This is a genomic window from Methylobacterium nonmethylotrophicum (assembly GCF_004745635.1).
GTDB classification, from domain to species: Bacteria; Pseudomonadota; Alphaproteobacteria; order Rhizobiales; family Beijerinckiaceae; genus Methylobacterium; species Methylobacterium nonmethylotrophicum.
Window position 1 is genome coordinate 169,321 of record NZ_SRLB01000013.1, and the last position, 57,671, is coordinate 226,991.

The following is a 57,671-nucleotide window of genomic DNA, read 5'->3' on the forward strand; positions in this document are numbered from 1 at the left end:
GGGCTCTTGAGCCTGTTGGCGGGAGGCCAGTGCACTTTCCGACGAAGCCGATACCGGATCGTCGAAGACAAAGCGGCAAGATCGAAGACCTAGAGCACCTCCCGGCTCCGCAGCTTCGGAGCGCGATCAATCCGGTGCGATCCCGAGCGCCTGCGCCATCCGGACGAGTTCGGCGAGGGATCGTGCCTCCATCTTCCGCATGACGTGGCCGCGGTGGATCTTGATCGTGATTTCACTCAGGTCGAGCAGGCCGGCGATCTGCTTGTTCATCAGGCCCGCCGTGACGTGAAGGAACACCTCGCGCTCGCGCGCGGTCAGCGTCTCGTAGGCTGTCCGCATCGCCTGCAGTCCTGTGTCGCGGCTGCGCCGCTCGGCATCACGGGCGAGCGCGGCCGTGACGGCATCCAGCATGTCCTGGTCGCGGAACGGCTTGGTCAGGAAGTCGACGGCACCGGCCTTCATCGCCCGCACCGACATCGGAATATCCCCGTGCCCTGTCATGAGGATGACCGGCAGATGGATGCCGAGGCCCGCAAGCTGCGCCTGGAAATCGAGGCCGCTCAGACCCGGCATGCGCACGTCCAGGACGAGACAGCCGGGACCGTCCGACCGCGGCGTGCTCAGGAACTCGGCTGCCGACGCGTAGGCAGTCGTGGCGAGGTCAACGGAGCGAAACAGGCCGGACAGGGCGTCGCGCAGGTCCGAATCGTCGTCAACGATGAAGACAGTGGCGGCGGGCCCGTCACGGCGGCTCATGGTGCGGCTCCTGCGGGCAGGAGGATGTGGAACGTCGCGCCCGTTCCCGTCCCCGTATCCGTGACCCAGAGCCGGCCGCCATGCGCCTCGATCGTCGAGCGGCAGATCGCCAGACCCATCCCCATTCCGTCCCCTTTCGTCGTGTAGAACGGCTGGAAGATCTGCTCCCGCATCTCCGGCGCGATGCCCTCCCCGGTATCGGTCACCTCGCAAGCCACCTGCCCATCCTCCTCCCGCAGCGTCCGCACAGTCAGAACCCGCGGACGTCCCCGGACGGCCGCCATCGCCTGGATCCCGTTGACCATCAGGTTGATGGCAACCTGCTGCAGCTGCAGCCGATCGCCGAGGACCTGCGGCAGACCGGGCGCGTGCTCGGTCCGCAAGCTCACGGCGTGCCGCACCAGTTCGCGCTCGATGAGCTGGGATGCCTCGCCGATCATCTCGGGCAGGTCGAGCCATTCCTGGCGCGGGGCGGCCTTCTTCAGGAAGCCGCGGATCCGCCCCACGATCTCGGATGCCCGACGTCCGTTCGTGATGACGCGGCCGAGGGCGTCCGTCGCCTCGCCCAGGTCCGGCGACGGGCGCTTCAGCCAGCGCAGGGCGGCCTCGCCGTTCGTCACGATGGCGGCCAGCGGCTGGTTGATCTCGTGCGCCATGGTCGCGGTCAGCTCGCCCATGGTCGAGACCCGGGCCGCGTGGGCGAGATCCGCCTGGACCGCCAGCAGCGCCGACTCGGCCTGCTTGCGCTCGGTGATGTCGAAGGCGTGGACCAGCACGAAGCCGAGATCGTCCGGATCGGCCGGGAAGCTGACGCCGAAGAGCACCGGAATGGTCTCACCGTCGTAGGTGCGCACCTGCGACTCGCTTTCGAAGGATCGCTCCCCGCGTGCCAGCGCCGCGAGGGCCTGCGGGAAGGTCTGGTCCGCTTCGGGCAGGCGCTCGTCGAGAGTGCCGAGCAGGGCCTCGCGGGAAGGGGCCCGCAGCATGCGCTGAGCCGCGCTGTTGGCGTCCACGATCCTGACCCGGTTGCGCATCCGCACGACGCAGCCCTCGCTCGCCATGCAATAGCCGGCGACGTCGCGCACGCCCTCGCGGTGCAACCGATCGAGGTCGGCCTTTACGCCCGACCAGTCCTGCTGGAGGATCGCCACGCGGGTGTTGTCGAAGATGGCGCGATAGCGCCGCTCGCTCGCGACCAGCTGCGAGTCGGTGCGCTTGCGCTCGGTGATGTCGGTGTTCGTCTCGAGCACCGCGAGCGGCGCGCCGGCGGCGGCGCGCTGGAGCACCCAGCGGCTCTCCACGGTGACCGTCTCGCCCGCGCGGGTCCGCTGGACGAGTTCGCCCTCCCAGCGGCCGGTCCGGTGCAGGGTGTCGAAGATCGCGGCGCGGTCGGCGGGGAAGGTCGACCGCAGCAGGTCGTGCGCGACGCAGCCGATGGCCTCGTCGGCAGGCCAGCCATAGAATTGCTCGGCGGCGCGGTTCCAGAAGGTGATCACGTCGCGGGTGTCGCGCACGAAAACAGCGTCGTGGGTGAGATCGAGGAGGCTTGCCTGCTCGGCCAGCACGGCCGCATCGGCCTTGTGGCGCAGGCCGAGCGCCGCCGTGATCCCGATGGCGGCGAGGCTGACGAAGCAGCGCAGCAGCGGCGCGCCGACCTCGTCCGTCCGGTGCGCGGCGAAATAGGCGGCGAGCGTGAGGGCGAGGCAGCCGGCGGTGGTCAGCACCACGCCCCTCCGGCTGAAGGTCCGCGCGGCGATCAGGACGACGACGACGTAGAGGACCGCCACCGCACCCTCGATGGGCGAGAACGCATCGAGGAGGAAGACACCGGCGGCGATCAGGATCGCAGCGGTGCGAGGCGCCAGCCGGTCGTAGCCTTGGGCCTCGACTCGGACCTCGGATTGGGCCTCAGGCGTCGCGCGCATCCGGCCCCTCGTGATCCGCTCCCGGCAGGCTGACGGTGAAGGCCGAGCCGCGTCCGACCACCGAGCGAACCCCGACCGGAATTGTCAGCGCCTGTGCGGTCTGGCGGACGATGTGGAGGCCGAGACCCAGGCCCGCCCCGTCGCGGCGCCCGGCACGATCGAAGGCCTCGAACAGGGTGGCAAGTTTCTCGGGGGCGATCCCAGCGCCGTCATCCAGCACGGTGACCTCGATCCGGGCGCCGCGGCGCCGGCAGCCGACCACCACCCGGCCGCCCGGCCGCGCATACTTGACGGCATTGCCGACGAGGTTGCGCAGGATCGTGGCGAGCATCGCCGGATCGGTCCAGGCGACCAGCCGCGTTGTCCGGACAGTCAGTTTCACGCCGCAGGTCTCGGCGTAGGCCCGCCACTCCGCCTGCAGCCCGGCGAGCATCGGACCGAGCGGGACCGGCTGGAGCCGGGGTGGTACGTCGGCCGTCTGCGACGAGCGGGCCAGGTCGTCGAGTTCGCGCCCGAGCCGCTGCAGCGCGTCGCTGGCGAGGTCGAGGCGGGCCGCCGCGCGAGGAGCGACTCCATCCCGGACGGCGCGGTCGATCGCCATCAGTGCCACCTGCAGCGGTTGCTTGAGGTCGTGGCCGGCGATAGCCAGAAGGCGGGACAGGGCCGTGCGCGCGGCCTCGGAGCGCGTCAGGGCATCGCTCCCCGCCGCTCCTCCCGGGAACGCCATCGTCGTGTGCATCCGCCCCTCCCTGGCCCATTCCACCGGGTGCCGTCCGGCTCCACCCGGCCCGATCCGGCGAGCTGGACGATGCCCCACGCCCCTCTCGGACGGAATTATACGGAGGTTTCATTCGGGCCGTACGCCGGAAGTCAGTTGTCCTGAAAGCATGTCACGCATTCGATCGGGAACGATGCGGTCGTCGAACGATGTAGGCGGCCCGTCCCTGGTGCCGGTCGAACCGATCCTCGCCTCCCCTCACCTAGCTCTGCCGGCATAGCACGGCCTCGAGGATGAGCGCCGCTGCCTCAACCTGGATCATCCCCCGCTTCACCGGTGTCGCGGGGTCTCCTAAGCGGCGTCATGGAAGGCTTCCCTGCGGAGCACGCCTAGTCGATCCGTCGACGGGGACGGGGCGCGTTCGCACGCGCCATCATCCGGCAGCGACCCGGCTTGCCCATACCTGAGTATAATTGCCCCATATCAACAGACATCGTCGCCATGCCTTGATATGGATATCCAAGCGCGCATCGGATCTTCATCTTACCCGTGACGCCGCCGAGGCGGCTCTCGCAAAGATGAGGCTGGTCATGAACGCCCGATACATCCTGCCCGTCGTGTTTCTCACCCTCACGACGAACCTGGCCGCGGCGCAGGGCGCTAAGAATGCCTACGAATACGCTGGGACGCATGCCGGCGGCCCGGCCGACGCGCTCATCCCGGACGGAACGCCGGCGCCGATCGTCCCGGTCGTCCGGAATCCGGCCTACCGCTACTCCGGCAGCCATGCCGGTGGCCCGGCCGACGCGCTGATCCCGGATGGTACCCCCGCACCGCTCGTGCCCGTCGTGAAGAGCCCCGCCTACCGCTACTCCGGCAGCCATGCCGGCGGCCCGGCGGACGCCCTCATCCCGGAGTGAAGCCGGATCCCCGGCAGGCGGTCGGACGGATCGGGGACGACCTTCTCCCCCGCTCCGTCCGGCCGCGCATGGTCTCGCGGAGGCGACCGCCGATGTCCCGCTGGTTGACGATCATCCTGAGCGGCGCAGGACTCGCCGCAATCGGCTCCGCTGCTTATCTCGGCACCAGGCCGGCGCCGAGCCGGGGGCCGTCGACCTCAGGTCCGGTCCCGGTCGTTACGGCTCGCGTGGCGCAAGGAGACGTGCCGCTGATCCTGACCGGCATCGGCACGGTCCAGGCCTTCAACGAGGCCGTCATCCGTAGCCAGGTCACCGGCATCCTGGAGAGCGTCGACTTCACGGAGGGGCAGTCGGTGCGGCGCGGTGACGTGCTGGCGCGGATCGACCCGCGCCTCTACCAGGCACGGGTCGATCAGGCCCAGGCCCAGCTCGCCCGCGATCAGGCGCTGCTGGCCAACCAGGAGACGAACCTGCACCGCGACGAGCCGCTGCTCCAGCGCGGCTTTGCCACCGACGAGCGGGTCACGGGGGAGCGGGCCGGGATCGCGCAGACGCAAGGCACGCTTGCGGCCGACCAGGCCGCCATCGCCGAGGCCCGGACCCAGCTCGACTTCGCAACGTTGCGCGCGCCCTTCGACGGCGTCACGGGCCTGCGGCTGGTCGATCAGGGCAACGTCATCCGCCCGACCGATCCGACGGGGATCGTGACGCTCACGCAGGTCCAGCCGATCAGCGTCGTGTTCACCCTGCCGGCCGCGGATATCCCACAGGTGCAGGAGGCGCTGGGGCGCGGACCTGTGCCGACGACCGTCGACGACCAGTCTGGAACGCACCGGCTCGACACCGGCACCCTGATCCTCGTCAACAACCGGGCCGACGCGAAGTCTGGTACGGTGCAGCTCAAGGCGACCTTTCCGAATGTGCAGCGCCGGCTCTGGCCGGGCACCTTCGTCACCGTTCGGGTGACGACCTCGACCGTCCGCGACGCGCTCACCGTCCCGACCGACGCGCTGCAGCAGAACGACCAGGGTTCGTTCGTCTTCGTCGTCGGCGCGGACCGGAGGGTCTCGATGCGTCCGGTGCGGATCGCCCAGCGCGTCCGGGGTACGGCCCTGATCGCGTCGGGCCTGAGCGCGGGCGAGACGGTGGTGGTTCAGGGCCAGTACCGGCTCACCCCCGGCACGGAGGTCGTGGACGCACCGGCCGCCGAGGTTCCCGACACGACGACGGCGAGCGCGGGAATGCTGCCATGAACCTTTCGGCCCCCTTCATCGGCCGGCCGGTCGCCACCGCGCTTCTGATGCTGGCGGTGGTGGTGCTCGGCGCGATCAGCTACCGGCTCCTGCCCGTCGCGGCCTTGCCCGACATCGACACGCCGACCATCCAGGTCACCGCTCAGCTCCCGGGCGCCGACCCGGCCACCGTCGCGGCCTCGGTCACCACCGAGCTCGAGCGCCAGTTCGGCCAGATCCCGGGCCTCGCCCAGATGACCTCGAGCAGCGGCACCGGATTCGCCGCCCTCACCCTGCAGTTCGACCGCAGCCGCACCGTGGACTCGGCCGCGGGCGACGTGCAGGCGGCGATCAACGCCACGCAGGGCCAGCTTCCCGCCGCCCTCCTCGACCCGCCCACCTACCGCAAGACCAACCCGGCCGACACGCCGGTCCTGCTCATCGCCCTCACCTCGGACGTGCTGCCGATCATGACGGTGAGCGACTACGCGAACTCGATCCTGGCGCAGAAGATCTCGCAGGTCCTGGGCGTCGGCTTCGTCGGCATCGGCGGGCTGCAGGGCCCGGCCCTGCGTATCCAGGTGAACCCGGCACAGCTCGCCGCCGAGAACCTCGACCTCGAGACGGTGCGCAGCGCGCTCGGCAATCTCACGGTGCTGCAGCCGAAGGGGCAGCTCTACGGGCGCGAGCAGGCGGTCGCCCTGCAGACCAACGACCAGCTCACGACCGTGCAGGGTTTCGAGGACGCCATCATCGCCTACCGCGACGGCGCGCCGATCCGCGTGCGCGACATCGGCCGCGTGGTGAAGGCCCCGCAGGACACCACGCTCGCCGGGTGGCTGAACGACAAGCCGGCCGTGCTGCTCGCCGTCCAGCGCCAGCCAGGCGCGAACGTGACCGCCACGGTGGCGGCGATCCGCGCCGCCCTGCCGCGGCTGCAGGCCTCGCTCCCGCCGGGCATCCGCGTCGAGATCGTCTCGGATCGCACCCAGACCATTCAGGCCAGCCTCGCGGACGTCAAATTCACGCTGCTCCTCACCATCGCGCTCGTGGTCGGCGTCATCGCGCTGTTCCTGCGCCGGCTGTGGGCAACGGTCATACCCGGCATCGCCGTGCCGATCTCCCTCGTCGGCACCTTCGCGGCGATGGTCGGGCTCGGCTACAGTCTCGACAACCTGTCCCTGATGGCGCTCACCATCGCGATCGGCTTCGTGGTCGACGATGCAATCGTGATGGTCGAGACCATCGTCCGCCACGTCGAGGACGGCGCCACGCCGATGCAGGCGGCCATCGATGGCGCGGGCGAGATCGGCTTCACGATCCTGTCGATTTCGCTCTCGCTGATCGCGGTCTTCATCCCGCTCTTCCTGATGGGCGGCGTGGTCGGTCTGCTCTTCCGCGAGTTCGCCGTGACGGTGGCGGCGTCGATCCTCGTCTCGGTCGTGGTCTCGCTGACCCTCACCCCGATGCTCTGCGGGCGGCTCCTCCCTGCCGGCGAGGCCAGCCCGGGCCGTGCGTCCCGCCTCCTCGAGACCGGGCTCGCCGCCCTCACCGAGGCCTACGGCCGGGCCCTGCGCGTCGTGCTGCGCCATCGCCCCCTCGCGCTCGCCAGCTTCCTCGCCACGGTGGCGGCCACCGGATACCTGTTCTGGGTCATCCCCAAGGGCTTCTTCCCGCAGCAGGATACCGGGCTGATCATCGGCATCAGCGAGGCCGCCCAGGATGTCTCGCCCGAGGGCATGCGCCAGCGCCAGGCGGCGATCCTGGCGATTGCCGGCCGCGATCCGGCAGTGGCCTCGGCGATCGGCTATATCGGCCCGGGCGGTCCCACCGTGACGGAGAACGACGGGCGCGTCTTCCTGACCCTGAAGCCGAAGTCGGAGAGGGACGTGACCGCCGACCAGGTGATCGCCCGCCTCTCGGACGCGCTCCGGCAGGTGCAGGGCATCACGCTCTACATGCAGGCGGCCCAGGACATCACCATCGGCAGCCGCCTCGCGAAGACGCAGTACCAGTACACGCTCACCGACGTGAACCTCGATGAGCTCAACTCCTACGCGCCGAAGCTGCTGGCGGCTTTACGGAGGCTGCCCGAGCTCAGCTCGGTGGCGAGCGACCAGCAATCGACCGCCCGCACCCTCACCGTCGAGATCGACCGCACTGCCGCCTCCCGCCTCGGGATCGACCCTGCGCGTGTCGACGCGACGCTGTACGACGCCTTCGGCCAGCGCCACGTGGCGCGAATCTACACGGCCCTCAACCAGTATTACGCGATCCTCGAGGTCGATCCGCGCGACCAGCTCGGCCCGGCAGCGCTCGACCGGATCTACGTCCGCTCGCAGAGCGGCACTGCCGTGCCGATCAGGCAGATCGCACGGCTCGTCCCCGGGGTCGGCCCCGCCGTCGTGAACCACCAGGGTCAGTTCCCGTCGGTGACCCTGAGCTTCAATCTTGCGCCCGGAGCGACGATCGGCGCGGCGGTGGCAGCCGTCGAGACCGCGACGGCGGCGCTGCACCTGCCGCACGCAATCGCCACGAGCTTCCAGGGCAACGCCCAGGCATTCCAGACCTCGCTCGCGAGCACGCCGCCGCTGATCCTCGCGGCCCTGTTCGCGGTCTACGTGATCCTCGGCATGCTCTACGAGAGCACGATCCACCCGCTCACCATCCTGTCGACCCTGCCCTCGGCCGGTCTCGGGGCGCTCGCCACCCTGATGCTGGTCGGTCGGCCCCTCGACCTGATCGGGATCATCGGGATCATCCTCTTGATCGGGATCGTGAAGAAGAACGGCATCATGCTGGTCGACGTGGCGATCGCGGCCGAGCGGCATGAGCATGCCTCGCCCGAGGAGGCGATCACCCGTGCCTGCCTCATGCGCTTCCGGCCGATCCTGATGACGACGCTCTGCGCCATGCTCGGGGCCGTGCCGCTGATGCTCGGTACCGGCACGGGGTCCGAGATCCGCCAGCCGCTCGGCTACGCGATCGTCGGGGGCCTCCTCGTCTCGCAGGTGCTCACCCTGTTCACGACGCCGGTCGTCTACCTCTTCATGGCGCGCCTCAGCGCTGCCCTCTCGTCACCCCGCGGAGCGTCGGGAGACCGGCCGCAACGCCCGTCCGGCGCCGGGGCGCCGCTGTCCGTCGCCGAGACGATCGCGGGCCGAGCGGATTGATCTCACCCGACCGCCTGATGGCGTCGACCCCGTGAGCACGGGTGGCGGAGCACGAGCAGCCAACCTCCGTGGCTGCATCGACGGGCCGCCGAGCGGCAGGCCGGCCCGGTTCGCCCGATGGTGCCACCGTCGTCCGCAACGGTCGACGCCGCGGCGGCCGCCCGGTTTCACAGCCTTGGCCCCAGCCCTCATCGTCCCGGCTTCGTCGCGTGGTGGTCTCGTCCGATGCTCGCAACAAGGCGTCGCCAAGAATGGGAGCCGACCGGACATCGAAACCTTCAATGGCGCCAGTCATACGTGAGTATAAATCAGGCACACTATAAGGAATATCGATCCAGTCCTACCTTGCTCGAGAGCTTTCACCACAGGAGCAGGTCATGACCAAGCGCGTTGCGAAAGTCATCGTCGACACCCTTCAGGCCGCCGGAGTACGGCGTTGCTACGGCATCGTCGGCGACACCCTCAATCTCGTCGTCCATGCCATCGACGAGAGCGAGATCGAATGGGTGCACATGCGCCACGAGGAAGCGGGTGCGTTCGCGGCGCAGGGCGAAGCCATGGTGACGGGCAAGCTGACCGCGGTCGCCGGCAGTTGCGGACCCGGCAGCCTGCACTTCATCAACGGCCTCGCGGAGGCGCAGCGCAACCGGGCCCCGGTCATCCTGATCGCCAGCCAGATCACGCGCGACGAACTCGGCTTCGAGTTTCCCCAGGAGGTCGACTTCAAGGCCGTCTATTCCAGCCTCAGCGTCTATTGCGACATGATCCTGACGCCCGAGCAGGCGCAACGAAAGACGGTCGCCGCATGTCAGGCCGCCCTGGCGCTCCGCGGCGTGGCCGTCCTCATCGTCCCCGTCGACATCTCCCATGCCGTCGTGAAGGACGACCTGACCTTTGCCGTGCATCACCACGTTCCCATGGTTCGGCCGGCCGATGCCGCTCTTCGGGAGGCGGCCGACATCATCAATGCCGGCGAGCGGGTGACCATCTACGGCGGTGCGGGATGCCGAGGCGCCCATGCGGAGATCCTGGCTGTCGCCGAACGTCTCAAGGCACCGGTCGCCCGCACCAGTCGCGGCAAGGACGCACTGGAATACGACAATCCCTACGACGTGGGAATGACGGGACTGATCGGAAACACGGCCGGCTACCATGCGGTTCGCGACTGCGACACGCTGCTGATGCTGGGAGCGGACTTCGCCTGGCGCCAATTCTACCCCGATCACGCCAAGATCATCCAGATCGACATCGACCCGACCCACTTGGGCCGGCGCCATCCGATCGCGATGGGCATGGTCGGCGACATCAAGTCGACGATGGACGCGCTGCTGCCGATGCTGGAGGCGAAGAGCGATACCACCTTCCTCGATCATCACGTCGCTCTCAACAAGCGGACGCACGAGAAGGAGTTGACCAAGCCGGCGACGTCCCATCGCGAGACGATCTCCGGGATCCATCTCACCGAACTGATCGATCGTCACGCGGCAGCCGACGCCGCGTTCGTCGGCGACGACGGCACGGCCGTCGTCTGGGCGCACCGCTACATCACCGCTACGCCGCACCGACGGATCTTCGGCAGCCTGCGTCACGGCACCATGGCGGCCGCGATGCCGACCGCCTTGGGCATCCAGAAGTGTCAGCCGAACCGCCAGGTCATCTCGCTCTCCGGCGATGGCGGCCTCAGCATGCTGCTCGGCGATCTCATGACCGCCGTGCAGGAGAAGCTTCCGATCAAGGTCGCCGTCTTCAACAACAGCAAGCTCGCCTTCATCGACATCGAGCAGAAATCCGAAGGACTCATCCCGCTCTACACGCACCTGCTCAACCCGGATTTCGGCAGGGTCGCCGAGGCCATGGGCCTGTGGGGAAGGCGGGTCACGCACAAGCGCGACATCGAGGAGGCGGTCGTCGACTGGCTCCAGCAGCCCGGCCCCGCCGTCCTGGACGTGGTGGTAGAGAACGAGACCCTCGTCATGCCGCCTGCCGTCGAGTTGAAGGCCGCCTACGGCATGGCGCTGTATTCGGCGCGCGCCGTGCTGCACGGCCATGCGCACGACCTGATAGAGATGACGCGGCAGAATATCTGACATCTTCTACCTGCAACTTCGCTGAGAGCGGGCCAGTTCTTGTTCCGCTCTTACGACCCGACCGGCATGCCGGTTCTCTCGACGCTTCGGCCGCACGGGCCGGCTGTCCTCCACCTGCCAACGAGACCCGTTGCTTAACCGCGACGGGAAACCCGAGCGATTGCCATGAGCCTGCTGACCGACCTGACTGGAGCGCCGCCCGGAACGACAACGCGCGCTCTCATCTTGCGCCTCTCCGCCATCGGGGCGGTGCTCGCCGGGACCGCTGGGGCCTTCGCCTATGCGGGCGGCTGGCTCTCGCCGGGCGCGCTGACGCCGTCCCGGGTGATCAACCGCTTCGAAGACGTGAATGGCCGGCATCCGGGCTTCCGGCGCAACCACGCCAAGGGGATGTGCGTCGCCGGCACCTTCGCGGCGAGCGGTGCGGGCGCGCGGGTCTCGAGAGCGGGCGTTTTCGTGCAGGGGCGAGTGACGCCGGTCGAGGGCCGCGTGGCGCTGGCGGGCGGGCAGCCCTATGCGGCCGACGCCGAGACCACCGTGCGCAGCCTCGCCCTGCGCTTCCGGCTGCCGGACGGCGAGGAGTGGCGCACGGGCATGAACGACATCCCGGTCTTCCCCGTCCGCACGCCCGAGGCCTTCGCCGAGCAGCTCCTCGCCGCCAAGCCCGATCCGGCGACCGGCAGGCCCGAGCCTGAGCGGCTGCGCGCCTTCTACGCGGCCCATCCGGAGAGCGCCGCGGCGGCGGCCCTGATCAGGGCGCGCACGGTCACGGCGGGCTTTGCCGACGGCACGTACCGGAGCCTGAACGCCTTCCGGTTCGTGGCGGCCGACGGCCGCGCCACGCCGGTGCGCTTCGCTTACCTGCCCGAGCGCGATGCCGCGCCGGCGACGGACGCGCGAAGTCCCGGCGCTGACAGGAACTTCCTGTTCGACGACCTGGCGGCCGCCCTGCGGCGGGAGCCACTGCGCTGGCGCCTCGTGGTGACGCTCGGCCAGCCGGGCGATCCGACCGACGACGCGACGACACCCTGGCCTGTGGACCGCGAGACGATCGACGCCGGAACGCTGACGCTCACCGGCGCGACGCCCGAGGCACCGGGCAATTGCCGGGACATCAACTTCGACCCGCTCGTCCTGCCGGACGGCATCGCACCGTCCGACGATCCCCTGCTGAGCGCCCGCTCGGCCGCCTATTCCCAGTCCTTCACCCGCCGCGCCGGCGAGGCGACACTGCCCTCCGCCGTCACCCGCACGCCGAACCACGGAGCCGCCCTGTGACGAGCCCTTCCCGGACGAGCCTTGCCCGCTTCACCCTGCCGGCGCGCCTGCTCCACTGGGGCATGGCCGCCCTGATCCTCGCCATGCTGCTGATCGGCGCCGCGATGGTGACGTCGCTCGGCAACTATCACGTGCTGGTCTCGCTGCACCGGCCCGTCGGGCTCCTGATCCTGGTGCTCGCGCTGCTGCGGCTCGCCTATCGTCAGCGCCACGCGCCGCCGCCCCTACCCGCGGACCTGCCACTCTGGCAGCGGCGCGCCGCGCACGCCTCGCACGTCGCTCTCTACGGGCTGATGCTCGCCCTGCCGCTTATCGGCTGGGCCATGCTCTCGGCGGCGCGCTACCCCGTGGCGCTCGTCGGCCCATTGGTGCTGCCACCGATCCTGCCGGGCAGCCCGACGCTCTATGCGGACCTGCGCGCCATCCACACCGTGCTTGCCTACATGCTGTTCGGGGTCATCCTGGCCCATCTCGGGGCAGCCCTGCTGCACGGGCTGATCCGCCGGGACGGGGTGTTCGCCAGCATGGCGCTATGGAAGCCGCGGGCCTGAAGGCTCGGGGCCCAGCGCCTCGCCGCGGCGGGGGCATCGGGCGTTCAGCCCCCTCATCCGGCCGTCGGCACGATGCGAACCGGAATCGCCTTCGAGGACGGCGTCCCGCTCTGCGGGTCGCGGGCGTAGAGCGGCACGAGCGGGTTCGTCTCCGGGTAGTAGGCGCCACAGCAGCCCTCTGGGATGCGATAGGGCACAACCTTAAATCCCTCCACCCGGCGCGCCACGCCGTCCTGCGACACCGTCTCCAAGGCGACGAGAGCGCCGATGCCGAGCCCGCGCCGCTTCATCTCCTCGGGGCTGAGGAACACCACCATGCGCTGGTTGAACACGCCGCGATAGCGATCGGAGAGCGAGTAGAGCGTGGTGTTGTACTGGTCGTGGCTGCGCAGGGTGGTGAGCTGCAGCACCCCCTCCTCGTCCACTGGCGGGTCCTCGCCGAGCCCCGGATAGGCAGAGAACTGCGCTCTCCCGCTCGGCGTCGCCCAGATGCGCTCGCGCGCCAGCGAGGTCAGGTGGAAACCGCCGGGCTCGCGGATCCGGGCGTTGTAGCCCTGGAAGATCGGAAGCACCCGCTCGATCGCTTCGCGGATGCGGTCGTAATCCGCGACCAGCTCCTCCCAAGGGATGGCGGGCGTGTCGCCCAGGGTGGCCCGGGCGAGCCCCGCGATGATTGCCGGCTCGCTCAGGAGATCGGGGGAGGCCGGGACGTTGCGGCCCGCGGAGGCGTGCACCATCGACATCGAATCCTCGACCGTGATCGCCTGCGGGCCGGTCTGCCGCTCGTCGATCTCCGAGCGGGCGAGACACGGCAGGATGAAGGCCTCGCGCCCATGCACGAGGTGGCCGCGGTTGAGCTTCGTCGAGATCTGCACGGTGAGGGCGAGGTTTCGCATTGCCGCCTGGGTCACGGGCGTGTCGGGGGCGGCCGCCGCGAAGTTGCCGCCGAGCCCGATGAACACCCGGGCCTGCCCGGCGATCATCGCCTCGATCGCCCGCACCACGTCGTGGCCGTGGGCCCGCGGCGGCGAGAAGCCGAAGACCTCCTCGAGCCTGTCGAGGAAGGCCGGCGCCGGCTTCTCGGTGATGCCGACGGTGCGGTCGCCCTGGACGTTCGAGTGACCGCGCACCGGGCAGACCCCGGCGCCGGGCCGGCCGACATTGCCGCGCAGGAGCGCGAGGTCGGTAAGGAGCCGGACGTTCTCGGTGCCGCGGCGATGCTGGGTCAGGCCCATGCCGTAGATCAGGATCGCGGCCTTGGCCTCGCGGTAGACCTTTGCCGCCGCCTCGATCTCCGACTTGGGCAGGCCGGCCGCATGCTCGATCGCCTCCCAGGGGGTGGCGCGGATATCGGCTGCCATCGCCTCGAAGCCCGTCGTGTGGCCGCGGATGAAATCCCAGTCGAGAACCGGCGCGAGATCCGCCGCCCGCGCCGCGTCGTCGGCCTCCAGGCAGCTCTTGATCATTCCTTTCAGCACCGCGGCGTCGCCGCCGACCCGGACCTGGAGGTAGAGGGAGGAGATCGGGGTTGACGAGAGCGTTCCCATCTCGAGCGGGTTCTGGGGCGACTGGAAGCGCTCCAGCGCCCGCTCGCGCAAGGGGTTGATGCTGACGATCGCCGCGCCCCGTCGGGCCGCCGCCCGCAAGGGGGTCAGCATCCGGGGAGAGTTGGTGCCGGGATTCTGGCCGAAGATGAAGATCGCGTCCGCGTGGTCGAAATCCTCCAGCAGCACCGTCGCCTTGCCGACGCCGAGGCTCTGCGGCAGGCCGACGCTCGTCGCCTCGTGGCACATGTTCGAGCAATCGGGGAAGTTGTTGGTGCCGTAGGCGCGGGCGAAGAGCTGGTAGAGGAAGGCGGCCTCGTTCGAGGCCCGGCCCGAGGTGTAGAACTCGACCCGGTTCGGGTCGTCCTGCGCCCGCAGGATCGCGGCGATGCGCCGGAACGCCTCCTCCCACGAGACCGGGACGTAGCGGTCGGTCGCGGGGTCGTAGGCCATCGGGTGGGTGAGCCGGCCCAGCATCTCGAGGTCGTAGTCGCTCCAGCCGGCGAGCTCCGAGACGGTGTGGGCGGCGAGAACCTCCGGCGAGCAGCGCTTCCCGGTCGCCTCCCAGGCCACCGCCTTGGCGCCGTTCTCGCAGAACTCGAAGGCGCTGGTGTGGTCCGGGTCGGGCCAGGCGCAGCCGGGGCAGTCGAAGCCCGTCGGCTGGTTCATGTGGAGCAGAGTGGCCCCGCCGCGGGCGAGGATGCCCTGCCCGGCGAGCGCCTTGGCGGTGGCAGCGAGCGCGCCCCAGCCGCCGGCCGGCTGGGCGTAGGGGTGGATGCGGGGCTTGCCCGTCGGACGCTTGGCCATCGTCGGTCTCCTCGGCACGATGTCTCTGCGGGGGGATCAGGCCGGCACCAGGCCGGGCCGGTCCTTGCTCATGCGGGCGAGCACGGAGGGGTCGATGTTGAGGTGCTGGGCCACCAGCTCCGGCGGCGTGTGCGTCAGCCAGTCGGACAGGCTGATCTCCTGGTACTCCGCAGTCTTGAATACCGCGAGAAAGATCAGATCGGTCGTGCCCGTGTTCTTGACGTAGTGGCCGTTGCTCTTCTTGACGTAACCGAGGTCGCCAGCACGGAAATCCGCGGTCTGCGCCCGCGGGCCGGCGCCGAAGACGGTCATGCGGCCCTCACCTTGGACGTAGTACTGCCACTCGTCGGCGTTCGGGTGCCAGTGCATCTCGCGCATCGCGCCCGGCTTGATGACCTCGATCGCCGCCGCGATGGTCTTCGACGCCTTGAAGGTCCGGCTGTCGGCCATCTGCAGCCGCCCGGATCGGTTCTCCCGGACCGGCACCGTACGGTCGAGCGAGAAGGTGACGGGCTCGGGCGGGCTGCCGGCCGAGGCGACCTGCGCCTGATCGGCGGCGAGCGGGCCTGGCTCGCGGCCCTGGAAGATCCACAGGTCGTCGAGCGGGATCGACCGGAACGCCTCGACCGGCAGCCCGAAATTGAGCGCCAGGTCCTCCGGCGGCGTATGGGCGAGCCAGTCGGTGACGAGCAGCGTGCCGAACTCGGACTGGCTGCCGTCGTCGAATACGATCAGGAACTCGCAGCCCTCGGGCCCGAGGCCCTGGAGTGAGTGCGGCATGCCGGCCGGGAAGTACCAGAGGTCGCCCTTGGCCACGTCCTGGACCGAGGCGTGGCCCTCCGCGTCGAGATAGGTGATGCGGCAGCGCCCGGCGGTCATATAGGCCCACTCGGCCGCGAGGTGCCAGTGCATTTCCCGGATGCCGCCGGCGGAGAGCCGCATGTTGACGCCCGACACCGCGGTCGAGATCGGGAAATCAGCCTGCGTGACCTGCCGCGCCCAGCCGCCGGACTGGATCCGCCGGTGCGCCGTGTTGAAGGACGACCAGAAGGTCTGCATGTCGCCGACATCGGTGGCGGGTGGTTTCTGGGCCGAGGGGAATTGCTTGGCGAGGGCCGGGCTCTGCGGTCCGGGATCGGCGAGCGCGCCCGGGCCCGCGTTGACGGCGCCCTGGGGTGGACGGTCGGGATTGCCGAACTCGGCGGCGCGGGCCGAGGTCGCGGCCGCGAGGCCGCCGGTGGCGGCCATCGCGAGCATGCCGCGGCGGGACAGGACATTCATGGATCGGTTCTCCGGAGGGGTCGGTCCCGCAACGCCGCGAAGCGGCAGGGATCGGCGCGTGGACGGGAGGCGGGACGGTCGGCCGACCCGCCGCGACGGGGCTCAGCGCTGGTTCGCGTGGTCGGTCAGGATTCGGAGATCGGTGACGGAATAGGCCATCCCGAATCGGTACCCGCGACCGACGCGCCGGGGCGCGAGGCGGTACATGTCCTCGCCCCGGACCTCGGGGATCCGCAGCTCGGCCTCGCCGGCCCAGATGTCCACGATCCTGAGGTCGTCGGTGAGCGAGAGCGTGAGCTCGTCGACGGCGGGAGTGCCCTGACGGTCGGCCGCGAGCTGCGGGAAGTAGCGCCGCATCGTCGTCGGGCGGCTGAAGACCGTCCTCGGATCGGCGACCGTCTCCTCGAGCTGGAGACGCGCCGTGGCAAGACGCTCCCCGTGCGCGGACAGGCTCGCCCCGAAGCGGCTTCCCGCCGCCAGCGGGGCCGCCGCCGGGCTCGGCGCGGAGAAGCTGCGGGTCTGGAAGACGCTGCCGAGCTTCTTCGGGTAGCCTTGCGCCCAGCCGCGCGCCATGGCGGCATCGTTGTCGACGAAGATGTAGGGACAGTAGTTTACCGGCCGGCCGTCATGCACGGCCTCGACCAGGACGAAGGCCTCGCGATACTGGTAGCGCGCCGGGTCCGTCAGTTCGTCGTTCGAGCCGGTGAACTGCCAGTCGAGGAACCAGAAGAAGGCGCGCCCCTGCGATCCCTCGTCAGGGGCGAGGCCGGGCGGCAGCAGGGCGGCGACCGCGTCCGGGTCCGTCCAGTACTCGATCGCGATGCAGTCGCTCGAATAATGCCACGGCGGCGGGCTCGCCAGCGCGGACTCACCCTGAGGCGTGAGGGGTACGGAGAATCCCTTGAGCATCGACGTCCATCCCTGAGCGAGTGTTGAACGGTCCCGGATCGTCGCGTCGCCGGCGTGCGGAGATCGGCTGACGCAAGACCTTCTTGCGTCAGCATCCGGACATCGGGGCGGCGAAAGCAGGTCCTGAACGATGTCTGCCGTTCGCGAGACCATCGTGACGTTGGCGATGAACATAGAAATATTGTTGTGCGTCACGCCAGTCCATCAAACCGCCGGACAGTGCGGACATGCTTTGGCGTGGGACGCCGAAACCATCGTATAGATTCAGGCCTCCAGACGCTCCCGCCATGATGTCAATCCTCGCGCGGAGGCAGAGGACGAAGGCTCGCGGTGTTCCCGGGACACGATCCCATCCTGCAGATCGGCCTCCTGGCGATCGCGGCGGCCGCGCCGGTCCGCCTGCTCGCGCGCCGCCCGGTCATCCGCCTCGTCACGCGGCTGATGGTCTTCTCCGGCCTCACGGCCGTGCTCGTCCGCTCGAACGTGATTCCCTATCGCGCCGAAGCCGGGGGGCCTATCGAGCCTGCAGGACGCACTCACGAGCCTGGCCAAGGCGGCCTGGTGGACGAGCGCGGCCCTGTCCCTCACCGGCACGGTGCGCGCCTTCATCATCTTCGAGCACCGGCCGCACGAGGCCCGGCTGCTGCAGGACCTCCTGGTCGCCCTGATCTATGTCGGAGCCGGCCTGTCGATCGTCGCCTACGCCTTCGGGGTGCCGGTCGGCGCGCTGATCGCCACGTCGGGCGTGTTCGCGATCATCCTCGGCCTTGCGCTGCAGAGCACACTCAACGACCTGTTCTCGGGCATCGCGCTCAATCTCGGCCGGCCCTACGCGATCGGCGACTGGATCGTCCTCAAGGACGGCACGGAGGGCCGCGTGATCGAGACGAACTGGCGTGCCACGCACCTCATCGGCGGGTCGAACGATCTGATCATCCTGCCAACAGCAGCCTGGCGAAGCTCGGGATGACGAACCTGAGCGGGCCCGACCGGAGCCACGGTGTCACCCTGCGGGTGAGGCTCGCCCCGAGCGTGCGCCCCGCCCTCGTCGTCGAGACGATGCGGGACGTCCTTCTCAGCAGCACGCTCATCCTGAAGTCGCCGCCACCGAGCGCGCAGGTCGCGTCGCTCGACGCGCAAGCGATCGAGATCGAACTCGGCTTCCACGTGGCCGACCGTTCCGGAGCGTCCCCCGCCCGCACCGAGATCCTGGATCTCGTCTACCGGCACGCCAAGGCGGCCCGGCTCGACCTGGCGCCGCCACCCGGTACCGGCGTCCTCCCCTCGCGCCGGGCGAGCCGCCCGCTCCCGCCCCGGCGCGCCTCGTCCTTGCGTCTTCTCGACAACCTCCCGCTCTTCGCCGTCCTGACCGAGCCCGAGAAGCAGGCTTTGGCCGCCGCGATGGATCGCCGGTCGTACCGGGAGAGCGAGGTCGTCGCCGCGCAGGGCACGGTCCTCGAACGCCTCGTCCTCGTCCGCAGCGGCGTCCTGTCCGTCACGTGCCGGGATCCGGACGACGGCGACGAACACGAACTCGAGCGCCTGGCGCCCGGGGACTGCTTCGGCGAGCGCGGCATCCTGCTCGGCCTCGAGGAGACCGGCACCGTCCGGGCGCTCGGCCGCGTCGTGACCTACGAGATCGGACGGGACATCCTCGCGCCGCTGATGCGCGGCCGTCCAGCCATGGCCGAGGAGCTCGAGGTCATCCTGTCGCGCCAGAGCGAGGCCGAGAGGCGTCTGGCCGGCTCGCGGAACGCGGGCCCGCTCCCGCCGACGACCCCCGGGCTCGCCGGGCGCATCCGCAGCCTTCTCGGCCTGCCGCACGATCCGCCCGCGCGGACGCCGTGACGGTCCGCGCGGGCCCCGGGTCTCGGCCGAGCAGGAGGCGCTACGCCTTTCGCCGCCGTCCGAGATCGAGCGAGTACAAAAGCGTGATCGCCGGGCGCAGGATCAGCAGGTCGGCCGCCAGGGCGCACAGCATCGCCAGCGCGCTCAGCCATCCGAAGAGCCGGAGCATCGGGAGGTTCGACAGCACCGTGACGGCGAGCGCGCAGCTCAGGACGACCGTCGTCAGGATCAGCGGCGGGCCCATCAGGATCGTGGCGTGCGCGACGGCGTGCGCCGGACGATCGTTGCCCGCGAGGTCGATCGTCATCCGGTTCAGGAAGTGGATCGTCGCGCTGAGCCCGAGCCCGAGGGATACGGTCAGCGCGACGACGCTGGCGAATTGCAGCCCGTCGCCCATCAGCCACAGCAGGGTCCCGGTCGCGACGACCGGGAAGATCGCCGGCATCACGCTCGCCAGCATGACCCGGACCGAGCGGAAGATCAGGCCCAGGAAGGCCGCGACGAAGACGACCTCGACGGTGATGCCGCGGCTGAGCCTGTCGATCATCTGCGCGCTGTTGCGCGCGGCGATCGCCGAGAGGCTCGTCACCGAGATCGTGGCGTCGGGGTAGGCCCGGCGCACCGCATCGAGCGACGAATCGAGGTTGCGCACGATCGGCAGCAGGCGGCTCGCGTCGACGTCGCGCACCCGCCCGGCCACCAGCACCGCCGTGCCGTCGGCCGAGACGAAGCGCTGCACCAGGAAGCGCGGCAAGGCGTTCACGTACGCCTTCAGGGTGGCGACGTCGGAACGGTGGAGGTTCTGCGCCAGCCAGTCACGCAAGGTCTGCAGCGACCACACGTTGCCCACTCCCGGCTGCGTCGCCAGCCGCTCGTGGACGGCCGCGACGAGGGCGAGATTGCGCGCCGAATAGAGATCCTGGCCTTTCGGGAGCTCGACCATGACGTCGATCGGGTTTGCGCCGGTCAGCTCGCGGTCGAGACGGTCGCTCGCGGCGACCGCCTGCTCGTGATCCGGCACCTCGTCCGCCAGGCGGTAGCGCGGCTGCAGCTGCGCGTAGCCGATCGCGAGGCTCGACACGACGACCAGGCCGATGCCGGTAAAGAGGGCGGGCCGATGAACCATCCGGCCCGCGATGGCGGCGCAGACGCGCTGCAGCAGGCCGACGCCCGGATCCGCCGCCCGGGCGCTGTCGGCGAACCGTTCGGGCCGGCGCACGAGGAGATGGCTGAGGAGCGGCATCATCGTCAGGACGGCGACCAGCGAGATCGCAGTCGCGAGCAGCCCGGCCCGGCCGAAGCTGCGGATCAGGTCGGATTCCGAGGTTTGCAGCGCTATGAACGAGATCGCCGCGGTCGCGTGCGTGAGGACGCAGGCCGGGCCGACGGTGAGGATGGCGGCCTTGACCGCATCGCGCGTGCTCGCGCCGGCAATCAGCCGCGCCCTCATGTCGTAGGTCAGCTGCATGCTGTCCGAAAAGCTGATCACCATGATCAGCGGCGTCATCATGTTGAGAAAGATATTGAGCTGGAGGTCGAGCCAGCCGAACGCTCCGAGCGCCAGGACGATGGAGATCAGGGGCGGTCCGGCGGCGATCAGCATGAACGACAGGCGGCGGAAGAACGCCGCCGCGATGAGGCAGCCGGCGAGCAGGCCGGCCGCGTTGTAGGCGATCCGGTCGCGCTCGATGGCGTTCCGGATCTCGAGCTGCATCACCGGCACGCCGGTCAGCTGGGTCGAGAGGCCGGTCCCGGCGAGGTCCTCGTCGAGGGTCGCATGGAGCTGCCCCACGAGGGTCGCGAGCTGCCCGCTCTCGACCTTGTCGGGCGCGAGCGCCAGCACCATCAGGGTCAGCTTGCCGTCCGGGGCGAGCAGCTTGCCCTTGATGATCTCGTTGCCGCGAACCGCGTCCATGAGCGCGCCGTAAGCCTGGCCTTCGGGCAGCGGCTCGGGAAAGAGCGGGCCCGGCAGTTGCCCGTTCTGCGGGGCGGTGCGGGCCGAGAAGATCGAGACGAGGCCGCGCACGCCGTCGACGAGCTGCAGGTCGGTCGCCAGGCCGCGCAGGGCCTCGATCGACGAGCGCTCCAGGATCGGGCCGCTGACGACGACGAGAACGTCGTACTCGCTCGATGGAAAGCGCTTCGACGCCTCCTCGTATTGCCGGTACTCGCGGCTGTCCGACCGGAAGAGCTGACTCAGCGAGTCATCCACCTCGAGGTGGGGCAGCCCGAGGAGCGCGACGGCGAGGACGATCACGGCCAGCGCGGACATGATCGCCGGATGATGGAGGGACAGAAGCCCGATCCGCTCGACGCGGGTGTCGATCATCCGCGATCCGGGTCCTTTGGTGCGCCCGTCTTTCGTCTCGGTGCTCATGGATGATCCGTCCTTGCGTGCGATGATCGTGGCGAAGGGCTGATCCGGGCCCGAAGGCGCGTAGCATCCAGGGCCTTTCCAGTGGCGTGGCGCTGATGCGTGCGCCGGCCCCGCGAGCCGCCTCGATACCGAAAGGCGCGGCCGTACCTCTCAGCGGCGCAGCTGGACGCTCACCTGGCGCACGTCGTTGCCTTCCGGTGCGATCACCACGTCCTGCCGGTTGCCGCGCGTGACGAGGCTCAGGCCGGCATTGAACAGCGGCGAGCTGACGACGCCCCGCATCTGCCCAGCCTGCAATTCGCCGGTGAGCATTCCGGTGACGCCGCGGGTCGTCTCCGTCCAGGTTCCGGAGATGCGTCCGTCGGCATCGTCGGCGCGGCAGGTGATGTCGAACCGGTAGCTCGCGCTCGCGCAGACGAGGCGCTGCGAGATCGACGCCCCGCCCGCTCCCACATCGGATCGGGCCCGGCAGCGGATCGCCTCGCTGCCGGTCGCCGACACGACCTGGCCGGATCCGGACCAGGATCCCGCGAACGGCGCGAAGCTCCCGCGTGGTGCTGCCGCGGCGGGTGCCGCCGAGATGGCGACGATCAGCGGCACCGCGAGGAAGCATGAAGAGCGCATCATGATGGGCATCCGGTCGATCGAGCTCGGTCGACGGTGTCAGTCCCCGCATCGGGCGCCGCTTGGATGGAGCGACGTCGTGCCGGGACTTTGATCCGCCATACCGAGAGGGTTTCTCCGTCTCGTCGAAGATGGCGCTTTCGGCAGGAATTCTTGATTGAATTCTGGTTTGGGGGCGCCGGACCTGACGTATGGTTTCACCATGCGATGGTTTGCCCCGTCGGCGACGCGGTCAAGGCAAGGCGTGCGGAACCGTCTCGACCGCGCCAGACCGGGGAGATCGGGCGGGCTGCCGCGCCGGTGCGGGTCAGACTGCTCGTCTGACCGAAGGCGCGACCGCCAGCAGCGCCGCCGTCGTCTCGCAGCGCCGCAGCCAAGCCGCCATGCCGCCGCGGGTCGCGCGCTCCACGGCCTCGTCCAGGCACCGGCGCGCCTCGCCGGGCGCCGACATGCGGAGAAGCTCCGCCTTCGTTCGCAGGATCTCGGGCAGGATGTACGCGTCGCCGGTCGCCGTGCACAGGCTCATAGCTTCGTCGACCGCCGCCAGCCCGGCCTCCTGGCGACCGGCCGCCGCGCAGGACCTCGCGAACTGCCCGAGGAACAGTGCCCGGTGGATCGACCAGCGAGTGTCCGAAAGGTGCCGCAACCCGTGTGCCAGCTGGTCGGCGGCGATCTCGGCGCGCCCTTGCAAGAGGGACAGCGAGCCGCGGAAGCACTCGCCCCAGGCGCGCCACGGGCCGATCGGATGCTTGGCGGCGACATCCTGCAGCAGGTCGGTGTGATGGGCGAGGGTGTCGAGGTCGCCCTCGAACAGGGCGATCGGGCAGGCCGACTCGACCAGGGCGAGCAGCAGCGTCGGGGCGTGGCCGTGCTCGCGGGCATCGGCCGCGCAGGATCGTGCCATCGCGGCGGCCTCAGCCCCGCCGAGGAGCCAGTCGGCCATGGCGAGCCATGCGCGGCAGATCAGTGAATGATCGAACTGCATGCGCACCATCGGGCTCGCCACCTCCGCGCTCAGCGCGGAGGAAAACCTCTCGTGGGCCTGCGTGACGTGTCCGAGATGGAGGCTGGTGGCGCCCACGATCCTGTCGCCGATATGCCGCGACGAGGCCGTGTTCCCGGCGATCTGCGACCCGGCGGTCGTCCGGAATTCGAGGGCTGTCGTCAGGGCTCTGGCGTAGTGCGAGCTCGAGAACTCGCAGAGCCAGGCACTGAAGACGGCCCGCAGCACGAGGTCCGCATCGTCGGCCTCCCGGGCGATGGCGACGGCCCGCTCCAGCGGCGCGTACGCCTCCGGACCCGGGCCCAGGGTGTAGAGCAGGCCGGTGCCGAGGGAGGTGAGCAGCGAGACGGCGTCGTGCGGATCCCGGCTGCAGCGCGCCTCCAGGGCCTCGGCGGCGCGTTGAAAGTACTGGCAGGCCTCCGCCACCAGGGAGAGCTGGAACCAAAGCAGGGCGGAACGGACGGTCAGCTCCACGCCGAGCTCGGGATCGCCGTCCGGGCTGAAGCACCAGAGCAGCGCCGACCTCAGATTGTCGGCCTCGCCGCCATAGGTCGCGCGCCAGCCCGGCGAGTTCTGCCAGGCGGCCTCGGCCCGCACCATGGTCTCCCGCATGTGCAGCGCGTGCCGACGCAGCAGGCGGTGGCGCTCGCCCCGCTCCTCCAGCTTGCGCAGGGCGTAGGCCCGCGTGATCTCGAGCAGGCGGTAGCGCGGCAACGCCTGCGAGAAGTCCGTGGCGACCAGCGACTTCGCCACCAGGCTCGTGATGGTGTCGATCGTCTTCCAGGTCGCCTCGTCGATCGAGGCGACCTGGGACGCGGCTTCCAGCGAGAAGGGGCCGGAGAAGACCGACAGCCGCGAGAAGACGACCTGCTCCCGGGCGGTCAGGTGGGCGAAGCTCCAGTCGAGCGTCGCCTCGAGCGTGCGCTGACGCGCGAGGGCCGTCCGGCGCCCGGCGACGAGCAGCCGGAAGACGTCGTCCAGCTGGCGCATGAGACCCGGAACGCCGAACGCGTCTGATCGGCCGGCCGCCAGCTCAATGGCGAGTGGGTTGCCGTCGAGGCGCCGGCAGAGCTCGGCGATGGCGGTCAGCTCGGCGGCGGACGGTTCGTAGGCGCCGAGGACCGCGCCGGCCCGCTCGACGAAGAGGCGGACGGCGGACGATGTCGAGAGGTCGTCGCTCTCCTCTCCCCGAGCGTCGCCCGCGCCGACGTCGAGGCCGGACACCCGGATGACGCGCTCGCCCGCGGCCCGCAGGGATTCCCGGCTCGTCGCGACGATCTTCAGCGACGCCGATGCGCGCAGCAGGCTCTCGATCGCGTCAGCGGCCGCCGCGATCACGTGCTCGCAATTGTCGACGATCAGCAGGCCGCGCCGGAGCGGCAGCTCCTCCTCGATCGACCGGTAGGTGACGCCGAGGGTCAGCTGCACGGCGGACGCGACAACGCCCGCGACGCTCGAGGGATCGGAGATGCCCGACAGGTCGATCAGGACGACGCCGTCGCGGTGCGGAAGCTGGGCGCGGGCCGCTTCGAGGGCGAGCGTGGTCTTGCCGACGCCGCCGGGGCCGACCACCGTGAGGAGACGACCCTTCTCGAGGCCTTCGGCAACGAGCGCGAGTTCGCGCTCGCGCCCGATCACCGGGACGAGGGAGTTCGGCAGGTTGTGGCGCTCGCTGTCGCCCGGATCGAGCGGGAGCGGTTTCGGCTGATCGCCGATCTCCACGGGTGCGACGAAGCTGTAGCCGCGCCCCGCGACGTTGACGATGAAGCGCTGCTGATCCCGCCCATCGCCGAGCGCGCGCCGCAACGCCGCCATCTGGACCCGGAGATTGGCCTCCTCGACGAACAGGTTGGGCCAGGCGTGGGCAATCAGGTCCTGCTTGCTGACGACATCCCCCCGTCGCTCGATGAGCACGAAGAGGAGATCGGCCGCGCGTCCGCCGAGCGCGATCGGCTTGCCGTCGCGCCACACCTGACGCGTTGCGAGCGATATCTGATAGGGCCCGAACGCGGCGATCTCGGATGGGAGAGACGGCGCCGTGGCGAGCACCGCTTCGGGCGTCGGCGTCACCACGCCCGCGGTATCCCGCACGCGCCGGCGCCACGACTCCGCAGACGCGTTATTCCGCAGCGCTCGACGATCGCAGCCTCCCCGGGACCGGTTTGCCCGGGTCCAATCTACCTGCCCCCTCGCGATCCGCAAAACGGCCGTCGTTCCAAGCCGCGTTGCACGGGGCAACTCTGCTCGGCTTCTTGCTTCTGCATCATTCTCGCCGGCGAACCGGCGACCACTCCGGCACCAGCCGCTTGCGGCCGGCGGAATGATGCTTAGCGGCTCGCGGCGCTCGCCTGCGCGGCGATCGGCGCGCGATCGAAATCGTTGCAGGGCTCGAAGAAGGTGTTGGTTATGGCGGCGCTCCCGCTCGTGGTGCCCTTCAGGTCGCCGAGCCTCGCGAAGGTCGCGGCCGAGAAGTCCCATCTCGCTGGATCGAGCCTACCGGTCCTGGCTTCGAGATCGACGCCCTTCTCGGCGTAGCTGAGCCATGTCTTCAGGACCTGCACGCCTTCGGCGACCGCGGTCGCCTCGTCCTTGTCGGCCGGTCGCACGGTCGGGAATTCCTTGTAGAAGATCCTGACGGCCGCCTCCGGGTTCAGCCGGGTGAAGTACAGCCCCTTGTTGAAGGCCCGGCAGAAGCCGGCAACGACCCCGGGATGGCTCGCTGCATAGGCTTCGGTCGTCACCATCGCCATTCCGGCGAGTTCGTCCTGGATCGGCAGCTCGATGTGGTCGAGACGCAGGCCCTGGTTCGCGAGCATGCCGAAGACGGCGTCCCACAGCATGACGGCGTCGACGGCTCCGCTGCGCAGAGCCGTCGCGATTTGGGGGCCGCCCCCGACGCTGATGCTCCGGAACGTCGGAGCGATGCCGATCCTGCGCAGCGACTCGGCCAGGATCTTGGCGGTTCCCGACCCGGCCGACACGAAGCCGACCGCCTTGCCGGACAGGTCGGCCAGCGATGTGATGGGGGAGCCGGGCAGGAGGCCGACCGAGTAGCCGTTGTGCTGCTTCAGGGACGAGAAGGCGAGCGGCGTCGCGCCCTGCTCGCGCATGCTCAGCATCCCCTCCGCCACGATCGTGGCGAACTCGGCCCGGCCGGATTGCAGGAACTGGCCGGCAGCGACCCCGTTGGAGGCGCTCGTCATCTCGACGTCGAGCCCCTCGGCCCTGAAGTAGCCGAGGGCCTTCGGTACCGCGTAGAGGAAGACCTCCTCGCCGATCGCGACGTTGGGATGGGCCTGCACGAAGCGGACCTTGGTCACGGGCTGCGCGGTCGCGGCCGATGCCGCGATAACGAACGCCGCGACCCAGAACTGAGCCAGTCTCATGGGAAACCCGATCATGGCGGAGACAACAGGACGCATCAGCCGAAATTCTTCCGCCGACGGGCCCAGAAGCAGAAATGTCGCTCGAGGTGCATCATCAGGACGTTTAGCCCGTAGCCGACCGCTCCCAGCACCACGAGAACCGCGAACACGCCGGTGACCTGCATGGTGTTGTTGTACTGGAGCAGCAGCATGCCGAGCCCCGCCGTCGCGCCGACGAACTCACCGACGATCGCGCCGAGAACCGCCAGGATCGTCGCCATGTGCAGACCGGCGAAGAGGAACGGCAATGCCGACGGGAGGACGACCTTGTGGAAGATCTGGGCTCCGGTCGCGTTGCAGGAGCGTGCCAGCTCGATCAGGTCTGGATCGACGGAATGGTAGCCGGCCATCGCGTTCACCAGCATCGGGAAGAACACCAGGATCGCCGCCATCACCGCTTTCGCCTCGATGCCGAACCCGAACCACACCACCAGCAGGGGCGCGACGGCGATCTTGGGCAGAGCGTTGAAGGCCTGGATGTAAGGATAGAGCACACGCTCCGCAGCCGACCAGTGGGCCAGCGCCATACCGACGACGACGCCGGCCACGGACCCGACGACGAACCCGATCGCCGCTTCCGCGAGCGTGACTCCCAGATGGTAGGCGAGGCTCGCCGGGCTCGTCAGCGGCTCCGAGAACCCGGCCACGAGCCATCGGGCGACGGCGAGCGGCGACGGCACCATGAACTCGGGCACCCCGAAGGCTCGGGTGCCGCCTTCCCAGCTGGCGAGCAGGACGAGGAGAAGCGCCAGGGACAGGACCTGATGGCGTGCCGGCACAAGCCCGAACCGCCCCGTCCGCATCTCGCTAGCGCCGCGCATCTTCCGGGCCGGACTCGGAACGCTCATCGGGACATGCCCGAAACGAGATCCTTCTTGATGTCGAGATCTCTCCCGATGTCGAGATGCTCGCGGATCAGCCCGGCATGGGCGGCGAATGCCGCCGAGCCCATCATCGACAGCGTGCGCGGCCTCGCCAGATCGATGGCGACGACCCGAGCGATGCGGCCGGGTTGCGGCGTCATCACGAGGACCCGATCGGACAGGAACACCGCCTCGCCGATCGAGTGCGTGACGAAGACGACGGTCTTGCGTTGCGCGTCCCAGATCCTGAGGGTCTCGACGTTCATCCGCTCGCGCGTGAGGGCATCGAGCGCGCCGAACGGCTCATCCATCAGGAGGAGCGTGGGGTCCTGCACCAGCGCCCGCACGATCGCGGCGCGCTGCTGCATCCCGCCGGACAATTCGTGCGGGTAGCGGCTCTCGACGCCGCCCAGGCCGACGAGGTCGAGAAGCGACGAGGCGCGATCGCGGATGTGGCTCGGCGGGACCCCGCGGATCTCGGCCGGGAACAGCACGTTCTGCAGGATCGTTCGCCACGGCAGGAGCAGCGGACGCTGGAACACGACGCCGATCTCCGGGCTCGGCCCGGTGACCGTGCGGCCCGCGAGATGCAGGGTACCCGCCGTGCTCGGAAGCAATCCCGCCATGATCTTCAACAGCGTGGACTTTCCGCAGCCGGACGGCCCGACGATCGAGACGAACTCGCCGTCCCGCACCGTGAACGACGCGTCCGAGAGGGCGTGGACGCTCCTATGCTCCAGGGTCTCGTAGGTCTTGCCGAGGCCGCGTGCCTCGATCAGCGGAGCCGGCTCAACCCCGCGAGCGGCGGCGCTCACGAGCGGGTCCGGGCCGGCCGGGCAAGATCGTCGGGTCGGACGATGCTGCACGAACCCGTCCGACGCGTTCTCATCTGAAAAGACCTGATCCTTGAGCGAGGCTGGCACTGTCGACTCGCTCTTCGGGTCCGGTCAAGACCCGGCCGCGCTGCCCCCCATCCCGACGCTGCGGTTCGGGGGCTCGACCCGCACGGTCGCCGTCATGCCCGCCGCAACGTCGAGGCCCGCCGGCCAGGCATCGACGTCGATGCGCACCGGAATGCGCTGGGCGAGCCGGACCCAGGTGAAGACCGGGTTCACCGCCGGCAGGCCGGCCACGCCCGGAGCGGCGTTCGGATCGGTGATGCCGCGCCCCAGGCTGCCCACCCGCCCCTTGAGCGGCGTGCCGGGATAGCCGAGCAGCGTCACCGTGGCGGGATCGCCCGCCCGCACACGCTCGAGCTGCGTCTCCTCGAAATAGGCCGTGACCCAGAAGCTGTCGGCGTCGATCAGCGTCATGGCGGCCTGCCCGGTCGAGGCGTAGGTGCCCGCCTGCAGCAGCAGGTTCGTGACATAGCCGTTGACGGGCGAGCGAACCTGGACGCGCTCGAGGTTGAGCCGCGCCTTGGCCAGGTCGGCGACGGTGCCGTCATAGGTCGCCTTCAAGGCATCGGCGTTGCTCTGGTACGTCTCCTTCTCCTCGGTCGTGACGGCAAGGTCACTCAACTGGTTTCGCCGCGTCGCCTCGGCCACGCTGTTGCGCCATTGCGCCCGGGCGCGCTGCACGGCGGCCTCGGCCTGCTGCACGGCGATGACGTAATCCCGGTCGTCGATCCGGAACAGGATGTCGCCCTTCCGGACGGCCTGGTTGTCGGACACGAGCACGGCCGTGACCCGCCCGGAGATCTCCGGCGCGACCTGCGCCGTATAGGCGCGGACGGTCCCGTCCCGGGTCCACGGCGTGTGGACGTAGTAGTCCCAGGCGAGCACCGCGAGGAGCGCGGCGGCGGCAATCGTCGCAAGGGCGGCGAACGTCCCGAACGCAGAGGGCGGTGCGGGCGTGGTTGCCGCCGCCGGCGCCTCGTGCCCGGCCGGTGCCACGCGAAGCGAAGACGACATCACACTCTCCCGAGACAGAGGACGAAGGCGGACAGGGTTCCGACGACCAGCGACAGTTCGAGCGTCGCCGATCGCGTCCAGACGGCGCGGCCCGACAGGCGGCGGAGGGCCGCGAGGAGGATTGCGGTCGCGGCGGCGGCGAGCGGCAGGCACAGGGCGAAGGGCGCGATCAGCACGCCCATCACGGAGATCTCGCGAAGAGGCAGAATCGAGGGCGGCAGGAGCATGAGGGGCGAGATCACGGGTGCCTCCACAGGTGCCGGGGCCACAGATAGCGATAGGCCGCGACCACGAGCGCGACGCCGGCGACCACCGCGACGGCCTCATTCAGGGAGGCGCCGAGGTCGTACTGCATCGGGTTCTGCGGCGCGGCGGCGAGCAGGAACGAGACGTTGAAGCCGAGTGCGAGCACCGCCGAGCGCCGGTCGGTGGCGCCGACTGCGCCGATCGTGAGACACGGAATGAGCGTCGCTGCGAGGAGCCCGAAGGACGGCGTGCTGGTGAGCGGGCCGAACTTGAGCGCGAGGCCCGCCGCCTGCCCGAGCGCCACGCCCCACAGGCACGGCCAGGTCCCACGCTCGACGTTCGGCAGGGTAGTGAAGTTGAGGCCGAGGCTCACGGCCAGGATGATGAAGATCGGGCCGGACGGCCAGGCCGTGACGAACCAGAGGAGCCAGGCCGACCCGACCAGCAGCACGAGCCGCGCGGCATTCGCGGCGATGACCGCGGCGGGCGGTGCAGGCGGCGGAGGCGGAGTCGCGGGTGCGGCCGCGCCATGCAGTGCCTCGGCGGCGACGCTCGCCAGGTAGGCGCAGGCGATGCCGAGCCCGATATTCGAGCCCCGCTCGAGCGCGAGGTCGAAGGCCGAGAGCGGGGCCCCCGCGGTCTCCAGCATGATCAGGCTGGCGGTGAGCCCCGCGAGCGCGGTGCCGTAGGCGCCGAAGCCCGGGAGCCGGCCGCCGATCGTCGCGGCAAGCGCCGTCCAGGCGGCGAGATAGAGACCGGCTCCGACGGAGCTCTGCGCGAAGCAGGCTGTCCCGATGAGCCCCGCGAGGAGGCCGAGGAGCGTGCCCCCGAGGCGCCAGGCGCCCTTGCGTTTCACCTCGCCCCGCGTCGGCAGAGCGATCGCCATCACGGTCCAGGCGGCCCAGCGGGGATTGTCGAGCTGGAGCCACATCGCGAGCCACAGGGCCGCGAGCGCCGCGAGCGCCGTCCGCAGCCCGAAGGCGAGCGGCCGCAGATCGCGCAGCGGGTACCGGGCGGCCGGCCGGCCCGGGAGGAGAGGTGCGGCGGCGGAGAGGTCGGGTATGGGCATGGCGGCGGCCTCACTCGTACTCGGCCTCGCCCGCGACCTTGCCGCGGAAGATGAAGTAGACCGCGGCCGTGTAGGCGAGGGTGATGGGGAAGACGAAGAGGCCGGCGCCCCAGAACAGGAAGTGCAGCGAACTTTCGGGCGCCGCCGCCTCCGCGATGGTGATCGAGAACGGCACCATGTAGGGGAGGAAGGAGGCCGCGAGCGTCCCGAACGCGGCCAGGAATATGAGAGCCGCCATCGGGAACGGGAGGCGGTCGTTGCGGACCGCGATGCCCCGGAGCAATCCGGCGAGCGCGACCGCCCCGAGGACCGGAAGGACGACGAGGGAGGGCCGCTCGAACCAGCGGCGCATCACCGGAAGGTCGATCAGCACCGCGTAGACGAAGGCGGCGGCGAGAAAGGCCAGCAGGCTAGCGAGCAGCCATGGCAGCACGCGATAAGCGAACTCCCGCACCTCGCCCTCGCTCTTGGCAACGAGCCAGCAGGCGCCGATCAGCGCGTAGCCAAGGCACAGGCCGACACCGCAGAGGAGTGCGAACGGGCTGAGCCAGCCCAGAGGGCCGCCGACGTAGCGGCCGTCCACGATGGGAAGCCCCTGCACGAGTGCCCCGACCATCGTGCCCTGCACGAGCGTCGCCACCGTGGAGCCCGCGACGAAGCCGGCGTCCCAGAGGAGGCGGAAGCGGACGGTCTTGTAGCGGAACTCGAAGGCCACGCCCCGCAGGATCAGGCCGGCGAGCATCGCGATCACCGGCAGGTAGAAGGCGGAGAGCAGCGTCGCATAGACCAGCGGGAAAGCCCCGAACAAGGTCGCGCCGGCGACGACGAGCCAGGTCTCGTTGCCGTCCCAGACCGGCGAGATCGCGGCCAGCATGCGCCGGCGGGCGGGTTCGCCGGGGGCGAGCGGGAACAGCATGCCGACGCCGAGGTCGAAGCCGTCGAGCAGGACGTAGAGCAGGAGCGAGAGGGCGAGCGCGGCCGCCCAGAGGTCGACGAGGGTCATCGGGCCGTCTCCGTAGTCGTGCCCACTCCGGGGCTGGCACCGGGGATCGAGAGGGGACGCTTCGGATTGGTCGCTTGGCGGCCGAGATCCGGCGCCGGGATCGGCCCGGCCTTGAGCAGCCGGTAGATGTAGAGGACGCCGAAGCTGAAGATGAGGAAGTAGACGCTGCCGAAGATGGCGAGGCTGGTCGCGACCTGGGGTGTGGTCAGGAACGGCGTCACCGCGTCGGCGGTGCGGATCTGGCCGTAGACGGTCCAGGGCTGGCGACCGACCTCCGCGGTGAACCAGCCGGTGATCGTGGCGACGAAGCCGAGCGGGAAGGAGAGGAACGTCGCCCAGAGGAGGACCCGTGCACCGACGATCCGATCGCTCAGGCTGAGCCACGAACCGATCCAGGCGATCGCCAGCATGACGAGGCCGCAGCCGACCATGACCCGGAAGGCCAGGAACGGAATCAGCACGGGCGGCCGGTCCTCCGGCTTGAAGCTTGTCAGCCCGACCTCCTTCGACGTCAGGCTCATCGAGCCGATAAGACTCCCGAGATAAGGGACTGCGACCTGAAAGCGGTTGGACTCGGTCCGCTCGTCCGGCCAGGCGATGAGCACTTCCGAGGCGGGCTGCTCATCGTGCCAGCGGCCCTCGATGGCGGCGAACTTCGCCGGCTGCAGGTCGTGGACGTAGTCGCCGACGAGGTGGCCGAAGCCGATCTGGATCGGAACGAGGATGGCGGCGAGCCGCAGCGCCATGGTGAGCATGGCCCTCCCCTCCTGCACCGCGTGGCGCCGCAGCATGTACCAGGCGCCCGTGGCGGCGATGCAGAACGCCGAGGTGACGAAGGCCGCCAGCACCATGTGCGGGAAGCGGACCCACACGACGCGGTTGAAGATGATGGCGGACCAGTCGGTCGGCACGAACACCCCGTCCGGTGTCTGCGTGAACCCGTTCGGGACCTGCATCCACGAATTGTTCACCATGATCCAGAACGAGGACAGGCAGGTGCCGAGAGCCACCATCAGGCAGGCGAGGAAGTAGACGGCGCGTGGCACCCGCTCGCGCCCGAACATCAGCACCCCGAAGAACGCGGCCTCGAGCGCGAAGGCGGTGAAGCTCTCGTAGCCGAGCAGCGGGCCCTGGATCGGCCCGGTGCGCCGCGACAGCTCGCTCCAGTTCGTGCCGAACTGGAACGCCATGACGATTCCCGACACCACGCCGAGGCTGAAGGCGACGGCGAAGATCTTGAGCCAGAAATCCGAGAGCCGCCGGTAGATCGGGCGGCCGGTCACGATCCCGCAGCCTTCGAGAAAGGTGAGCCAAGCGGCGAGCCCGACGGTGAAGGCGGGGAAGATGATGTGGAAGGTGATGGTGAACGCAAACTGGATCCGCGACAGGATCAGGGGCGTCAGGTCCATGGCGGGCATCCCCGTGCGGCGGGAGGGGCGTCCCGCGACGCGGGACGCGGGCGAGCGCGGCTTTAGCGCGGCAGGAGGTTCTCGCGGGCGAGATCGATCACCTCGTCGCCGCGCCCGTTGAGGACCGCACGCATCAGCCAGAGGCCGAAGCCCTTGACCTCCTTGGCGTCGATGGTCGGCGGCATCGACAGCTCGTGCTTGGCCGTCACCACGTCGAGGAGGGCCGGGCCGTCATGGGCGAGCATCTCGGCGACCGCGCCCGGCAGGTCGCCCGGATCCTCGACCCGGATCGCGTGGATCCCCATCGCGCGCGCCATCGCGGCGAAGTCGGGATTGACGAGGTCGGTCCCGGTCGTCAGGAAGCCGGACGCCTTCATCTCGAGCACGACGAAGCCGAGCGAGCCGTTGTTGTAGACGACGACCTTCACCGGCAGCTTCATCTGCGTCAGCGTGACGAGATCGCCCATCAGCATCGTGAAGCCGCCGTCGCCCGAGAGCGAGATCACCTGGCGATCCGGATACGCGGCCTGAGCGCCGATGGCATGCGGGAGGGCATTCGCCATCGAGCCGTGGTTGAGCGACCCGGCGAGCCGGCGGCGGCCGTTCATCGTGATGTAGCGCGCCGCCCAGATCGTCGGCGTGCCGACGTCGAAAGTGAAGACGGCATCATCGCTCGCTGCGTCGCTGAGGACCTTGGTGAGGTATTGCGGGTGGATCGGCTTGCGACCGGGCGCGCCCTTCGCCAGATCGTCGAGCCCGGCTCTCGCCCGGCGATACTGCGCGAGCGAATCGTCGAGATGCATCCGGTCGGTCTTGACCTCGATCTTCGGCAGGAGCGCCGCGATCGTGGCGCCGACATCGCCGACGAGGCCGAGATCGAGCTTCACACGCCGGCCGATATTCCCGGGGCGGATATCCACTTGAGCGATGCGGCACTGCGTCGGCAGGAACGGCTTATAGGGGAAGTCCGTGCCGAGCATCAGCAGTACGTCGCAGGCATGCATCGCCGCGTAGCCGGACGAGAAGCCGATGAAGCCGGTCATCCCGACATCGTAGGGGTTGTCGTACTCAACGTATTCCTTGCCGCCGTAGGCGTGGACGATCGGGCTTTTGAGCGCCTCGGCGAGCCCCAGGAGCGGCGCATGGGCGCCGGCGCAGCCGCGCCCACAGAAAAGCGTCACGCGCTCGGCCCCGTTCAGCAGTTCCGCGAGGGCGTCGAGGTCGCGTTCCCGAGGCACGACGACCGGGGCCGGCGGCAGCAGGCCCTCTCTCGGGGACGGAGCGCGGGCCGGTGCGGGCTCGAGCGCGATGTTGCCCGGAATCACCACCACGGCAACGCCGCGCTCGCCCACGGCCGCCCGGATCGCGCTCTCCATGATGTAGGGCAGTTGCGCCGGGTCGGAGACCAGCTCGCAATAGACGCTGCACTCCTTGAACAAGTTTTGCGGATGGGTCTCCTGGAAGTAGCTGCTGCCGATCTCCGACGTCGGGATGTGGGCCGCGATGGCGAGCACCGGGGTCCGCGTGCGCTGCGCATCGAACAGCCCGTTGATCAGGTGGAGGTTGCCCGGGCCGCAGGATCCGGCGCAAGCTGCCAGTCTGCCGGTGATCTGCGACTCGCCTGCCGCCGCGAAGGCGCCCACCTCCTCGTTGCGGACGTGGATCCACTCGACTGTCTCGCGTCGGCGGATGGAGTCGGTGAGGCCGTTCAGGCTGTCGCCCACGACCCCGTAGATCCGCTCGATCCCTGCATATTCGAGGATGTCGATCATCAGATCAGCGACAGTCAGTCTAGCCATGATATTTCTCCCAGGACGCGAGCTAATCCGGAGCACCGTCGCAGCTGGCGGCGTGTCCGGGCTGTCTCTTCGCGTTGTCGGCCAGAGAGAATGCTATGGGCGATCCGACCTTGAGGCGATCAACCACGAGGAAGGCTGGACCATAAGGTGGTTCAGCTGGAACAAACGTTTGTATGATGGCGCCGGCCCATCGTTGCTGCGCGCGCGTCCGGCTCGCACGAGTGCCCGCTCGAGATGTGGCCGGATCTCTGCGTGTTGCCCGGGATATCACAGATCATTGGCGTCGCAGTTCGGCTCATGACGCGCTCGAGGACGCCGAACCACAGCTTGAGATCTTTTGCGGACATTGGTGGATAGTCGCTCGAACGTCCGCTTGGGGTCAGGTGTTAGCATTGGCGTAGCTGATTGCTCAGGTCCCCTCCCGTGCCCCGCTGATTTTGGGCCGCCGCAGCCCTGTGGGGAGAGGTGGCAGTATCGCCATAGTGTAATGGAATGGGGTGGCTTACTGCACAACCATGAACGCCCGGGGTCCCGCCACCATCCCTGCGATGCGTATTTTTCGTCTGAATAATATGCATAATTTGATGACCCTATGTATGATAGTTGCTTGTTTTGGATTTTTCCATCTTCAGATAAAAAATCACAATAAAGATTACAGCTGAATAAAATCGACGATACTATAATTATGATGGAAATCTATCTCGAATCCATGGAAATTTCTGATTATGCGAACGAGAGACGCTTGGGTCGTTTAATGCGTTGGGAGGCCCGTCGCGGGCGTCAATAGGCGCGCGCTCGTTAGCTCGCGCATTGTCGTCGCTCACCGACAAGACCGTTTCAGTATCCTGCCAGTGGCTCAGCGCCGCACCTCGCGCGATCGCGCGCTACGCAAGCCGCGACTCACCGGTACCAATCTGCCCTCGAGAAGCATGGCCCCGTCCTATAACGTGAGGCACTGCAGGAGCACGCCGTGACGAAGTCGTCCATGACCGAAGGCCTCGAGACCGATAGGTCGCGCTCGTTCGTCATCCAGCGAGCAGCCGGCAACGGCAGTGCCCGCTTCCTCTCGGAACCAGCTTGCCTGAATCCCACCGGCGAGACCTTGGCCACTCGAGGTGATCTGGTGGGCTATTCGGACCGTACCCGCCATCGAACCAACGTCGTATGGCCGGCGTGCTCAGTCCTGTTCAGTTAGGGGCGCGGAGGGTGAGATGCCAGGACGGAAGTATCAGCCGCGGCGGATAGCGGCCTGGCTCCTCAACCTGCTCGCCCGCCCTGCGCGTCGGGCGCAAGGACGGCAGGGCGTAGCCGTCGAAGCTTACCGAGGCTACGGCTCGGCCGAGGAGATCTTCCTGATCGGCCGTGTCTTCAGGCAAGCTCGCGCCGAGCGCGACGCGGCTCCCGATGACCTGCGTGCGCATCTGCGCGACATCGGCCGACGGATCCGACGGCGGCGCATGCCTGGGATCGGCGTGACGGCGCGGTACGACGGCACCGCCCTTCGCACCGCGACCGATGCGGACGGCTACTTCCGCATTCACCTGTACCCGCACTCGCCTTCCGGAGGCGGGGGCGCGTGGCGCCCAGTCGCGATCACCCTGGACACCAGCCCGCCGGTCGAGGCTCGGGGCGAGGTCTACATCCCGCCGGACGGCTGTCGCTACGTGGTAATCAGCGACATCGACGACACCGTGATGCACACGGGCGTCGCCAACAAGCTGAAGATGCTGTGGCGACTGTTCGTCGCCGATGCGGCGGACCGCGTAGCCTTCCCGGGTGCGGCTTCCCTTTACCGCGCGCTCCACGCCGGCACGGGCGGCGGAGAGCAGAACCCGATGCTCTACGTGTCGCGTGCGCCCTGGGGCATCTACGACATGCTCTCGGAGTTCTTCCACCTGCACGGCATCCCGGTCGGGCCGGTTCTGTTCCTGCGCGAATGGGGCGTGTCGTGGCGTCATCCCCTGCCCCGCCGGGCCGAGGCGCACAAGGGCGAGCTGATCCGCCACATGCTGGCGCTCTACCGTGATCTCCCGTTCGTGCTGATCGGTGACAGCGGGCAGCACGACCCGGAGGTCTATGCTGGGATCGTGGAGGAGAACCCCGGGCGGGTGCTGGCGGTCTACATCCGCAACGTGTCGCGCACGCCGGGCCGCTTGGCCGAGGTCGAGGCGCTGGCGCTCAACGTCGCAGCGGCAGGAAGCAGCCTCGTGCTGGCCGCCGACAGCCGCGCCATCGCCGCGCACGCGGCGAGCCTCGGCCTGATCGCCGCTGAGGCTGTCGAGGAGGTCGCCTCCGAGAACGCAGGGGCCGGGGGCGGCGTGGGACGATCCCGATCTCACCGGATCACGCGGGCGACGCCGGAGGCGACGGCTGCGGCAGTCGAGGGCGGCGCCTTGGGCGAAGCCATGAAAGAGGCGGTGGGCGATCCGCCAAACGTCATCGTTGAGCCGGCCCAGCACGGTCGTGCCCGCCCTACCCACACCCAGACCTGATGGGGGGACGAAGGGGCGGCCTCCCAGCCCTAACCAGGTCCGGGAGGCGGCTTTACGCGGGATAGCGCGGACCGCCAGCTAGAACTCGCGGCCGACCGCAGCGTTTTCACAACCGTGATGAGGCGTGGAATAAGGGGTCTGATGCACTCTCGGTGCAGACCAGTTCAAATCGCACCAAACAGCCGAGCTTCAAGCAGGTCAAGACTGCGACGGCCGAACATCTGCGATTTCGCCAGCTTCAAGCGGGTGATCTGGATTTCGGTCTGGCGGTTCGACCACGGCTCCGTCAGCGCCGCAACGACAGCAGATTTGTCCTTCACGAGGCGTGCCGCGAAGGATCCCAGCAGGCTGGCACCCGCCTTCTCACTCCAGCCATCGATGTCAGCGCGACGTCGCTCCCGAACGATACCCAAAGACAAGGACATGCAGGGCCTCTCCAGCGCCGTCCGCATCGCTCCGCACGAATCTGCCACTCCATCCGAGATCTAATTAATTATTGATTATCTGCGTGATATTATTAGAAAAACTCCGATTTAGCTCGACGTCGCGGCAATGTGCGCATCGTCCAGCCAAACAGCAGCCCTCCCTCACGACGTCCTTACCCACGGGGTTGGGCGCGGTGCACGAGGCGCCTGACCGTGTCGACGATCAGTGTCCGCGCATCGGTTGCGACGCGCATTTCGGCCAGGAGGCCCTGAGGGCGCCGGTGTCGATGGGTCGAGGCAGCAGCGCTTCGGCCCGGCACGCGTGGCGTCCATGCAGGGGCGCTCACCGCGTCGGCGTCCGAGGGGGCACACACCCGAGGGTCTTCAGCGCGTGATCGAGCCGCTCATCGGGCGGACCGATCTCGGTCACGAGGTCGCGCAGGTGCACCTTGTTGGGCAGCGGCTGCAGGACCATCTCGCGTGGCTCAAGCCGGGCCGTACAGGCATACGCGACCTTGCCGTCGACGAGGATCATGCACTCCTTGCAGGTGTTGGCGCTGATGCAGGAGTGCCGGACGCTCAAGGTTGGGTCGAGCGCTTGACGCACGAACCGCAGGCCGTCGAGCACCGACTGGCCGGGTGTGTAGGGCACGACGTAGCGGATGGAGGGGGCGTCGGCGCCAGGCCCGCGCCGAACGATCAGGATTGCGGTGATGGTCAACCGTGCGCTCCCTGCAGGGCCGGCCTGCCCACCACAGGAGCGCGGCCGAGCGCAAGGTCTCCGCCGGTGAGCGCGATCGTCTGGTGCAGCGTCCAGTCCTCGTCCGTCTCCGGATGATCGTCGCGCTGATGAGCGCCCCGGCTCTCGCGACGAGCGAGGGCTGCGCGGGCAACGGTCTCCGCGACGAGCAGCATCCCGCGCAAGTCGAACCAGTCCAGCCGGGCCTGTGCGTAGGGGCCGGGCGCGCCGGGCGGTCCGTCGCCGAGCGCCCCCTTCAGTTCGTCGATGGCCTCGAGCGCCAGCACGAGCCCGGCCCTGGTTCGGAAGGGGCCGACATGGGTCGTCATGACGGTCTGGAGAGCAGCGATCGCGCTCGCTGCGTTGCCTTTGCTGTGGGACGCGGTCGAGATCAGCGCGACGGCGTCGGGACGGCCCGCCGGCGGCCTAGCGCCCATGCTCCCGGCTCGCCGCGCGGCCGCCTCGCCAGCCCGGCGACCGAAAACCAGCGCCTCCGTGATCGCATTGCCGGAGAGGCGGTTGGCGCCGTTCGCTCCAGCCACGACCTCGCCGGCCGCGAACAGGTTTGGTACCCGCGTCTCGAGCGCAGCATCCACCCGGATCCCGCCCATGTGGTAGTGCGCGATCGGTGCGACTTCGACCGGCATGGTCGTGAGGTCGATCCCGTTGTCGGCGAGACGGTCGATGACCGGGCCGAAGGCGGCCCGGAGCGCGTCGGCACCGACATGCTGGAACGACAGGAAGGCGCCGCCCGACGGAGATCCACGGCCCGCCTTGACCTCGCTCAGGATAGCGTGGGTCGCCCGGTCGCGCGGCGCATTGTAGTGCCCCTGCTCCTCGTGGCCGTAATCGCCCATGAATTCGCGGCCTGCCGCGTTCAGCAGCCGGCCGCCGAGCTTGTAGCGGAACGGGTCCCACATGATCGGATCCATGCCGACCAGCCGGGGCGCCAGGTGTCCGATCGGGAAGAACTGGACGAACTCCATGTCCATCAGCTCGGCGCCGGCCCGTAGCGCGAGAGAGTGGCCGTCTCCGCCCATGTTGGCAGAGGCCGAGTTGCGCTGGTAGAGCCGGGTCAAACCGCCGGTCGCGAGCACGATGGCGCTGGCCTCGATCACGACCGGCCGCCCGTCGGCGAGCGAGAAGCCAGCCGCTCCGACGGCTGCTCCGTCGTGCAGGACGAGGTCGGCGATGCACAGGTCGCCGATCCGCGTCACGCGGGGCTGGCGGATCACCTGAGCTCGCAGCGTCTTGGCAACGGCCGGACCTGTCGAGAGGAAGTCCACGTAGACGCAGCGCGGCCGGTCGTGCCCTGGCGCCTGTGCCTGCCGGATGGCACCGTCGGGACGACGGGCCCAGCCGACCCGCCACCCGTCCAGGCGCCGTATCTCGTCGGGGCCCTGCTCGCAGACCAGGCGTGCGAGATCGGCGTCGCACAGGCCGCGCCCCGCCGTCAGCGTGTCGGCGAGGTGGTGCTCCCAGTGGTCGGGCTGCTCCTCACCGAGCGCGGCCGCCACGGTCATCTGCGCCATGATGGTGGCACCGCTGCGTCCGATCAGGCTCCGGTCCGCCAGGATGACGCCCGCACCCACCGACGCGGCAGCAAGAGCTGCCGACAGGCCGGCCGCCCCGGTCCCGATCACCAGGACATCGGTCGCGAGGGTCACGGTGTCGAGGGACATTTGGTCTCCTTCGTCCAGGCCCCAGCACGGATGCGGCCGCGGCAAAGCGGCCGGGCGTCTCTTGCACGGGCCGGGCCACAGGCCCGCGACCACGCGCAACGGCGTGGCGAGCCGTCGGAATGTTCCGTTTCACAGGACAGAGTCAATCCAGAGAGACTAACAAAATTCCTACCAGCCAAGGGGCAAGTGAGATTTGATCGGCGGCAACTTGTCAAAACATAATCTCTAGCTACCAGACTAGACGTACAAACTATCAATCTGCCTGATCATTGTTTTTTCAATTATCTCGGCGCGCACATGACCGACAACACACGGGCCGCGGTGATCGTTGTAATGAACGCCACTCGACCGAGGCGCCGCAGTTCGTTGCAGACCGAGCATCTGTGGCGCGGAGGCGGCTTTGGCCGCGGGCCCTGTCGGTGCGGTGGCGTTCGGGTGGCTGTCCTTCTCGAACCCGGACTTGCCGGAACGACTGCGGCTCGGCGCCCCGCGCACACCCTACAGCCAACGGACCTTCTACGGCGGGGAGGCCGAGCGCTACACCGATTATCCGACGCTCGCGGAGGCGGCGGCCGAGTGATCCTGATCCGGCTCGGCGAGCCGCCGGCCACGCGCCGGGTCGCTCCGCCTCGCCCGGAGGGCGTGCGCCGCGCTGGAAGCCCCCGCGCCGGGCGCCTCCCTATCGCCCTGGATCGGGACCGACGTCCGGCGAGATCACGAGCCGGACCGCGCCGTCTCGAGGTCGGCAGCGGAGGGGTCCGCGGCATGCACGGCGAGGAGGATGTCCTTCATCAGATGGCCGGCGCGGGACAGGGGGCGGGCTACGCCGTGGATGAGGGAGAAATCGGATCCGTAGATCCATTCCTCGGATCGCGGCACCTCGACCAGCGGCTTGCTCGGCGAGAGGGAGCGGGCGAGGTGCGTCGGCAGGAAGCCGATGCAGTTGCCCGCGGCCAGGAGCGTCGCGACGGCTTCGAGGCCTGAGGCCACGACGCAGCGCTCCGCACCGAGCCGGTTGGCCAGGGCGAGGCTGTGCCGGTCGCGGTCGCGCGTCACGACGGCGTAGCCGCGCCCGACGAGCTCGGCGGCATCGGCCTCGGGATCGGCGGGGGCCGCGGTGTAGAGCTTGGCCTCCTCGATGAACAACCAATGCGTTTCCAGACGCGGATCGGCCACCGAGGGACCGCCGATCGCCAGGTGGAGATGTCGCGTCAAAAGATCGGCGGCCAGATCCACGGGGGGCCGCACCGAGATATGCAGATGGACGGCGGGCGCCCGCAGGCGGAATTGCCGGATCGCCTCCGCGATCTTCGCATCCGAGTTCGTGAGGCAATTATCCGCAAGCCCGAGGGCGAGCTGGCCGACCACGACGTCATGCGTGCTGTTCAGCTGGTCGCGGACCTGATCGAGGGTGTCGCAAGCGGTAATCGCCGCCTGCAGGGCGGTCCGGCCCAGCTCGGTCAGCTCGAACCCGGCCGGGCCGCGCAAGCACAGCGCCCCGCCGAGGCGAGTCTCCAACGTCTGGACGTGACGGCTGATCGTCGACCGCTCCATCCGCAGCCGCGCCTCAGCCGCACTCAGACCACCGGATTCGGCGACGGCGCGAAAGATGCGCAGCAGACGCAGATCGGCCTCCGTGATCTCGGAGACCAGCGCACCTTTCCTTGCCGCCATGTTGCATTCCCTACAACCGAGGTTTCGATCTTTGCGCCTATTCCGAAGCATGTCATGGCGCTACACTCGTATCTTGCTGAACAGATGTGCATTTCAGTGCTGAAAAAGCATTCAGTGGGCACAAAACTTTGGCCGCAGATCTAGCAAAGGGCGCCGATGCCGCTTCCTCTGACGCAACCGAGCCATCCTGGTCATCCGAGCTTCCTGTGGTCGCCCGTCCATGCCGACCTCGACACGCTCGACGCGCATATCGCGTTCCTCGGCATTCCCTATGGCAGCGCCTACGAGCCGCACGCCATCTCGAACGACCAGACCCGCGCACCCGATGCCGTCCGCCGGGTGACCGACCGGGTGTGCCGCAACCTCGAGCGCTATGACTTCGATGTCGGCGGCCCGATCTATGACGGCCGGCCGATCAGGGCGGTCGATGTCGGCAACGTGCCGTTCGACATTCACGACCGCACCTCGCATGTCGCGCGGGCCGAGGCGGCGGTGCGCAAGATCCTCAAGGCCGGGGCGATGCCGATCACGATCGGCGGCGACCACGCGATCCCGATCCCGATCTTCCGCGCCCTCGAAGACCACGGCCCCGTCACGCTGATCCAGGTCGATGCCCACATCGACTGGCGCGACGACGTCAACGGCGTGCGCGACGGCCTGTCGAGCCCGATCCGACGGGCCTCCGAGATGGCGCATATCGGCGACATCTTCCAGATCGGCATCCGCGCCCAGGGCAGCGGGCGCCCGGAGGAGGTCGCGGCGGCGCAGGCCTACGGCGCCACCATCATCCCGGCCTTCGAGGTCCATGACGGCGGCATCGAGGCCGTCCTGGCCCGTATCCCCGATGGCGGGCGCTACTACATCACCATCGACGCGGACGGGCTCGACCCCAGCGTGATGCCGGCGGTCGAAGGTCCCGCCCCGGGCGGGCTCAGCTTCCATCAGGTCCGCAAGCTGATCCACGGGCTCGTCGCCAAGGGCCGCGTGCTCGGCATGGATATCGTCGAGATCACGCCGTCCTCGGACGTGAACAACATTACCAGCATCGTCGCCGGCCGGCTGATCGTGAACCTGATCGGCGCGGCGGTGCGCGCGGGTTATTTCGACTGACCGCTTCAACCTCTTCTTGCGATCCGGGCGCGACCCGTAGGGAGGCTTTGCTATGCCGCACTTCACGAGACGCCAATTCGGCCTGCTGGCGACGGCCTCGGCCGCAGCCGTCGGGTTCGCGGGTCCCGCCTATGCCGAGACGACCCTCGAGAAGATTCGGCGGACCAAGGTGCTGACGGTCGGCACGGAAGCCGCCTTCCCGCCCTTCGAATTCGTCAAGGACGGCAAGATCGTCGGCTATGGGAGCGACATCCTGGCGGAGGTCGTCAAGGCGCTCGGGAACCCGAAGCTCAACCAGCTCGACCTGCCCTGGCAGGGCATCCTGCCGGGCGTGCTCGCCGGCAAGTTCGACTTCGTAGCGACCACGGTCGGGATCAACGAGGAACGCGCCAAGCGCTACGCCTACACGACGCCGATTGCCAACGGCGAGCCCTACGCGATGAAGCGCAAGGGCGACGCGATGGCGAAGCCCGAGGATTTCAACGGCAAGGTCGTGGCGACCCAGCTCGCCTCCTCGACGGAGCCCGTCGCCCGCGCGCTCGATGCGCGCCTCAAGCAGGCCGGCGGCGCGGGCTTCAAGGAGCTCAAGCTCTTCACCGCCTTCACCGAGAGCTACGTCGCCCTGGCCAACGGCGAGGTCGACGCCGTCATCCAGAGCCTGCCCAGCCTCGCCGTGCTGGTGAAGGAGAAGCCGGACACCTTCGCGCTCGCCGGTTCCGTGGCCGCGCCGGGCGCCTTCACCTACCTGTCCTGGGTCACGCGCCCCGGCGACACCGACCTGCGCGACTTCCTGTCCGCGACCATCAAGGCGATGCGCGATGACGGCCGCCTCGGCGCGCTCCAGGACAAGTGGTTCGGCTTCAAGATGGACATCCCCGACAGCGGCTACCTGCCGCCGGGCGCCGTCTGACGGACGAGGCAGGCCGAAAGCGGCCCGACCATCCTGACGGAGGCCCGTCGGGATTTCCCCGAGGAAAGATCCGGCGCCGTCGGCGCGCGACGCGAAGTCGGCGGATCGCTCCTCGCCGGCCTGTCGCGCGATCCGGGGGAGCCATGGGAGCCACGTCTCGGCCAAGTCTGTCTCGGCCAAGTCTGTCTCGGCCAAGTCATCTGGACGGTCTTCAGGACGGCAGCGACGGAGGCTGCGACGCATGAGTTTCCAGTTCGCCTACCTCGCCGGCCTGATGCCGAACCTCGCCGTCGCCGCCCTCGTCAACCTGCGCCTGTCGGCGATGATCATCGTGCTGGCCCTGATCGGCGGCACCGCCCTCACGATCCTGCGCTCCCTGAAGATCCGTCCGGTGAACGCGCTCATCGCTTTCCTGATCAGCTTCATCCGCGGCACGCCGCTGCTGATCCAGATCTTCCTGTTCTACTACGTGCTGCCGGCCATCGGCCTCGATCTCAGCCCCACCGTGGCCGGCGTGGCGGCGATCGCGCTCAACTCCTCGATCTTCATCTCGGAGACGATGCGCGGCGCCCTCATCACCCTCGACCCCGGGCAGATCGAGGCGGCGACCGCCCTGTCGCTCCCGCGCCATCTCGTCTGGGCGAAGGTCATCCTTCCCCAGCTCTTTCGACGGGTCCTGCCGGTGCTGGTGAACGAGGCGACGATCGTCGTGAAGGGGACCGCCCTGCTCTCCGTCATCACCGTGGTCGACGTGCTGCGCACCGCCCAGCAGATCGCCAGTGCGAGCTACCGCCCATTCGAGACCCTGATCGGCGCCGCCCTGGTCTTCCTGGCGATCAACCTGACGATCAGCCTGCTCGGCCGCCGCATCGAGGGCCGGTTCGCGGTCCAGCGGGCCTGATGCGCATGGCCTTCGATCCGACGATCCTCGTCCAGTACTGGCCGCTCTTCCTGCAGGGAGCCTGGTTGACGATCCAGGTCTCGGTCCAGGCGTTCCTGCTCGGCTACACGCTCGGCATCGCGGTGGCGCTGCTCGGCCTGATGCCGGGCCGGCTGCCGCGGCTTGCGGCGACGAGCTATGTCGAGGTGCTGCGCGCCATCCCGTTCATCATCATCCTCTTTGTCATCTATTACGGCCTGCCGTTCTCGGGCCTGCGCCTGCCTGCGCCCCTCGTCGGTACGGTAGCCCTCGGGCTGTTTGCCAGCGCCTATTATGCGGAGATCGTCCGCGCCGGCATCCTCGCCCTGCCGCGGGGCCAGTTCGAATCGGCCCGCGCCATCGGCATGTCGCCGCTGCAGGCCATGCGCCACATCGTCGGCCCGCAGGTGGCGCGCGCGATCGTGCCGCCTTCCACCAACATGACCCTGACGATGATCAAGGAATCGGCGGTCCTCTCCTCGATCACGGTGCCGGAGCTGACCTACCAGGGGCTCGTCGTGCAGGGAAACACCTTCGCACCGTTCGAGGTTTTCGCCGCGGTGACGCTGATCTACTGGGGCATCACCATCGCCGTTGCAGGGGCCGCGCGCCGGCTGGAGCGCAGGCTCGGGGTCGCCCAGGCCCGCGGCGTCAGCCGCAACCGCCTGGCGGCGAGCTACCTGCTGCTCGAGCGGGAGCGCGCGCGATGAGCATCCCGGCCCTGAAGGTGAGCGGACTCACCAAGCGCTTCCGCGGGGTGACGGCGCTCGACTCCGTCTATCTCGACGTGGCGCGCGGCGAGGTCGTGACGCTCATCGGCCCGTCCGGCTGCGGCAAGTCCACATTGCTGCGCTGCCTCACCTGGCTCGAGGAGCCCGATGACGGCTTCATTGAGGTCGGGGGACGGCCGTTCGGACGCACCATCGTCGGACAGGTCGTCCACCGCCAGACCCGGCGCGAGATCGATGCGCTGCGACCGAAGATCGGGCTCGTGTTCCAGAACCTGAATCTCTGGCCGCATCTCTCGGCGCTGGAGAACGTCGCCCGCGGGCCGGTGGTAGTGCTCGGTCGCAAGCGCGCCGCGGTGGAGGCGCAGGCCCGCGCCCTGCTCGCGCGCCTCGGCCTGGAGCGCCAGATGGACAAGCATCCCCACGAGCTGTCCGGCGGCCAGCGCCAGCGGGTCGCGATCGCCCGGACCCTGGCGATGGAGCCCGAACTGATCCTGTTCGACGAGCCCACCTCGGCCCTCGATCCCGAACTCGTCGGCGAGGTGCTCGGGCTGCTTCGCGAGATTGCCGCCACCGGCATGACGATGCTCGTCGTCACGCACGAGATCGGCTTCGCGGGCGGCGTCGCCGATCGCATCGCCTTTATGGACCAGGGCCGGATCGTCGAGACCGGCCCTGCCCGCGCCGTCCTCGACAACCCCACCGATCCGCGGCTGAGAGCCTTCCTTGGGCGCGTGCTCCCCTCCTCCCTCGGAGTGACCGCATGAAACCCCGCATCGACCGCGGCTATGTCGGCATCCCCTCCTTCCTGCGCGGGCCGATCTGTGCCGATCTCGACAGGCTCGACGCCGCCGTGGCGATCCTCGGCGTGCCCTTCGACGAGGGCTCGCCCTTCCTGCCGGGCAGCCGCATGGCGCCTCGCGCCCTGCGCGAGCATTCCCTCCGGTTCGGATCCGAAGGCCTGTTCGATCCGGAGACGGGCATCACCCTGCTCGGGCAGGATCTCGCGGCGGGCCTGATCGCCGATGCCGGCGACGTGGACATCGCGCCGACGCATGTCGAGCAGACCTTTGCTTCCATCACCGCCGACGTCACGGCGATCCTGGCGCGGGGCGCCCTGCCGGTGGTGCTCGGCGGCGACCACTCCATCACCTATCCGATCGTGCGCGCCTTTCCGGGGCCCCTCCATGTGCTCCAATTCGACGCGCATATGGATTATGCCGGCTTCGAGCAGGGATTGCGCTTCACGAACGGCCACGCCTTCCGGCACATTGCCGGGCTCGACAGCGTCGCCAGCCTGACGCAGGTCGGCATCCGCTCCCTGCGCAGCAGCCGTTCGCAATACGAGGACATGATCGCGGCCGGCCACCGGATCGTCCCGATGGGCGAGCTGCGCGCCCTGGGGCCGGCCGGCATCGCCGCGCTGCTGCCCGAAGGCGCCCCGCTCTATGTCAGCATCGACGTGGACGCCCTCGACATGTCGCTCGTGCCGGGCTGCGTCTCGGGCGAGCCGAACGGCATGACCTATCCGGAACTGCGCGAGACCCTGCGCCGCGTCGCCGAACGCTGCGCCGTCGTCGGCTTCGACTTCGTCGAGGTGAACCCGCCCCTCGATGTCGGGACGGGGGCGACCGCCTATCTGGGCGCGCTCCTCGTCTCCGAATTCCTCGGCCAGATCTGCGCGCAGCCGCGCTTCGAATCCCGCCGCGCGGCCGTCCTGGCCCGCCGCGCGGCCGCTCAGGCCCATCACCACCCGCAACCGGGAGATCTCCGATGACCGATCCCGTGACCATTCCCGCCCGCCGCGGCAAGGCGACCCGCGTGGCGAAAGGCCAAACCATCAAGGTGATCAACACACATGGGGAGCAAGTCGTCGACACCTGGGCGTTCAATGTCGACGACCTCACCGAATTCATGTCGATGGAGCATTCCCGCGCCCATATCCTCAAGGTGATCCCGGTGGTCGGCGACACGATGCTGACCAACCGGCGCCGGCCGATCCTAACCTTCCTGGAGGACACGGCGGGCGGCGTGCACGACACGCTGATGGCGGCGTGCGACAAGCACCGCTACAAGTTCCTCGGCGTCGAGGGCTACCACGACAATTGCGAGGACAATCTCCACGCTGGCATGCGCGAGATCGGCCTCAACGCCCCCGAGACGCCGAGCCCGCTCAACCTGTTCATGAACATCCCGGTCCAGCCGGACCGGACGATCTCCTTCGAGGCGCCGGTCTCGACGCCGGGCAGCTACGTGCTCCTGCGGGCCGAGATGGACCTCGTCATCGCGTTCTCCGCCTGCCCCCAGGACATCCTGCCGATCAACGGCAAGGCAGGGCAGCCGACCGAGGCGCATTTCGTGGTCGCGCCGTGACCTGCGCCCACCAACACGTCGTCCCGGACGGGGTCGGGCATGGATTCGCCGCCAAGGCCGGCACGTTCGTGACGCTCGTCGATCCGGCGGGGCAGCGGCCCGGCGACTTCGTCGCCCTGACCGCCACCGATCACCGCGCGATGCTCTCGTCCGTCCATACGCGCCGCGAAACCCTCTCCCGGCGGCCACGGCGCAGTGCCTGGCGTGCCGGACGAGGCGACAAGGCGGATGGGGGCAGGATCGTCCTCGCCATCGCCTCGAGCCAGGCGGCACCCTGATCCCCGGCCCGTCAAGGGCCGCCGGCGGAGGCTCCGTCACCTGCCGCGTCCTGATCGACGCCCATTTCGTCGTCGCGGCCGGCGTCATCGACCTCGACATTCCCTGTGCCACTGGCCCGCCCGCGGTGCGGGTCCGCAAACGGCTGTGACAGTCATGACGGCAAGCGAACCGATCCTCCTCCCCGCCCGGCACGGCAGGGCCGTCCGCGTGCCGGCCGGTCACGGCTTGCGCGTCATCAACCTCCATGGGACGCAAGTCGTCGATTGCTGGGCCTGGAACGCGCATGACCTCGACGAGGCCATGTCCATGGAGGCGAGCCGAGTCTGGAGCCAGCGGCTCAACCCGGTCGTCGGCGACACCTTCGTCACCAACCGGCGCAACCCGATCCTCACCCTCGTGGAGGACACCTCGCCCGGGATCCACGACACCTTCATGGCGGCCTGCGACCGCCATCGCTACGAGCGACTCGGCTGCACGAATTACCATCGCAACTGCCTCGACAACATGGTCGAGGCTCTGGCCGGGATCGGGCTGGCGATCGCCGCGCCGAGCCTGGCCTCCTTCAACATCTTCATGAACATTGCCGTTGATGCGGACGGCCGAAGCCTCGTCACCGGCCCGACTCAAGGGCGTCCCGGCGACTTTATCACCCTCCAGGCCGAGATGGACTGCGTGGTCGCGCTGTCGGCCTGCCCGCAGGACATCGTGCCCATTCATGGCCACGCTGCCAACGCGCCGAAGGATGCCGCGTTTCAGGTCCTTGCCACGGGCTTCCCAAGGCTCCCGCCCACGGCCCCCTGGATGCCGGCGGCATCCGCCCCTTGACCGCTCGGCAGGGGGCCTGCCGCAAACGCGAACTGGCCTTCGCTTACGGGTCATAAACCATGCCTACCCAGCCTGCCGCCTCCGCCTCGGAGCCGGCGCGTGATCCTCAACGCCCTCGCCCTCAAATTGAAGAGAGAGGCCCGCGGTAACTTCCGGGGCCGGCACTTCGAGGGGGCGTGTCGCAAACTCGGGTTCAGGCCGCGAAACGGGCTGCCCGCTCTCACTTTCACGCTTTGTTCGCGACGGGAAGGCCAAAGCAGGTGGCGAGCAACTGGTTCTGCTCCCGCACGGTCCATGCGCCCGGGAACCGGAAGCCCTTGCGCAGCCACAGCATGGCTTCGGCGCCCTGATCGTGCACCGGGCCGTGTTGAATGACCGAAACCCGCCCACTCGCGGCATCGCCCGCTTCACTCGGAAGGGGTCGCTCTCGATGCCTTGCTGCAGATGCTTGCTGCAGATGCTTGGCGACGTGGTGGGTGGGTGTGCGCGGCAGCAGGCCCTCCTTGCGGCACTCGGCGGTAGCGGGCGGGTAGGGCCCCGCGCCATCGGTGCCGATCCGACCGGGCGCGAGAAGCGGCTGGTCCTGCAGCATCTTGCGGAAGAGGCGCTTCGCGGCATCGAGATCCCAGTTGGCCGCGAGCGGGAAGTCGATCGCCTCGTCATGCTTGTCGATGGCCCGGTACAGGTAGTGCCAACTGGCCCCGCACCTTGATGTAGGTCTCGTCTACGCGCACGGACCCGCAATGCGGCTTGCGGAACCGCCGCAGGCGCCGCTCGATGGCCGGCGCGTAGGCGAGCACCCATCGGTTGATGGTGGAGTGATCCACCTCCATGGCCCTCTCGAGCAGCATCTCCTCGATGTCACGGTAGCTGAGGGCATAGCGTAGGTACCAAGAGATGGCCTGGACGATCAGGGTGGCCTCGAAGTGCCGGCCCCGGAAGTCGCAGCGGGCTTGCCGCTTCAGCTTGAGGGCGAGGGCGTTGAGGGGTATTGGATCGAAAATCGCTGGATTTACCGGAACGGATCAGGACGAAGCATGTTCCTGTGAACCCATTTCTAAATACGAATTAGCCCTAGAACGAGCCATATGGACGGATTATGGGTCAGCGGTAGTAGCACGAACACTTGGCGGCGAGCCTTCAACAGGGCACGCTGGCGATGTATGGCAACATTTTGATCGACCAGAGGTTTGTAAAGCTTTCGTGACGGATGTATTCCAGATAACGAGCAGCAATTGCTCTATCCTGCAGACCAGACAGGTATTCGGCGTATCGCCGACGAGGATCCGACGGTGATCCTCGGCGGGTTGGCCAGCGCGCGGCTTCTGCGGCGGCAATAGCGGGGCGATCTGCTCCCACCGCGCGTCTGTGAGTTCAAAGTGTCGCATCTCGCTCACATGGGCGCTCACCCCGCCAGCCTGAACCGCTTTGCAGAGACGACATAGTTGTCTTCGGTTCCCCTCCCCTACCCTAGCAGGTGTCCGGCCGCGGCACGCAGGGCCGTAAAGTTGTCGCCGCGGAGCAGGAGCATGCATCCTACGCAGCCCTTCGCAGGCGTCGGTGCACCTCCCACAGAATGTCGGAGTCACACCTCGTTTCGTTCGGCTTCGCGCCTGGAGCAGACCTTCGCCTGACTTGGACCGAATGCCCGTTCATCCTCTGAAAGCGGACCGTGTCGCCCTTGAACGCGGCTTGAGGATAAGACCCTTATTGCGGGTAGCGAGCCGAGCCTTCAGGGCACGGTGATCGGCTGCGAGGTACCCCAGCGCAGGCGGAAAGCGGTCGCCGTGGACGCGGAAGCGGCAATCCGGGGCGGCAGGCGGTAAGCCCGCGCCTTGCTACCGCTCGACTGGCGGACGGTGTGCTGAGCCGCGACGGCCCTATCGCCCTTGCCGATCCAATGACGGGCCGTGTATGGGCGCGTACGAGAACGAACGTCGCGACGGAGATGCAGGACGGGGTCCCGGACGTCCTCCCTCGGCTCATGAACGTCGCGGCCCGACTCGAGTACCGGCGCGGTCTCGCGACGTCGGTTGCGACGCGGGACCGCGGCCCGGCCGCATCAGCGCGGCGTCATCGCGCGGACGACCTCGTCGAACGCCGCCTCGGCGGTCGCGGGCTCGATGCCGTTCAGCTTCTCCTTGAGGCCGAGGCCCGCCTTCCAGCGCAGCCGCGCCGCGACCGCCCGGGCCATGACCGGATCGATGCCGGCATCGGCCACCGCCTCGGCCGACATCTCCAGCTCCTCCGACCGGCGCTTGGCGTGGATCACGCCCGACGGGATCAGCGCCTCGACCGTGTCCATCCAGGGCCGCGCCAGCGTCTTGCAGGCCGAGGCGAGCACCGCCTGGTCGACGCCGTAATGGCGCGCGGCGAGCATCATCTCGTCCGTCAGCGCCTCGATGCCCTTGATCAGCACCGAGCGCAGGATCTTGATCCCGGAGGCGGTGCCGAGCCGGTCGCCGACGAAATCGATCTTCATGCCCCAGGGGACGAGCAGGTCGCGCACCCGCTCGCCGGAGGGGCCGCTGACGAGGATCGGCATGGCGTAGCCGTTCCGCGGCGTGCCCTCGATCGAGCCGTCGCCGACGCAGGCGCCGGTGCCGGCCAGGCGCTCGGCGACGCCGCGCTTGATCGTCGGCGTGGCGGAGGCGAAGTCCGAGAAGGTATGCTGCTCGCTCAGGCATCCCGCGAAGGCCGCGGCGCTCTCCAGCGCGAGCGAGCCCGGCGTCACGCTGACGATGAGGTCCGCGGCGTCGGCCAGTTCCTGGTTCGAGCGCACCAGGGTGACCCCGGCCTCCTGCGCCCGGCTCTGGATCAGCCCGGCGAAAGGCCCGTCGAAGGCGTACTTGTCGTAGGCCGCGACCTGCTCGAGGCCGGCGCCGCGCAGGCCGCGGCCGAGGGTGCTGCCGATCTCGCCGTAGCCGACGAGGCCGAGCCGGAATTGCTGCTTGTGTGCCGACATGGGGTTTCCTCCGCTGGAATGGTTTCTGGTTCGTGGTGGTGTCGCGGGCGGGCCGGGCTCACGCGGCGCGCTGCCTTGCCAAGTCGGCGGCGCGCAGTAGAGCCGAGATCGGGTGCGGCAGGTGGAGGCCGTCGATCAGCTTGACCTGCGACCGGCAGGAATAGCCATCAGCCAGGAGGTGGCCCGACGCGCCGGCGCCGGCGACGTGGCCGGCCCAGCTCAGGCCGTAGATGTGCTCCGACATCGCCCGGTGCTCGCTCTCGTGCCCGTAGGTGCCCGCCATGCCGCAGCAGCCCGCGGGCACGATGCTGAGATCGTGCCCGAGGCGGGCGAACACCGTCTGCCAGTCGCGCAAGGCCGCCGCCGCGTTGGTCCGCTCGGTGCAGTGGGGCAGCAGCCGGTACGCGGTCCGCGCCCCGGATGGCGACCGCCCGCCCGTGCCGGGCGAGTCGAGGCGCGCGGCCAGCCATTCCTGGACCAGCTGGACACGCGGCGCCGGCTCGGGCCCGAGGGCCGCGACGTATTCCGACCGGTAGGTCAGCGTCATCGAGGGGTCGATGCCGACGAGGTCGACGCCCGTCGCCGCGAGGGCGCGCAGGGCCGTTGCGCTGCGCCGGGCCCGGCGCTCGAAGGCGCCGAGGAAGCCGTGGACGTGCAGCGGCTTGCCGTTCGGCGCGTAGGGCGCGAGCCACGGCGTGAAGCCGAGGGCCAGTAGCAGGTCGACGAGGTCGAGGACGAGGGACGTCTCGTAATGGGTCGTGAAGGCGTCCTGCACGATCACGACGCTGCGCGCCCGCGCCTCGGGCGACAAGGCGCGCAGCGCCTCGGCGCTCGCCGTCGCGACGCCCCGGCGCCGGGCCTCGCGGTGAAGGTCGATTCCGGACAGGCGCGGCATCGCCGTGAGGCCGAGGGCGAGCATCAGCCGAGCCCCGGGCGGCGAGGCCGACAGGGCGTTGGCGAGCCGGGGCGCGCGGGCGATCAGCGGCAGCAGGTGCTCGACCCAGCCGACGACATGGTCGCGCGGCCGCCGCAGGTAGCGGCCGTGGTAGAGTTCGAGGAACTTCGCCCGGAAGGTCGGCACGTCGACCTTGATCGGGCACTGCCCGACGCAGGACTTGCACGCCAGGCAGCCGTCCATCGCCTCCTTCACCGCATGCGAGAAGTCGTCGTCGCGCCGGCGCAGGGTCGCGGCGAGGCGGGCGGGAAGGCCGAGCCAGCCGCGCCGGATGCGCAGCGCGCGGCTCTCCGCGACCGGATCGCACCCTTGCGCTGCGAGCAGGCGCAGCCACTCGCGCATCAGCTGGGCGCGGCCCTTGGGCGAGTGCCGGCGCTCGCGGGTGCCCTTCCAGGACGGGCACATCGCCTCGTCGGCGTCGTAGGTGAAGCAGGCGCCGTTGCCGTTGCAGTGCAGGGCCTCGTCGTAGGCGCTTCGCACCGGGGCCGGGATGGTACGGTCGTGGCCGCCCTTGGTCGGCACGCCGTCGATGGTGAGGAGCCGCCCGCCCTCGGGCGCCGCGATCTTGCCCGGATTGAGCTGGTCGCGCGGGTCGAAGGCGACCTTGATGCGCTGGAGCGCGGGATAGAGCGGCCCGAACACCTGGGGTGAGAACTCCGAGCGCACGCCCTTGCCGTGCTCACCCCACAGCACGCCGCCGTATTTCCGCGTCAGGGCGACCACCTCCTCGGTGATCTCCCGGATCAGCCGGTCCTGAGCCGGGTCCTTGGTGTCGATGGCGGGGCGCACGTGGAGCACGCCGGCATCGACGTGGCCGAACATGCCGTAGACGAGGCCGCGGCGGTCGAGGGCGGCGCGGAACTCGGCGATGTAGTCGGCGAGGTTCTCGGGCGGGACGGCGGTGTCCTCCACGAAGGCGATCGGGCGAGCCTCCCCCTTCATGTTGCCGAGGAGGCCGACCGCCTTCTTGCGCATGCCCCAGATGCGGGTGACCGCGTCGGCGGCCTCGGGGGGCGCAAGGGGGAGGCCGGCGCCCTCGACCTCGTCGCCGTCCTCGGCGAGCCGCGCCGGACCCTGCGCGCCGCCCCCGACCGCTCGGGCGGCGTCGCTCGCCGGCAGGCCCACCGTCTCGCGCACGGAGGCCCGGGCCGCCTCCCGGGCGACCGTAAAGCCGCGCCGCCCCCCTCTCCGCCCCTCGCGCGTCAGGGGTTCGGTCACGCGCGCGAGCCCGGCCTCGAGCGCCTCGGCCGTCTCCGCCAGCACCTCGACGAGGTTCACGCCCGCGGCCGGTCCCTCGGGATCGTCAGGGAAGTAGGCGCTGACCTCGTGCCAGACGAGATCGCCGCGGGCGAGCGCGAGCACGCGGGAATCGACGGTCTCGATCGAGGCCGCCCCAAGCCCGACGAGGGTGCGCGCGTCGCGCAGGGCGGCGTCGAAGCTGTCGTAGCGCACGTTGACCAGGGCCGCGTGGCCGGGGATCGGCAGAACCGAGAGCGTCGCCTCGGCGATCAGCCCGAGGGTGCCCTCCGAGCCGCACAGCACCGCGTTGAGGTCGAAGCGGCCCCGGTCGTCGCGGATATGGGCGAGGTCGTAGCCGGTGAGGCAGCGGTTGAGCCTGGGGAACCGCTCCGCGATGAGGGCGGCATCGCGCGCGACGACATCGCTGACGACGCGGTGGATCTCGCCGACACGGTCCGTCCGCGCGCAGGCCGCGGCGAGCGCCTCGTCGTCGAGGGGGCGCGACGTCCAGACGGTCCCATCCGTCAGGACGGTCGTCAGCGCGCGCACGTGGTCGCGGGTCTTGCCGTAGAGGCACGAGCCCTGGCCGCAGGCGTCGGTCGAGATCATGCCGCCGATGGTGGCCCGATTCGAGGTCGAGAGTTCGGGCGCGAAGAACAGGCCGTGGCGGGCGAGTTCCCGGTTGAGCTGGTCCTTCACGACGCCGGGCTCGACGCGCACCAGCCGGTTCGCGACGTCGATCGCGAGGATGCGGTTCATATGGCGCGAGACGTCGACCACGAGACCGCCGGTCAGAGACTGGCCGTTGGTGCCGGTGCCGCCGCCGCGCGGCGACACCTTGATCCCGGAAAAGCGCGGGTCGCCGAGCAGGGTGCCGATCCGGATGAGGTCGTCCCGGTCGCGCGGGAACGCGATCGCCTCGGGCCGGATCTGGTAGATCGAGTTGTCGGTGGCCAGCACCGTCCGGTCGGCGGCCCCGCCCGACAGCTCGCCGGCAAAGCCCCGCACCCGGAGCTCGGCGAGGAAGGCCGCGTAGGGCGAGGCGGGAGCTGGGAGACGAGTCAGGGCGGGGATCATGGTGGGACAACCTTCGGCGTCGCCGGGGGAGGCGACGCCGCCCTTGAGGGGAATGCTGGCTTAGGCGGAGGGACGAGAGCTTTACCCGGCCGCGGCGGTCTCGGTCTCGACCGGCTCGACGACCAGCAGCATCACGGCGAGCGCCACCAGGGCCGAGGCCGCGAGGAACAGGAACACCGCGTCCCAGCTGAAGGCGTCGAGCAGCAATCCGGTGAGGAACGGGAACAGCGCCCCGCCGGCTTGGCCGCCGGTATTCACCACCGAGACCGCGAGCGGGTAGGCGTCCTTGGTGGTGAGCCCGGCCGGGTAGACGGTGAAGGACGAGTAGCCGACGTTCAGCAGGAAGCCGGTCAGGAACAGCAGGATCGCGAGGGTCACCGGCTCGTTCGGCGCGTGAATGAGCGCGTACATCATGAACACGGTCGAGACCGCGCTGATGAGGATGGTCGGCTTGCGCCGCTTGCCCACGACCCGGTCGGAGAACCAGCCGCCGATGATGTTGCCCAGCACGCCGCCGATGAACGGCGCCGAGGCCACGAAGCCGACATTCATCAGCGAAAATTGCTTCACGGTGGTCAGGTAGGTCGGCAGCCAGGCGAGGATGACGTTGATGATCCCGGTCATCATCAGGTAGCCGAGGGCGAGGCCCCAGACGTTACCGGACCGGAACGTCTCCTTGGCGGTGGCGATCAGGCGGACCGGGCGGCCGCGGATGACGCGATCCAGGCGGTCGAAGCGGCGCGCGGGCGGCACCGGGGCGGCCGTCACCGCCGCGGCGGCATCCGGCGCCGCGGGCCGCGACGACGGCTCGTCGCGGATGTGCTCGGCCTCGGCCGCCGACACGAACCGGCTGCGGGACGGCTCGTCGACGACGAGGAAGTACCACAGCACGGCGAAGACGATCCCGGGCGCGGCGCAGATGTAGAAGACGTATTGCCAACCGAGCGTGGCGATGATCAGGGCGCCCAGCGGCGGCACGATCACGGGCCCGAACTTCGCGGCGGCCAGGAACAGCCCGACCGCGGTGCCCTTCTCGCGGGCCGGGAACCAGCGGTTCACCGTCGAGAGCATGGTGACGGGCAGCGGCGCCTCGGCGATCCCGAGGGCGAGGCGGTTGAGCTTCATCGCCAGGACGGAGCCGGACGTGCCGAGGAGCCCCGTGAACAGGGAGGTCAGCAGCATGAAGATCGGGAACACGACCCGGGTGCCGAGCCGCCGGACGAGGAAGCCCGCCGGGATCTGCATCACGGCATAGCCGACGAAGAACAGGCTGACGACCGCCCCGGCCTCGGTGTTGGACATCCCGAACTCCTTCTTCACGAAGGGAAGGACGATGCCGATATTGGCCCGGTCCGCCGCCGCCAGGGTGTAGACGACGAAGATCAGGCTCATCACGACCCAGCGGTATCGGGTCGTCGTCCTGGATGCCGCGGCAGACCCCGCGGCGACGGTCGCGTTGTACATGTCGTTTCCTCCTGAAATCGAAGCATCGCCCGGAGCCGGTGCGGGCTCGCCGTTCCCTTGACCGGGACTTCTTGCGCGATGCGGGGTGTGAGTAGCGGACGCGGACGTCCCGGTCCGGATTGTCGTCATGTTCCGGCCTCGCGGGACGAGGCCGACGAGCGCGTCGAGGAAGCGGTGTCAGGCCGTGTAGGGCGCGACGCCGAGGCCCTCGAGGGCGCCGTGAAGCCAGGTCTGGCGCTCGGCTCCGGCCTCGATCTCGGCCATGATCGCCTGCTCCTGGCGCAGCTTAGCCCGGGCCGCCTCGACGAGGCGGCGGGTCTCGGCGGGCGCGAAGACGACGAGGCCGTCCTCGTCGCCGACCAGGACGTCGCCCGGATTGACGACCTGGCCGCCGATGCAGACGGGCACGTTGATCCGGGCCGGGCCCGACTTGTAGGGACCGCGATGCACGACGCCCCGGGCGTAGCAGGGGAAGTCGCCGGCCGCGAAGGTGGCGACGTCGCGGATGGCGCCGTCGATCACGAAGCCGGCGCAGCCGCGGGCCACGGCGTAGGCCCGCATCAGGTCGCCGCAGAGCGCGTTGGTGAGGTCGCCGCCGCCATCGACCACGAGGACGTGGCCCGGCTGCATCATGGTCATCGCCTGGTACATGCCGAGGTTGTCGCCGGGGCGGGTCTTGACGGTGAGCGCCGTGCCGACGAGCTTGCCCGACCCGTTGTAGCGGGTGAGGCCCGTCACCCCCGACAGGCGATCCAGGTTGTCGCTGATCAGGGGCGTGACCAGGCCGCGGAGATCCTGCTCGTCGGCGGAGGACAGAAGGGCGGGAAGCCGGCCTTCCGTCGTGACCTGCATCGTCATGGCGTGTGCTTTCCTCTGCTACGGATACCGGTTCTTCTTTTTTCGGTTCGACTCGACGCGTCCGGCCAGGACGCTGCCGGTTCTCGCGGTCCCCGCTCGGAGCCGGGTCGCGCGCAACGTCGGACGGACTCCGCCGCGACGATCGCGGAACGACCGTCGGGATCGGGTATCGCTGGTGAGAATGCGGGCGTTCGGGG

The 57,671-nt window shown here is 69.3% G+C and carries 44 protein-coding genes and 4 pseudogenes; 20 read left to right on the forward strand and 28 right to left on the reverse strand.

The features are described from left to right. Positions 1 to 126: 126 nt before the first annotated feature. Genes EU555_RS19050 through EU555_RS19060 form a run of 3 tightly spaced genes read right to left on the reverse strand, consistent with a single transcriptional unit; the run spans position 127 to position 3,420 of the window. Positions 127 to 756 (reverse strand): response regulator transcription factor, encoded by a 630-nt coding sequence (locus tag EU555_RS19050; RefSeq protein WP_135416797.1) that lies wholly within the window; start codon positions 754 to 756, stop codon positions 127 to 129. Further along, entirely contained in the window at positions 753 to 2,681 is a 1,929-nt protein-coding gene (locus tag EU555_RS19055) for a PAS domain-containing sensor histidine kinase (RefSeq protein ID WP_135416798.1), read from the reverse strand. Before EU555_RS19055 ends, EU555_RS19050 begins: the two co-directional genes overlap by 4 nt. Next, entirely contained in the window at positions 2,665 to 3,420 is a 756-nt protein-coding gene (locus EU555_RS19060; protein WP_135416799.1) for a sensor histidine kinase, read from the reverse strand. Before EU555_RS19060 ends, EU555_RS19055 begins: the two co-directional genes overlap by 17 nt. 569 nt (positions 3,421 to 3,989) lie before the next feature. Between EU555_RS19060 and EU555_RS19065 the strand changes: the two genes are divergently transcribed. The 6 genes from EU555_RS19065 (at position 3,990) to EU555_RS19090 (ending at position 12,640) form a co-directional block, all read left to right on the forward strand. Next, on the forward strand, positions 3,990 to 4,319 hold the full coding sequence (locus EU555_RS19065; RefSeq protein WP_135416800.1) for a hypothetical protein: 330 nt from the start codon (positions 3,990 to 3,992) through the stop codon (positions 4,317 to 4,319). 92 nt (positions 4,320 to 4,411) lie between these two features. Next, positions 4,412 to 5,572 (forward strand): efflux RND transporter periplasmic adaptor subunit, encoded by a 1,161-nt coding sequence (locus EU555_RS19070; RefSeq protein WP_167858604.1) that lies wholly within the window; start codon positions 4,412 to 4,414, stop codon positions 5,570 to 5,572. Continuing rightward, positions 5,569 to 8,724 carry an efflux RND transporter permease subunit gene (locus EU555_RS19075; protein ID WP_135416801.1) on the forward strand — a complete coding sequence of 1,052 codons (3,156 nt, stop codon included), beginning with the start codon at positions 5,569 to 5,571 and terminating at the stop codon, positions 8,722 to 8,724. Before EU555_RS19070 ends, EU555_RS19075 begins: the two co-directional genes overlap by 4 nt. Before the next feature lie 377 nt (positions 8,725 to 9,101). Further along, on the forward strand, positions 9,102 to 10,811 hold the full coding sequence (locus EU555_RS19080; RefSeq protein WP_135416802.1) for a thiamine pyrophosphate-dependent enzyme: 1,710 nt from the start codon (positions 9,102 to 9,104) through the stop codon (positions 10,809 to 10,811). 165 nt (positions 10,812 to 10,976) lie between these two features. Next, the gene (locus tag EU555_RS19085; RefSeq protein WP_135416803.1) at positions 10,977 to 12,089 is read left to right on the forward strand and encodes a catalase family peroxidase; all 1,113 of its coding nucleotides are present in this window, start codon (positions 10,977 to 10,979) and stop codon (positions 12,087 to 12,089) included. A gap of 62 nt (positions 12,090 to 12,151) precedes the next feature. Further along, positions 12,152 to 12,640 (forward strand): cytochrome b, encoded by a 489-nt coding sequence (locus tag EU555_RS19090; protein WP_135416857.1) that lies wholly within the window; start codon positions 12,152 to 12,154, stop codon positions 12,638 to 12,640. 53 nt (positions 12,641 to 12,693) lie between these two features. Here EU555_RS19090 and EU555_RS19095 read toward each other — a convergent pair whose 3' ends face one another. From EU555_RS19095 to EU555_RS19105, 3 genes are all read right to left on the reverse strand, one after another. Then, positions 12,694 to 14,991, reverse strand: coding sequence for an FdhF/YdeP family oxidoreductase (locus EU555_RS19095; RefSeq protein ID WP_135416804.1), 2,298 nt, complete (start codon positions 14,989 to 14,991; stop codon positions 12,694 to 12,696). A 36-nt stretch (positions 14,992 to 15,027) separates the two neighbouring features. After that, positions 15,028 to 16,272, reverse strand: coding sequence for a cupin domain-containing protein (locus tag EU555_RS19100; RefSeq protein WP_135416805.1), 1,245 nt, complete (start codon positions 16,270 to 16,272; stop codon positions 15,028 to 15,030). 102 nt (positions 16,273 to 16,374) lie between these two features. Continuing rightward, positions 16,375 to 17,181: an acetoacetate decarboxylase family protein gene (locus tag EU555_RS19105; RefSeq protein ID WP_135416806.1), complete on the reverse strand. Its 807-nt coding sequence runs from the start codon at positions 17,179 to 17,181 to the stop codon at positions 16,375 to 16,377. A gap of 595 nt (positions 17,182 to 17,776) precedes the next feature. On the opposite strand from EU555_RS19105, the gene EU555_RS19110 reads away from it, so the two are divergent. Next, positions 17,777 to 18,151, forward strand: a complete 375-nt coding sequence (locus EU555_RS19110) for a mechanosensitive ion channel family protein (RefSeq protein WP_167858605.1) — start codon at positions 17,777 to 17,779, stop codon at positions 18,149 to 18,151. Continuing rightward, positions 18,148 to 19,029 (forward strand): cyclic nucleotide-binding domain-containing protein, encoded by an 882-nt coding sequence (locus tag EU555_RS19115; protein WP_135416808.1) that lies wholly within the window; start codon positions 18,148 to 18,150, stop codon positions 19,027 to 19,029. Before EU555_RS19110 ends, EU555_RS19115 begins: the two co-directional genes overlap by 4 nt. 40 nt (positions 19,030 to 19,069) lie before the next feature. Here the strand turns inward: EU555_RS19115 and EU555_RS19120 are convergent, their stop codons facing one another. The 12 genes from EU555_RS19120 to poxB all read right to left on the reverse strand — a co-directional run bounded on the left by EU555_RS19120 (position 19,070) and on the right by poxB (position 34,760). Next, a complete protein-coding gene (locus EU555_RS19120) occupies positions 19,070 to 21,358 on the reverse strand; it encodes an efflux RND transporter permease subunit (RefSeq protein ID WP_245524372.1) in 2,289 nt (762 codons plus the stop codon). 198 nt (positions 21,359 to 21,556) lie between these two features. Continuing rightward, positions 21,557 to 22,033, reverse strand: a complete 477-nt coding sequence (locus tag EU555_RS19125; protein ID WP_135416810.1) for a hypothetical protein — start codon at positions 22,031 to 22,033, stop codon at positions 21,557 to 21,559. 304 nt (positions 22,034 to 22,337) lie between these two features. Further along, a complete protein-coding gene (locus EU555_RS19130) occupies positions 22,338 to 25,235 on the reverse strand; it encodes an ATP-binding protein (protein ID WP_167858606.1) in 2,898 nt (965 codons plus the stop codon). Between the two features lie 125 nt (positions 25,236 to 25,360). Then, complete coding sequence (locus EU555_RS19135; RefSeq protein WP_167858607.1) at positions 25,361 to 26,419, reverse strand: ABC transporter substrate-binding protein; 1,059 nt, start codon at positions 26,417 to 26,419, stop codon at positions 25,361 to 25,363. A gap of 35 nt (positions 26,420 to 26,454) precedes the next feature. Beyond that, on the reverse strand, positions 26,455 to 27,306 hold the full coding sequence (locus tag EU555_RS19140; protein WP_135416813.1) for an ABC transporter permease: 852 nt from the start codon (positions 27,304 to 27,306) through the stop codon (positions 26,455 to 26,457). After that, positions 27,303 to 28,136, reverse strand: coding sequence for an ABC transporter ATP-binding protein (locus EU555_RS19145; RefSeq protein WP_205820956.1), 834 nt, complete (start codon positions 28,134 to 28,136; stop codon positions 27,303 to 27,305). The genes EU555_RS19140 and EU555_RS19145 overlap by 4 nt, the downstream gene beginning before the upstream one ends. A 132-nt stretch (positions 28,137 to 28,268) precedes the next feature. Further along, a complete protein-coding gene (locus tag EU555_RS19150) occupies positions 28,269 to 29,234 on the reverse strand; it encodes an efflux RND transporter periplasmic adaptor subunit (RefSeq protein ID WP_167858608.1) in 966 nt (321 codons plus the stop codon). Beyond that, on the reverse strand, positions 29,234 to 29,476 hold the full coding sequence (locus tag EU555_RS36280) for a hypothetical protein (protein ID WP_167858609.1): 243 nt from the start codon (positions 29,474 to 29,476) through the stop codon (positions 29,234 to 29,236). The genes EU555_RS19150 and EU555_RS36280 overlap by 1 nt, the downstream gene beginning before the upstream one ends. Further along, complete coding sequence (locus EU555_RS19155) at positions 29,473 to 30,549, reverse strand: FUSC family protein (protein WP_135416815.1); 1,077 nt, start codon at positions 30,547 to 30,549, stop codon at positions 29,473 to 29,475. Before EU555_RS19155 ends, EU555_RS36280 begins: the two co-directional genes overlap by 4 nt. 10 nt (positions 30,550 to 30,559) lie before the next feature. Further along, entirely contained in the window at positions 30,560 to 31,552 is a 993-nt protein-coding gene (cydB, locus tag EU555_RS19160; protein ID WP_135416816.1) for a cytochrome d ubiquinol oxidase subunit II, read from the reverse strand. Continuing rightward, entirely contained in the window at positions 31,549 to 32,961 is a 1,413-nt protein-coding gene (locus EU555_RS19165) for a cytochrome ubiquinol oxidase subunit I (protein ID WP_135416817.1), read from the reverse strand. The genes cydB and EU555_RS19165 overlap by 4 nt, the downstream gene beginning before the upstream one ends. A 62-nt stretch (positions 32,962 to 33,023) precedes the next feature. Then, entirely contained in the window at positions 33,024 to 34,760 is a 1,737-nt protein-coding gene (poxB, locus tag EU555_RS19170) for a ubiquinone-dependent pyruvate dehydrogenase (protein ID WP_135416818.1), read from the reverse strand. Between the two features lie 1,211 nt (positions 34,761 to 35,971). Here poxB and EU555_RS19175 point away from each other — a divergent pair. Further along, entirely contained in the window at positions 35,972 to 37,252 is a 1,281-nt protein-coding gene (locus EU555_RS19175) for an App1 family protein phosphatidate phosphatase (protein WP_135416819.1), read from the forward strand. A gap of 164 nt (positions 37,253 to 37,416) precedes the next feature. On the opposite strand, the pseudogene EU555_RS19180 reads toward EU555_RS19175, so the two are convergent. From EU555_RS19180 to EU555_RS19190, 3 genes and pseudogenes are all read right to left on the reverse strand, one after another. Further along, a pseudogene (locus EU555_RS19180) lies at positions 37,417 to 37,659 on the reverse strand (ISL3-like element ISMex26 family transposase); the annotation flags it as partial. Positions 37,660 to 38,020: 361 nt separating this feature from the next. After that, the gene (locus EU555_RS19185; protein WP_135416821.1) at positions 38,021 to 38,398 is read right to left on the reverse strand and encodes a 2Fe-2S iron-sulfur cluster-binding protein; all 378 of its coding nucleotides are present in this window, start codon (positions 38,396 to 38,398) and stop codon (positions 38,021 to 38,023) included. After that, positions 38,395 to 40,098 (reverse strand): FAD-binding protein, encoded by a 1,704-nt coding sequence (locus EU555_RS19190; protein WP_135416822.1) that lies wholly within the window; start codon positions 40,096 to 40,098, stop codon positions 38,395 to 38,397. Before EU555_RS19190 ends, EU555_RS19185 begins: the two co-directional genes overlap by 4 nt. A 400-nt stretch (positions 40,099 to 40,498) precedes the next feature. Here EU555_RS19190 and EU555_RS19195 point away from each other — a divergent pair, with 400 nt between their 5' ends. Continuing rightward, entirely contained in the window at positions 40,499 to 40,678 is a 180-nt protein-coding gene (locus EU555_RS19195) for a hypothetical protein (protein WP_135416823.1), read from the forward strand. 134 nt (positions 40,679 to 40,812) lie between these two features. Here the strand turns inward: EU555_RS19195 and EU555_RS19200 are convergent, their stop codons facing one another. Continuing rightward, positions 40,813 to 41,772, reverse strand: a complete 960-nt coding sequence (locus tag EU555_RS19200; protein ID WP_135416824.1) for a LysR family transcriptional regulator — start codon at positions 41,770 to 41,772, stop codon at positions 40,813 to 40,815. Between the two features lie 156 nt (positions 41,773 to 41,928). Here EU555_RS19200 and EU555_RS19205 point away from each other — a divergent pair, with 156 nt between their 5' ends. The 10 genes and pseudogenes from EU555_RS19205 to EU555_RS19250 all read left to right on the forward strand — a co-directional run. Then, positions 41,929 to 42,882 (forward strand): agmatinase, encoded by a 954-nt coding sequence (locus EU555_RS19205; RefSeq protein WP_135416825.1) that lies wholly within the window; start codon positions 41,929 to 41,931, stop codon positions 42,880 to 42,882. A gap of 52 nt (positions 42,883 to 42,934) precedes the next feature. Continuing rightward, positions 42,935 to 43,792: a transporter substrate-binding domain-containing protein gene (locus EU555_RS19210; protein WP_135416826.1), complete on the forward strand. Its 858-nt coding sequence runs from the start codon at positions 42,935 to 42,937 to the stop codon at positions 43,790 to 43,792. 241 nt (positions 43,793 to 44,033) lie between these two features. Then, positions 44,034 to 44,693 (forward strand): amino acid ABC transporter permease, encoded by a 660-nt coding sequence (locus EU555_RS19215; protein WP_135416827.1) that lies wholly within the window; start codon positions 44,034 to 44,036, stop codon positions 44,691 to 44,693. A 5-nt stretch (positions 44,694 to 44,698) separates the two neighbouring features. Next, positions 44,699 to 45,421 carry an amino acid ABC transporter permease gene (locus tag EU555_RS19220; RefSeq protein ID WP_135416828.1) on the forward strand — a complete coding sequence of 241 codons (723 nt, stop codon included), beginning with the start codon at positions 44,699 to 44,701 and terminating at the stop codon, positions 45,419 to 45,421. Then, positions 45,418 to 46,206: an amino acid ABC transporter ATP-binding protein gene (locus EU555_RS19225; RefSeq protein WP_135416829.1), complete on the forward strand. Its 789-nt coding sequence runs from the start codon at positions 45,418 to 45,420 to the stop codon at positions 46,204 to 46,206. Before EU555_RS19220 ends, EU555_RS19225 begins: the two co-directional genes overlap by 4 nt. Continuing rightward, positions 46,203 to 47,216, forward strand: a complete 1,014-nt coding sequence (locus EU555_RS19230; protein WP_135416830.1) for an arginase family protein — start codon at positions 46,203 to 46,205, stop codon at positions 47,214 to 47,216. Before EU555_RS19225 ends, EU555_RS19230 begins: the two co-directional genes overlap by 4 nt. Continuing rightward, on the forward strand, positions 47,213 to 47,812 hold the full coding sequence (locus EU555_RS19235; RefSeq protein ID WP_135416831.1) for a DUF1989 domain-containing protein: 600 nt from the start codon (positions 47,213 to 47,215) through the stop codon (positions 47,810 to 47,812). Before EU555_RS19230 ends, EU555_RS19235 begins: the two co-directional genes overlap by 4 nt. Beyond that, positions 47,809 to 48,090 (forward strand): DUF1989 domain-containing protein, encoded by a 282-nt coding sequence (locus EU555_RS19240; RefSeq protein ID WP_167858610.1) that lies wholly within the window; start codon positions 47,809 to 47,811, stop codon positions 48,088 to 48,090. The genes EU555_RS19235 and EU555_RS19240 overlap by 4 nt, the downstream gene beginning before the upstream one ends. Before the next feature lie 154 nt (positions 48,091 to 48,244). Further along, positions 48,245 to 48,916 (forward strand): DUF1989 domain-containing protein, encoded by a 672-nt coding sequence (locus EU555_RS19245; protein WP_135416860.1) that lies wholly within the window; start codon positions 48,245 to 48,247, stop codon positions 48,914 to 48,916. A 99-nt stretch (positions 48,917 to 49,015) separates the two neighbouring features. Continuing rightward, a pseudogene (locus EU555_RS19250) lies at positions 49,016 to 49,087 on the forward strand (IS6 family transposase); the annotation flags it as partial. Between the two features lie 55 nt (positions 49,088 to 49,142). Here EU555_RS19250 and EU555_RS19255 read toward each other — a convergent pair. The 6 genes and pseudogenes from EU555_RS19255 to EU555_RS19280 form a co-directional block, all read right to left on the reverse strand. After that, a pseudogene (locus EU555_RS19255) lies at positions 49,143 to 49,908 on the reverse strand (IS6 family transposase). Positions 49,909 to 50,190: 282 nt separating this feature from the next. Beyond that, a pseudogene (locus EU555_RS19260) lies at positions 50,191 to 50,304 on the reverse strand (IS5-like element ISMra2 family transposase); the annotation flags it as partial. 674 nt (positions 50,305 to 50,978) lie between these two features. Then, entirely contained in the window at positions 50,979 to 51,881 is a 903-nt protein-coding gene (locus EU555_RS19265) for an NAD(P)-dependent oxidoreductase (protein ID WP_135416832.1), read from the reverse strand. Between the two features lie 58 nt (positions 51,882 to 51,939). Beyond that, positions 51,940 to 55,152, reverse strand: a complete 3,213-nt coding sequence (locus EU555_RS19270; RefSeq protein ID WP_135416833.1) for an FAD-binding and (Fe-S)-binding domain-containing protein — start codon at positions 55,150 to 55,152, stop codon at positions 51,940 to 51,942. Positions 55,153 to 55,233: 81 nt separating this feature from the next. Continuing rightward, positions 55,234 to 56,616, reverse strand: coding sequence for an MFS transporter (locus EU555_RS19275; RefSeq protein WP_135416834.1), 1,383 nt, complete (start codon positions 56,614 to 56,616; stop codon positions 55,234 to 55,236). A 177-nt stretch (positions 56,617 to 56,793) separates the two neighbouring features. Beyond that, positions 56,794 to 57,468 (reverse strand): RraA family protein, encoded by a 675-nt coding sequence (locus EU555_RS19280; protein ID WP_425375133.1) that lies wholly within the window; start codon positions 57,466 to 57,468, stop codon positions 56,794 to 56,796. Positions 57,469 to 57,671: the final 203 nt, after the last annotated feature.

Excerpts from the sequence above, each read along its gene's own strand:
- EU555_RS19050 (WP_135416797.1), bottom strand. The coding sequence starts at position 756 with ATGAGCCGCCGTGACGGGCCCGCCGCCACTGTCTTCATCGTTGACGAC.
- EU555_RS19055 (WP_135416798.1), bottom strand. The coding sequence starts at position 2,681 with ATGCGCGCGACGCCTGAGGCCCAATCCGAGGTCCGAGTCGAGGCCCAA.
- EU555_RS19060 (WP_135416799.1), bottom strand. The coding sequence starts at position 3,420 with ATGCACACGACGATGGCGTTCCCGGGAGGAGCGGCGGGGAGCGATGCC.
- EU555_RS19065 (WP_135416800.1), top strand. The coding sequence starts at position 3,990 with ATGAACGCCCGATACATCCTGCCCGTCGTGTTTCTCACCCTCACGACG.
- EU555_RS19070 (WP_167858604.1), top strand. The coding sequence starts at position 4,412 with ATGTCCCGCTGGTTGACGATCATCCTGAGCGGCGCAGGACTCGCCGCA.
- EU555_RS19075 (WP_135416801.1), top strand. The coding sequence starts at position 5,569 with ATGAACCTTTCGGCCCCCTTCATCGGCCGGCCGGTCGCCACCGCGCTT.
- EU555_RS19080 (WP_135416802.1), top strand. The coding sequence starts at position 9,102 with ATGACCAAGCGCGTTGCGAAAGTCATCGTCGACACCCTTCAGGCCGCC.
- EU555_RS19085 (WP_135416803.1), top strand. The coding sequence starts at position 10,977 with ATGAGCCTGCTGACCGACCTGACTGGAGCGCCGCCCGGAACGACAACG.
- EU555_RS19090 (WP_135416857.1), top strand. The coding sequence starts at position 12,152 with ATGGCCGCCCTGATCCTCGCCATGCTGCTGATCGGCGCCGCGATGGTG.
- EU555_RS19095 (WP_135416804.1), bottom strand. The coding sequence starts at position 14,991 with ATGGCCAAGCGTCCGACGGGCAAGCCCCGCATCCACCCCTACGCCCAG.
- EU555_RS19100 (WP_135416805.1), bottom strand. The coding sequence starts at position 16,272 with ATGAATGTCCTGTCCCGCCGCGGCATGCTCGCGATGGCCGCCACCGGC.
- EU555_RS19105 (WP_135416806.1), bottom strand. The coding sequence starts at position 17,181 with ATGCTCAAGGGATTCTCCGTACCCCTCACGCCTCAGGGTGAGTCCGCG.
- EU555_RS19115 (WP_135416808.1), top strand. The coding sequence starts at position 18,148 with ATGACGAACCTGAGCGGGCCCGACCGGAGCCACGGTGTCACCCTGCGG.
- EU555_RS19120 (WP_245524372.1), bottom strand. The coding sequence starts at position 21,358 with ATGATCGACACCCGCGTCGAGCGGATCGGGCTTCTGTCCCTCCATCAT.
- EU555_RS19125 (WP_135416810.1), bottom strand. The coding sequence starts at position 22,033 with ATGATGCGCTCTTCATGCTTCCTCGCGGTGCCGCTGATCGTCGCCATC.
- EU555_RS19135 (WP_167858607.1), bottom strand. The coding sequence starts at position 26,419 with ATGAGACTGGCTCAGTTCTGGGTCGCGGCGTTCGTTATCGCGGCATCG.
- EU555_RS19140 (WP_135416813.1), bottom strand. The coding sequence starts at position 27,306 with ATGAGCGTTCCGAGTCCGGCCCGGAAGATGCGCGGCGCTAGCGAGATG.
- EU555_RS19150 (WP_167858608.1), bottom strand. The coding sequence starts at position 29,234 with ATGTCGTCTTCGCTTCGCGTGGCACCGGCCGGGCACGAGGCGCCGGCG.
- EU555_RS19155 (WP_135416815.1), bottom strand. The coding sequence starts at position 30,549 with ATGCCCATACCCGACCTCTCCGCCGCCGCACCTCTCCTCCCGGGCCGG.
- cydB (WP_135416816.1), bottom strand. The coding sequence starts at position 31,552 with ATGACCCTCGTCGACCTCTGGGCGGCCGCGCTCGCCCTCTCGCTCCTG.
- EU555_RS19165 (WP_135416817.1), bottom strand. The coding sequence starts at position 32,961 with ATGGACCTGACGCCCCTGATCCTGTCGCGGATCCAGTTTGCGTTCACC.
- poxB (WP_135416818.1), bottom strand. The coding sequence starts at position 34,760 with ATGGCTAGACTGACTGTCGCTGATCTGATGATCGACATCCTCGAATAT.
- EU555_RS19175 (WP_135416819.1), top strand. The coding sequence starts at position 35,972 with ATGCCAGGACGGAAGTATCAGCCGCGGCGGATAGCGGCCTGGCTCCTC.
- EU555_RS19190 (WP_135416822.1), bottom strand. The coding sequence starts at position 40,098 with ATGTCCCTCGACACCGTGACCCTCGCGACCGATGTCCTGGTGATCGGG.
- EU555_RS19200 (WP_135416824.1), bottom strand. The coding sequence starts at position 41,772 with ATGGCGGCAAGGAAAGGTGCGCTGGTCTCCGAGATCACGGAGGCCGAT.
- EU555_RS19205 (WP_135416825.1), top strand. The coding sequence starts at position 41,929 with ATGCCGCTTCCTCTGACGCAACCGAGCCATCCTGGTCATCCGAGCTTC.
- EU555_RS19210 (WP_135416826.1), top strand. The coding sequence starts at position 42,935 with ATGCCGCACTTCACGAGACGCCAATTCGGCCTGCTGGCGACGGCCTCG.
- EU555_RS19215 (WP_135416827.1), top strand. The coding sequence starts at position 44,034 with ATGAGTTTCCAGTTCGCCTACCTCGCCGGCCTGATGCCGAACCTCGCC.
- EU555_RS19220 (WP_135416828.1), top strand. The coding sequence starts at position 44,699 with ATGGCCTTCGATCCGACGATCCTCGTCCAGTACTGGCCGCTCTTCCTG.
- EU555_RS19225 (WP_135416829.1), top strand. The coding sequence starts at position 45,418 with ATGAGCATCCCGGCCCTGAAGGTGAGCGGACTCACCAAGCGCTTCCGC.
- EU555_RS19230 (WP_135416830.1), top strand. The coding sequence starts at position 46,203 with ATGAAACCCCGCATCGACCGCGGCTATGTCGGCATCCCCTCCTTCCTG.
- EU555_RS19235 (WP_135416831.1), top strand. The coding sequence starts at position 47,213 with ATGACCGATCCCGTGACCATTCCCGCCCGCCGCGGCAAGGCGACCCGC.
- EU555_RS19245 (WP_135416860.1), top strand. The coding sequence starts at position 48,245 with ATGACGGCAAGCGAACCGATCCTCCTCCCCGCCCGGCACGGCAGGGCC.
- EU555_RS19265 (WP_135416832.1), bottom strand. The coding sequence starts at position 51,881 with ATGTCGGCACACAAGCAGCAATTCCGGCTCGGCCTCGTCGGCTACGGC.
- EU555_RS19270 (WP_135416833.1), bottom strand. The coding sequence starts at position 55,152 with ATGATCCCCGCCCTGACTCGTCTCCCAGCTCCCGCCTCGCCCTACGCG.
- EU555_RS19275 (WP_135416834.1), bottom strand. The coding sequence starts at position 56,616 with ATGTACAACGCGACCGTCGCCGCGGGGTCTGCCGCGGCATCCAGGACG.
- EU555_RS19280 (WP_425375133.1), bottom strand. The coding sequence starts at position 57,468 with ATGCAGGTCACGACGGAAGGCCGGCTTCCCGCCCTTCTGTCCTCCGCC.